This window comes from Kitasatospora sp. NPDC004723 (genome assembly GCF_040609255.1).
Lineage (GTDB): Bacteria > Actinomycetota > Actinomycetes > Streptomycetales > Streptomycetaceae > Kitasatospora.
In genome coordinates, this window is the sequence record NZ_JBEXJT010000005.1 from 55,456 (window position 1) to 113,126 (window position 57,671).

General features: G+C 73.4%; 44 protein-coding genes (2 of these 44 only partly in view). 10 read left to right on the top strand and 34 right to left on the bottom strand.

What is annotated here, in order from left to right; genetic code table 11:
- From ABZW10_RS08270 to ABZW10_RS08295, 6 genes are all read right to left on the bottom strand, one after another.
- Positions 1-657, bottom strand: the 5' portion of a protein-coding gene (locus tag ABZW10_RS08270; protein ID WP_355361654.1) for a hypothetical protein. It extends 111 nt beyond the left edge of the window; the window shows 657 of its 768 coding nt (coding positions 1-657); it begins with the start codon at positions 655-657; the stop codon falls past the left edge of the window.
- Positions 658-741: 84 nt separating this feature from the next.
- The gene (locus ABZW10_RS08275; RefSeq protein ID WP_355361656.1) at positions 742-1,554 is read right to left on the bottom strand and encodes an ABC transporter permease; all 813 of its coding nucleotides are present in this window, start codon (positions 1,552-1,554) and stop codon (positions 742-744) included.
- Positions 1,551-2,549, bottom strand: a complete 999-nt coding sequence (locus tag ABZW10_RS08280; RefSeq protein ID WP_355361658.1) for an ABC transporter ATP-binding protein — start codon at positions 2,547-2,549, stop codon at positions 1,551-1,553. Before ABZW10_RS08280 ends, ABZW10_RS08275 begins: the two co-directional genes overlap by 4 nt.
- 83 nt (positions 2,550-2,632) lie before the next feature.
- Positions 2,633-3,877: an NYN domain-containing protein gene (locus tag ABZW10_RS08285; protein ID WP_355361660.1), complete on the bottom strand. Its 1,245-nt coding sequence runs from the start codon at positions 3,875-3,877 to the stop codon at positions 2,633-2,635.
- Between the two features lie 238 nt (positions 3,878-4,115).
- Positions 4,116-5,144: an aspartate-semialdehyde dehydrogenase gene (locus tag ABZW10_RS08290; protein ID WP_355361662.1), complete on the bottom strand. Its 1,029-nt coding sequence runs from the start codon at positions 5,142-5,144 to the stop codon at positions 4,116-4,118.
- A 96-nt stretch (positions 5,145-5,240) separates the two neighbouring features.
- Positions 5,241-6,131 carry a dihydrodipicolinate synthase family protein gene (locus ABZW10_RS08295; protein ID WP_355361664.1) on the bottom strand — a complete coding sequence of 297 codons (891 nt, stop codon included), beginning with the start codon at positions 6,129-6,131 and terminating at the stop codon, positions 5,241-5,243.
- Between the two features lie 72 nt (positions 6,132-6,203).
- Between ABZW10_RS08295 and ABZW10_RS08300 the strand changes: the two genes are divergently transcribed.
- A complete protein-coding gene (locus tag ABZW10_RS08300) occupies positions 6,204-7,091 on the top strand; it encodes a LysR family transcriptional regulator (protein ID WP_355361666.1) in 888 nt (295 codons plus the stop codon).
- Positions 7,092-7,135: 44 nt separating this feature from the next.
- Here ABZW10_RS08300 and dnaE read toward each other — a convergent pair whose 3' ends face one another.
- The 3 genes from dnaE to ABZW10_RS08315 all read right to left on the bottom strand — a co-directional run bounded on the left by dnaE (position 7,136) and on the right by ABZW10_RS08315 (position 12,190).
- Positions 7,136-10,681: a DNA polymerase III subunit alpha gene (gene dnaE, locus ABZW10_RS08305; RefSeq protein WP_355361668.1), complete on the bottom strand. Its 3,546-nt coding sequence runs from the start codon at positions 10,679-10,681 to the stop codon at positions 7,136-7,138.
- A gap of 160 nt (positions 10,682-10,841) precedes the next feature.
- Positions 10,842-11,528, bottom strand: coding sequence for a hypothetical protein (locus ABZW10_RS08310; protein WP_355361670.1), 687 nt, complete (start codon positions 11,526-11,528; stop codon positions 10,842-10,844).
- Between the two features lie 77 nt (positions 11,529-11,605).
- Positions 11,606-12,190 carry a dienelactone hydrolase family protein gene (locus tag ABZW10_RS08315; protein WP_355361672.1) on the bottom strand — a complete coding sequence of 195 codons (585 nt, stop codon included), beginning with the start codon at positions 12,188-12,190 and terminating at the stop codon, positions 11,606-11,608.
- A 190-nt stretch (positions 12,191-12,380) separates the two neighbouring features.
- On the opposite strand from ABZW10_RS08315, the gene ABZW10_RS08320 reads away from it, so the two are divergent.
- Together ABZW10_RS08320 and ABZW10_RS08325 are read left to right on the top strand one after the other, a co-directional pair.
- Positions 12,381-14,015 (top strand): alkaline phosphatase D family protein, encoded by a 1,635-nt coding sequence (locus ABZW10_RS08320; RefSeq protein WP_355362095.1) that lies wholly within the window; start codon positions 12,381-12,383, stop codon positions 14,013-14,015.
- Positions 14,016-14,164: 149 nt separating this feature from the next.
- The gene (locus ABZW10_RS08325; protein WP_355361674.1) at positions 14,165-17,317 is read left to right on the top strand and encodes an LPXTG cell wall anchor domain-containing protein; all 3,153 of its coding nucleotides are present in this window, start codon (positions 14,165-14,167) and stop codon (positions 17,315-17,317) included.
- A 103-nt stretch (positions 17,318-17,420) separates the two neighbouring features.
- Here ABZW10_RS08325 and ABZW10_RS08330 read toward each other — a convergent pair whose 3' ends face one another.
- The 6 genes from ABZW10_RS08330 to ABZW10_RS08355 form a co-directional block, all read right to left on the bottom strand.
- A complete protein-coding gene (locus tag ABZW10_RS08330) occupies positions 17,421-18,266 on the bottom strand; it encodes an ABC transporter permease subunit (protein WP_355361676.1) in 846 nt (281 codons plus the stop codon).
- Positions 18,267-18,283: 17 nt separating this feature from the next.
- On the bottom strand, positions 18,284-21,136 hold the full coding sequence (locus tag ABZW10_RS08335; protein ID WP_355361678.1) for an alpha/beta fold hydrolase: 2,853 nt from the start codon (positions 21,134-21,136) through the stop codon (positions 18,284-18,286).
- A gap of 109 nt (positions 21,137-21,245) precedes the next feature.
- Positions 21,246-21,707, bottom strand: a complete 462-nt coding sequence (locus ABZW10_RS08340; RefSeq protein WP_355361680.1) for a GNAT family N-acetyltransferase — start codon at positions 21,705-21,707, stop codon at positions 21,246-21,248.
- An 11-nt stretch (positions 21,708-21,718) separates the two neighbouring features.
- Positions 21,719-22,657 (bottom strand): RluA family pseudouridine synthase, encoded by a 939-nt coding sequence (locus ABZW10_RS08345; protein WP_355361682.1) that lies wholly within the window; start codon positions 22,655-22,657, stop codon positions 21,719-21,721.
- Between the two features lie 71 nt (positions 22,658-22,728).
- The gene (gene lspA, locus ABZW10_RS08350) at positions 22,729-23,448 is read right to left on the bottom strand and encodes a signal peptidase II (protein ID WP_355362097.1); all 720 of its coding nucleotides are present in this window, start codon (positions 23,446-23,448) and stop codon (positions 22,729-22,731) included.
- Between the two features lie 132 nt (positions 23,449-23,580).
- On the bottom strand, positions 23,581-24,099 hold the full coding sequence (locus tag ABZW10_RS08355; protein ID WP_355361684.1) for a TraR/DksA family transcriptional regulator: 519 nt from the start codon (positions 24,097-24,099) through the stop codon (positions 23,581-23,583).
- Between the two features lie 580 nt (positions 24,100-24,679).
- Here ABZW10_RS08355 and ileS point away from each other — a divergent pair.
- Positions 24,680-27,811 (top strand): isoleucine--tRNA ligase, encoded by a 3,132-nt coding sequence (gene ileS / locus ABZW10_RS08360; RefSeq protein WP_355361686.1) that lies wholly within the window; start codon positions 24,680-24,682, stop codon positions 27,809-27,811.
- A gap of 146 nt (positions 27,812-27,957) precedes the next feature.
- Here the strand turns inward: ileS and ABZW10_RS08365 are convergent, their stop codons facing one another.
- The 16 genes from ABZW10_RS08365 to rsmH all read right to left on the bottom strand — a co-directional run bounded on the left by ABZW10_RS08365 (position 27,958) and on the right by rsmH (position 46,487).
- On the bottom strand, positions 27,958-29,301 hold the full coding sequence (locus tag ABZW10_RS08365; RefSeq protein ID WP_355361688.1) for a DivIVA domain-containing protein: 1,344 nt from the start codon (positions 29,299-29,301) through the stop codon (positions 27,958-27,960).
- A gap of 59 nt (positions 29,302-29,360) precedes the next feature.
- Complete coding sequence (locus tag ABZW10_RS08370) at positions 29,361-29,642, bottom strand: YggT family protein (RefSeq protein ID WP_030301231.1); 282 nt, start codon at positions 29,640-29,642, stop codon at positions 29,361-29,363.
- Between the two features lie 92 nt (positions 29,643-29,734).
- The gene (sepF, locus tag ABZW10_RS08375) at positions 29,735-30,337 is read right to left on the bottom strand and encodes a cell division protein SepF (protein ID WP_350544118.1); all 603 of its coding nucleotides are present in this window, start codon (positions 30,335-30,337) and stop codon (positions 29,735-29,737) included.
- A gap of 228 nt (positions 30,338-30,565) precedes the next feature.
- On the bottom strand, positions 30,566-31,372 hold the full coding sequence (locus ABZW10_RS08380) for a YggS family pyridoxal phosphate-dependent enzyme (protein ID WP_355361691.1): 807 nt from the start codon (positions 31,370-31,372) through the stop codon (positions 30,566-30,568).
- Entirely contained in the window at positions 31,372-32,103 is a 732-nt protein-coding gene (gene pgeF / locus ABZW10_RS08385) for a peptidoglycan editing factor PgeF (RefSeq protein WP_355361693.1), read from the bottom strand. Before pgeF ends, ABZW10_RS08380 begins: the two co-directional genes overlap by 1 nt.
- Positions 32,100-33,341, bottom strand: a complete 1,242-nt coding sequence (gene ftsZ / locus ABZW10_RS08390) for a cell division protein FtsZ (RefSeq protein WP_355361695.1) — start codon at positions 33,339-33,341, stop codon at positions 32,100-32,102. The genes pgeF and ftsZ overlap by 4 nt, the downstream gene beginning before the upstream one ends.
- 367 nt (positions 33,342-33,708) lie before the next feature.
- Positions 33,709-34,482 carry an FtsQ-type POTRA domain-containing protein gene (locus ABZW10_RS08395; RefSeq protein WP_355361697.1) on the bottom strand — a complete coding sequence of 258 codons (774 nt, stop codon included), beginning with the start codon at positions 34,480-34,482 and terminating at the stop codon, positions 33,709-33,711.
- Positions 34,475-35,581: an undecaprenyldiphospho-muramoylpentapeptide beta-N-acetylglucosaminyltransferase gene (gene murG / locus ABZW10_RS08400; protein WP_355361699.1), complete on the bottom strand. Its 1,107-nt coding sequence runs from the start codon at positions 35,579-35,581 to the stop codon at positions 34,475-34,477. Before murG ends, ABZW10_RS08395 begins: the two co-directional genes overlap by 8 nt.
- Positions 35,582-35,587: 6 nt before the next feature.
- Complete coding sequence (gene ftsW / locus ABZW10_RS08405) at positions 35,588-36,895, bottom strand: putative lipid II flippase FtsW (protein ID WP_355362099.1); 1,308 nt, start codon at positions 36,893-36,895, stop codon at positions 35,588-35,590.
- A gap of 115 nt (positions 36,896-37,010) precedes the next feature.
- Positions 37,011-38,459: a UDP-N-acetylmuramoyl-L-alanine--D-glutamate ligase gene (murD, locus tag ABZW10_RS08410; protein ID WP_355361701.1), complete on the bottom strand. Its 1,449-nt coding sequence runs from the start codon at positions 38,457-38,459 to the stop codon at positions 37,011-37,013.
- Positions 38,456-39,517, bottom strand: a complete 1,062-nt coding sequence (gene mraY, locus ABZW10_RS08415; protein WP_350544130.1) for a phospho-N-acetylmuramoyl-pentapeptide-transferase — start codon at positions 39,515-39,517, stop codon at positions 38,456-38,458. The genes murD and mraY overlap by 4 nt, the downstream gene beginning before the upstream one ends.
- Positions 39,517-40,917 carry a UDP-N-acetylmuramoyl-tripeptide--D-alanyl-D-alanine ligase gene (gene murF, locus ABZW10_RS08420; RefSeq protein WP_355361704.1) on the bottom strand — a complete coding sequence of 467 codons (1,401 nt, stop codon included), beginning with the start codon at positions 40,915-40,917 and terminating at the stop codon, positions 39,517-39,519. The genes mraY and murF overlap by 1 nt, the downstream gene beginning before the upstream one ends.
- Complete coding sequence (locus ABZW10_RS08425; protein WP_355361706.1) at positions 40,914-42,566, bottom strand: UDP-N-acetylmuramoyl-L-alanyl-D-glutamate--2,6-diaminopimelate ligase; 1,653 nt, start codon at positions 42,564-42,566, stop codon at positions 40,914-40,916. Before ABZW10_RS08425 ends, murF begins: the two co-directional genes overlap by 4 nt.
- 6 nt (positions 42,567-42,572) lie before the next feature.
- A complete protein-coding gene (locus ABZW10_RS08430) occupies positions 42,573-44,801 on the bottom strand; it encodes a penicillin-binding transpeptidase domain-containing protein (RefSeq protein ID WP_355361708.1) in 2,229 nt (742 codons plus the stop codon).
- Positions 44,798-45,406 carry a cell division protein FtsL gene (locus tag ABZW10_RS08435; RefSeq protein WP_355362101.1) on the bottom strand — a complete coding sequence of 203 codons (609 nt, stop codon included), beginning with the start codon at positions 45,404-45,406 and terminating at the stop codon, positions 44,798-44,800. The genes ABZW10_RS08430 and ABZW10_RS08435 overlap by 4 nt, the downstream gene beginning before the upstream one ends.
- 106 nt (positions 45,407-45,512) lie before the next feature.
- Entirely contained in the window at positions 45,513-46,487 is a 975-nt protein-coding gene (gene rsmH / locus ABZW10_RS08440; protein WP_355361710.1) for a 16S rRNA (cytosine(1402)-N(4))-methyltransferase RsmH, read from the bottom strand.
- A gap of 507 nt (positions 46,488-46,994) precedes the next feature.
- On the opposite strand from rsmH, the gene ABZW10_RS08445 reads away from it, so the two are divergent.
- The 4 genes from ABZW10_RS08445 (at position 46,995) to ABZW10_RS08460 (ending at position 52,674) form a co-directional block, all read left to right on the top strand.
- Entirely contained in the window at positions 46,995-47,534 is a 540-nt protein-coding gene (locus ABZW10_RS08445; protein WP_355361712.1) for a carbonic anhydrase, read from the top strand.
- Between the two features lie 391 nt (positions 47,535-47,925).
- Positions 47,926-48,894, top strand: coding sequence for a MoxR family ATPase (locus ABZW10_RS08450; RefSeq protein WP_355362103.1), 969 nt, complete (start codon positions 47,926-47,928; stop codon positions 48,892-48,894).
- Between the two features lies 1 nt (position 48,895).
- Positions 48,896-50,218 (top strand): DUF58 domain-containing protein, encoded by a 1,323-nt coding sequence (locus ABZW10_RS08455; protein ID WP_355361714.1) that lies wholly within the window; start codon positions 48,896-48,898, stop codon positions 50,216-50,218.
- Positions 50,215-52,674 (top strand): DUF3488 and transglutaminase-like domain-containing protein, encoded by a 2,460-nt coding sequence (locus tag ABZW10_RS08460; RefSeq protein WP_355361716.1) that lies wholly within the window; start codon positions 50,215-50,217, stop codon positions 52,672-52,674. Before ABZW10_RS08455 ends, ABZW10_RS08460 begins: the two co-directional genes overlap by 4 nt.
- A 139-nt stretch (positions 52,675-52,813) precedes the next feature.
- On the opposite strand, the gene ABZW10_RS08465 is transcribed toward ABZW10_RS08460, so the two are convergent.
- The 3 genes from ABZW10_RS08465 to ABZW10_RS08475 form a co-directional block, all read right to left on the bottom strand.
- Positions 52,814-53,203: a DUF3040 domain-containing protein gene (locus ABZW10_RS08465; protein WP_355361718.1), complete on the bottom strand. Its 390-nt coding sequence runs from the start codon at positions 53,201-53,203 to the stop codon at positions 52,814-52,816.
- 442 nt (positions 53,204-53,645) lie between these two features.
- A complete protein-coding gene (locus ABZW10_RS08470) occupies positions 53,646-54,398 on the bottom strand; it encodes a methyltransferase domain-containing protein (protein ID WP_355361720.1) in 753 nt (250 codons plus the stop codon).
- An 89-nt stretch (positions 54,399-54,487) separates the two neighbouring features.
- Complete coding sequence (locus ABZW10_RS08475; protein ID WP_355361722.1) at positions 54,488-55,105, bottom strand: SAV_6107 family HEPN domain-containing protein; 618 nt, start codon at positions 55,103-55,105, stop codon at positions 54,488-54,490.
- A 486-nt stretch (positions 55,106-55,591) separates the two neighbouring features.
- Here ABZW10_RS08475 and ABZW10_RS08480 point away from each other — a divergent pair, with 486 nt between their 5' ends.
- Positions 55,592-56,251: a DUF4126 domain-containing protein gene (locus ABZW10_RS08480; protein ID WP_355361724.1), complete on the top strand. Its 660-nt coding sequence runs from the start codon at positions 55,592-55,594 to the stop codon at positions 56,249-56,251.
- Between the two features lie 10 nt (positions 56,252-56,261).
- On the top strand, positions 56,262-57,671 hold the 5' portion of the coding sequence (locus tag ABZW10_RS08485; RefSeq protein ID WP_355361726.1) for an NAD(P)/FAD-dependent oxidoreductase. The gene runs 96 nt beyond the window's last position; 1,410 of the gene's 1,506 nt are visible here — the first part of the coding sequence; the start codon lies at positions 56,262-56,264; its stop codon lies beyond the right edge, outside the window.

Genomic DNA, 57,671 nt, shown 5'->3' on the forward strand with positions numbered 1-57,671 from the left:
CGCCAGCAGCAGCACCATCGCCGCCATCGGCCACGCCAGCACCGCCCCGTACGCCCCGAGGTCGATGTCCGCCTGGAAGTGCCCGCCGTTCCCGACCCGCCGCGCCTCCGCGACCAGGTCGCGGCCCGGCCCGAGCCACCGCCCGAGCCCCCACGCACCGACCGACGCCAGCAGCCCACCGACCGCCAGCCCGACCGCCACCGAGATCCCGCCACCGCGCTTCCGGCTGACCAGGAACGCGCCCAGCGCCGTCAGGATCCCCATCCCCAGCCCGATCAGCACGAACACGCTGTCGGCCCCGGCCCGCTGCTCGCCCTCCGGGTCGGCGTAGAGGATCTTGTTGCCGTCCACGACCAGCGGCACCTTGGGCGCCAGCCAGGCCCACAGCACGCCCATCACGACCCCCAGCACCAGACAGGCCAGCACCGTGGCCGCCCCGATCCTCAGCTCGGGCAGCAGCCGCTGGGTGAGCGGCTCCGCCGGCTGCGGCTTGCCGGCCACCAGGTCCAGCCCCGGCGGCAGCGCGTACGGATCGCGCGCGGCCTGCGGATCGGGCGCGGCGTACGGAGCGGGCACGGCGTCCGCGGGCACGGCGTCCGCCACGGCATCGGAGCCGTCGGCGCGCGCGGGATCCGGAGGTGTGTTCGGTACGGTCACACCCCCCATCGTTTCACGGTCGACGCCCCCGCGACCCGGCCACCCACCGACCGGACGACCGGACCCCGGCCGGGCGCCGGCCGGCTACCGCCGGGTCGCCCGCCGGTACGCCCAGGTGGCGACGGCCAGCGAGACCACGCCCACCCCCGCGCACACCGCGAGGTCCCCGGCCACCGCCGCCCAGTCCGGTGACGGCCGGAACGTCCGGGCGAAGGCCTCCACCGCGTAGGTGGACGGCAACAGGTCGCGCAGCCAGAGCACCGGCTGCGGCAGGTTGTCCACCGGCAGCACGCCGAGCAGCAGCGCCGCCGACATGCCGAGCTGCCCGAGCATGGTGGCGATCTCCTGCTTGGGCGCGAGCAGCCCGCAGGCCGCCCCGAGCCCGGAGAGCGCCGCCCCGGCCAGCGGCACCACCGCGAGCAGCACCCACAGCTGCCCGAGCGGCAGCCCGAACATCACCGCGCCGACCCCCGCCGTGACGAGCGTCCCGGGCAGGGTGAACGAGGCGAAGGCCGCAGCCGCGCCGAGCACCACCGAGGCGGCCGGCACCGGCAGCGTCGCGTAGTGGTCCAGCCCGCCGCTGGCCCGCAGCCGGCCGAAGTACTGGGCGAGCAGGTTGAGCGCCACGAAGGCGACCACCAGCACGCTGGAGCCGGACACCACGTACCGGGCGGCCGAGGTCTGCCCGGAGTCGACGACGCCCCGCATCATCACCAGGATGCCGAGCGACTGGAAGGTGGCCACGAACAGCAGCGGGATCCGCGCCACCCGGGCCCGCGCGAGCTGCGCCCGGTAGACGGCCGCGAGGGCGGGCAGCATCCGGGCGGCGGGCGCGAGCGGGGCGGGCCCGCCGGCCGTGTCCGGGGTGGTGCGCGCCGGTGCCGAGAGCAGCGTCACTTGGCCAGTCCTCCGTGGCGGCCGCCCAGCTTGAGGTAGGCGTCCTCAAGGCTCGGGGTGGCCAGGGTGAAGTCGTCCAGGGCGGCGAAGGCCGGGCCGGTGGTGACGGCGGCGACCAGTTCGCGGGCCTGCTCGGGGGTGGTGCGGACGGTCCAGCGGCGGCCGGTGCGCTCGGCCCGTTCGGCGAGCGCCGCCACCGCGGGGACGCCCAGCGGCGCCTCGTCGCGCCAGACCAGGTCGAGCCGGACGTCGCCGTCGACCAGCGCCTTGAGGCCGCCGGGGGTGTCGCAGGCGATCACCCGGCCGTCGTCGACCACGGCGACCCGGTCCAGCACGGTCTCCGCCTCGATCACGTTGTGGGTGACCAGCAGCACGGTGGCGGAGCGCTCGGCCCGGCGGCGTTCGACCGCGGACCAGACGGCCCGCCGGGCGACCGGGTCCATGCCGGTGGTGGGCTCGTCGAGGACCAGCAGCGGCCGGTCGCCGACCAGGGTGGCGGCGAAGCAGGCGAGCCGGCGCTGGCCGCCGGAGAGCTTGGCGAGCGGCCGGTGGGCGAGCGGTTCCAGGGCGAGTTCGGCGATCACCTCGTCGGCGGCGGCGCGGGCCGCGGCCCGGCTCAGACCGCGCAGCCGCCCGGTGGTCTCGGCGGCGAGGGCGACGGTCAGCTCGTCGAGCGCACTGGACTCCTGGCCGAGGTAGCCGAGCAGCCGGGCGGCCCGTTCGGGGTGCCGGACCACGTCGTGGCCGAGGATCTCGATGCTGCCGGAGTCGGGCCGCAGCAGGCCGGTGAGCTGGCGGACCAGGGTGGACTTGCCGGCGCCGTTGGGCCCGAGCAGGCCGAAGATCTCCCCCTGGCGGACGGTCAGGGTGATGCCGTCGTTGGCCCGGATCGCGGTGGCCGAGGCGCCGCGCCCGGCACGGTACGTCCGGACCAGGTCGCGTACGGCGCAGCACGGCGAGGTCTCCTGGGGTGCCCGCCCGGCCGTCTCACTCACGACCGGAGACTCTACGCGGTGCAACGGGCGAACCGGACAACGGGGCCCCGCCCGCGGCGCCCTCGGGGGCCGCCTCGGGCCGGTCAGTCGTCGACGACCAGGTCACCGCCGGGGACCCTGGCGGCGAGCTCCTTCCAGAAGCCCGCCCGGATCGCGTACCGGTCGTGCTCGTCGATCTGGTCGTCCTTGTGCGCGAGCAGCCCGAAGCGGGCGGCGTAGCGCAGCAGCTCGCCGTCGACCCGGTGCGGGATGCGCGGGTAGCCGGGCCACAGGACGGTGAGCCGTTCGACGTCACCCATCCGGCCGGTCCAGCGGCGGGCGAAGACCTGGCCGACCTCGTGGGCGTCGCCGCCGATGGAGGTGATGTCCTCCTCGCGGTCGGCCCAGCGCTGTTCGGCGGTGGTGAGCTGGGCCAGGGTGGGCAGGCCGTCGCCGGCGGTGACGGCGGGCTCGGCGGCGGGCCGCTCGATCCACCCGCGGTCGGAGGACCAGCGCAGCACCGGGCCGGCCTGCTGCCGGTCGGCGGCGGCCTGCCGGTCGGCGCTTCGTCCGGCGAGGTCCTTGGGGGTGGGGACGATCTTGAGTCCGGCGGCGGCCGGCTGCGGGCGCCCGTTGGCGGCGGGGGCCGCCACGGCGGCCGGCTCGTCCTCGGCGGGGCGGCCGGGCAGCTGGGCCGCGGGCAGCGGGCCCGGCAGGGTGGCGGGGGGCGCGGCGGGCGGCGCGGCGAGGATCTTGGCGATGTCGTGCCGGGCGCCGGGGCCGGGGAAGACGCTGGAGGTGTCGCGCAGGCTGAACGAGCCCTCGATCCACTCGCGGTCCAGCACCCGGCGTTCGTCGGCCTCGCCGACGAGGTCCTCGGACTGGTTGAAGTCGCCGTCGGCGGCCTGCAGCGCCCAGAGGTGGACGACGACGCCGTGCTCCTTGGCGGACATCATGCCGGGCAGCAGGTCGCCGTCGCCGGTGATCAGCACGATGTCGGCGCAGGCCCGGTTGCGGGCGAGTTCGGAGAGTTCGGCGTGCATCGCGGCGTCGACGCCCTTCTGCACCCAGCGGCCCTCGGCCCGGGTGAGCGCGCCGAGCCGCACGGTGACCCGGGGCAGCACGCGCAGCCGCCGGTGCTCGGGCATCGGGCGGCGTTCCGGTGCGGCGTCGAACCAGTAGATCCGCAGCAGCGGCAGGCCGGTCTCGGCCTCGGCGCGCTCGCGCAGGGCGGCGATCAGCGCGGTGTGGTCGACGGTGACCTTGGAACGGGAGGGGTCACCGGCGAGCAGGCTCGCGGCGGCGCCCAGCAGGTATCCGGCGTCCACCAGGACGACACAGCGGTCCATCGCGCACCTCTTTCCGCTCGCCCTCGGGTGGGGCCCCGCCGGGACCGACGAGGCCGGGACGGGCGCGGTGCGCCCGGGTCCGGGCGGGATGGGGTGAGGGGTGCCCGCAGCCGCCCGATCGTTGGGTCACCTTTTTCCCCCGGATCCGCCCGCCGAACCCCGGCCGTCCGGCGCTTTCCCGGCACCGACGCCGAGGGCCCCCGTCCAGGACGGGGGCCCTCACATGGTGCGCGGCGGCTCAGCCGTTGAGTTCGGCGGCGACCAGCTCGGCCAGCTGGACGGCGTTGAGCGCGGCGCCCTTGCGCAGGTTGTCGTTGGAGACGAACAGCGACAGGCCGTTCTCCACCGTCTCGTCGACGCGGATCCGGCCGACGTAGCTCGGGTCCTGACCGGCGGCCTGGAGCGGGGTGGGGATGTCGCTCAGCTCGACGCCGGGGGCGCCGGCCAGCAGCTCGACCGCGCGCTCGGGGCTGATCGGGCGCTCGAAGCGGGCGTTGATCTGCAGCGAGTGGCCGGAGAAGACCGGGACGCGCACGCAGGTGCCGGCCACCTTGAGCTCGGGGATGCCGAGGATCTTGCGGCTCTCGTGGCGGAGCTTCTGCTCCTCGTCGGTCTCGTTGGAGCCGTCCTCGACGATGGAGCCGGCCAACGGCACCACGTTGAAGGCGATCGGCCGCTGGTAGACCTTGGGCTCGGGGAACTCGACGGCCGAGCCGTCGTGGGCGAGCGCGGCGGCACCGTCCACGACCTTGGCGGCCTGGTCCTGCAGCTCGGCGACGCCGGCCACGCCGCTGCCGGAGACGGCCTGGTAGGTGGAGACGACGAGGGCGGCGAGGCCGGCCTCCTCGTGCAGCGGGCGCAGCACCGGCATGGCGGCCATGGTGGTGCAGTTCGGGTTGGCGATGATGCCCTTGGGGCGGTCGGCGATCGCCTCGGGGTTGACCTCGGAGACGACCAGCGGGACCTCGGGGTCGCGGCGCCAGGCGGAGGAGTTGTCGATCACAACGGCACCGGCGGCGGCGACCTTGGGGGCGAGCGCCTTGGAGGTGGCACCGCCGGCCGAGAAGATCACGATGTCCAGGCCGGTGTAGTCGGCCGTGGCCGCGTCCTCGACGGTGACCTCGGTGCCCTGCCAGGGCAGCGTGCGCCCGGCCGAGCGGGCCGAGGCGAACAGCCGCAGCTGCTCCACCGGGAGGTTGCGCTCCGCCAGGATCTCGCGGACCACGCCGCCGACCTGGCCGGTGGCCCCGACAATGCCGATCTTCATCCGACTACTCCTCTTGATCTTGCAACTCACAGCCGCACTCCGCCCATCATGCCTTGTCACCGGCACCGGGCGGCCCGGCATTCCATCCTGTGGTCCTCAGTGGTCCAGACCACTGAGGAGTTCCAGCGCCCGCGCGACCTCCGCCGGTCCGGCCGGCAGCAGCGGCAGCCGGACGTCCGGCGTCGGGATCCGCCCCTGCGCGTGCAGCACGCCCTTGACCACCGCCGGGTTCGGCGCGGCGAAGGCCGCCACCGCCAGTCCGGTCAGCCGGTGACCCAGCGCCCGGGCGCGCGCCACGTCCCCGGCCCGCCAGGCCTCGACCAGCTCGACGAAGCGCGCGGTCGCCAGGTGCGCGGAGGCCAGGATGCCGCCGTCCGCACCGAGCGCCAGCAGCGGCGCGAGCACGGCGTCGTCCCCGCCCAGCACCGAGAACCCGGCCGGCGCGGCGGCCAGCAGCTCCACCGCCGCCTGGTCCACCCCGCCCGTCGCGTACTTGACGCCCGCCACGTTCGGCAGCGCGGCCAGCTCCAGCAGCGCGGCGGCCGACAGCGCCTGCCCGGTGCGGTACGGGATGTGGTAGACGACCAGCGGCACCGAACCAGCCTCGGCCAGCGCCCGGAAGTGCGCGACCGTCCCGGCCTCGCCCGGCCGGACGAAGGACGGCACGGCCACCAGTGCCCCCGCCACCCCCGGCACCCGGGCCGCCAGTCCGGCCAGCTCCTCGGCCGCCGCGGCGGTGCCCGGCCCGCCCGCGCCGACCAGCAGCGGCACCCCGCGCTCGGCGCAGACCGCCGCACAGACCTCGGTGACCGCGCGCCGCTCGTCCGCGCTCAGCGCGGCCGGCTCGCCGGTGGTGCCGAGCGCGACCAGCCCGGCCGCACCGTCGTCCAGCACCGAGCCGGCCAGCTTCTCCAGCGCGTCCAGCGCCACCGAGCCGTCGGCCGCGAACGGCGTGACCAGCGGGACGAAAATGCCCTTGAGTTCCATGCCCACGATCCTGCGGCCCGCCGATCCCACAGGTCCAGTTCACGTTTCCGAAGCTTCTCGTAAGCTGAGCCGATGCTCGATGTCCGACGCCTGCGCCTGCTGCGCGAACTCGCCCACCTCGGCACCATCGCCGCCGTCGCCGAGGCGCTCAGCTTCAGCCCTTCGGCGGTGTCCCAGCAGCTGTCCGTGCTGGAGAAGGAGGCCGGCGTCCCGCTGCTGGAACGCACCGGCCGCCGGGTCACCCTCACCCCCGCCGGACGCAACCTGGTCCGGCACGCCGAGGCCGTGCTCGAACGGCTGGAGCAGGCGGACGCCGAGCTGGCCCACGCCCGCGACGGCCTGGCCGGCCCGCTGCGGATCGGCACCTACCCGTCGGCGGCCCGCGCGATCATCCCCGCCGTGCTCGCCGAACTCGCCGGCTGGCACCCGGGGCTGGAGCCGATGGTCACCGAGGTCGACCCGGCCGAGGTCGCGGCGGCGCTGCGCGCGGGCGAGCTGGACGTGGCGCTGGTGCACGAGTACGACCTGGTGCCCGCCGACCCGGAGCCCGGGCTGGCGGTGACCCGGCCGATCTTCACCGAGCCGATGTACCTGGCGGCCCGCGTCCCCGGCACCGTCGCCGACCAGCGCGCCGAACCCTGGATCCTCGCCCCGCCGGGCACCCTGTGCCACAGCATGGCCGTCCGGGCCTGCGAGAGCGCGGGCTTCGCACCCCGGATCCGCCACCAGATCGACGACTTCGCCACCGTGCTCGCCCTGGTGGCGGCCGGTCAGGGGGTGGCGCTGGTCCCGCACCTCGGCATCGACCGGCCGCCGCCGGGGGTCGTCCTCACCCGGCTGCCGATGTACCGCCGCACCCGCACCGCGTTCCGCGCCGGCGCCGGCGCCCACCCCGCGATCTCCGCCTTCGTCTCCGCCCTGCACACCGCCGTACCGGCCCCGCTGCGCAACTCCGCGTAGCCGGGGGGCGCCCGTGCCCGGCCGGGCACGGGCGCCCCGAAGGCCTACGCCGCCCCGTTGCCCGCCAGGCAGCTCGGGCCGAGCAGCTGCTTCAGGTCCCCGAACAGCGCCGGATCCGACTTCACCCGGTGCCGGTCGAGCCGCAGCACCGTCGTCTTGCTGCGCGCCTCCAGCCGGACCCGCACCTCGGTCGTCCCCCGGTGGCTGCTCAGCACCTCGCCGAGCCGCGCCACCAGCGGGGGCGTCACCTTCCCGCTCGGGATGTTGATGATGATCGGTGCCTCGGCGTGCGCGTTCGACAGGTCCGGGACGGTGAGCTCCATGCCCATCAGCCGGGGCACGTCCTCGCGCTTGTCCAGCTTGCCGCGCACGAACACCACCGTGTCCTCGACCAGCTGCGAGGAGACCAGCTGGTAGCTGGCCGGGAAGAACATGCAGTCGATCGAGCCCGCGAGGTCCTCGACCGTCGCGATCGCCCAGGCGTTGCCCTGCTTGGTCATCTTCCGCTGGAGGCCCGAGATGATGCCGCCGATGGTGATGATCGTCCCGTCCGGCCGTTCGGCGAGGTCCGCGACCGCGCAGTCCGCCTTGTCGGCGAGCACGTGCTCGATGCCGTGCAGCGGGTGCGAGGAGACGTACAGGCCGAGCATCTCCCGCTCCTGGGTGAGCAGGAAGGACTTCTCCCACTCGTCCTCGGAGAACACCACGTCCAGGCCGAAGCTCGGCTCGTCGCTGGTCGTATCGCCGCCGAAGAGGTCGAACTGCCCCTCGGCCTCCTTGCGCTTGATGCCGACGACGTTGTCGATCATCGGCTCGAACTGCGCGGTCAGGCCCTTGCGGGTGTGGCCGAGCGAGTCGAACGAACCGGCCTTGATCAGCGATTCGACGGTCCGCTTGTTGCAGACCACCGACTCCACCTTCTCCAGGAAGTCCGGGAAGGAGGAGAACTTCCCCTTGGTCTTCCGGGTCCGGATCATCGACTCGACGACCGGGCCGCCGACGTTGCGGATGGCGGTCAGGCCGAACCGGACGGTGGTGTCACCGTGCGGGGTGAAGTCCGCGTCCGACTCGTTGACGTCCGGCGGCAGGACGTTGATGCCCATCTTCCGGCACTCGTTGAGGTAGACGGCCGACTTGTCCTTGTCGTCCTTGACCGAGGTGAGCAGGCCGGACATGTACTCGGCCGGGTAGTTGGCCTTGAGGTACGCCGTCCAGTAGGAGACGAGCCCGTAGCCCGCCGTGTGCGCCTTGTTGAACGCGTAGCCGGAGAAGGGGACCAGGACGTCCCACACCGCCTGGATCGCCGCGTCCGAGTAGCCGCGCTCCCGGCAGCCCTTCTGGAACGGGACGAACTCGGCCTCCAGGATCTCCTTCTTCTTCTTGCCCATGGCGCGGCGCAGCAGGTCGGCCTGGCCCAGCGAGTAGCCGGCCAGGATCTGCGCGGCCTTCTGCACCTGCTCCTGGTAGACGATCAGGCCGTAGGTGGGCCTGAGCACCTCCTCCAGGGGCTTCTCCAGCTCCGGGTGGATCGGGGTGATCTCCTGCTGCCCGTTCTTGCGCAGCGCGTAGTTGGTGTGCGAGTTGACGCCCATCGGACCCGGCCGGTACAGCGCCAGGACCGCCGAGATGTCTTCGAAGTTGTCGGGCTTCATCAGGCGCAGCAGCGAGCGCATGGGGCCGCCGTCGAGCTGGAAGACGCCGAGCGTGTCACCGCGCGCCAGCAGTTCGTAGGTCGGCTTGTCGTCCAGGGGCAGCTCAAGAAGATCGATCTTGATGCCCTTGTTCTTCTCGATCGCCTTGACGGCGTCGTCCATGATCGTCAGGTTGCGCAGGCCGAGGAAGTCCATCTTGAGAAGGCCGAGGCCCTCACAGGTGGGGTAGTCGAACTGCGTGATGGTGACGCCGTCGGTGTGCCGGGTCCAGACCGGGATGTGGTCGGTCAGCGGCTCGGCGGACATGATGACGCCGGCCGCGTGCACCCCGGGCTGGCGGATCAGGCCCTCGATGCCGCGCGCGGTGTCGATCACCTTGCGCACGTCGGGGTCGGTCTCGTAGAGCCCGCGGATCTCGCCGGCCTCGCTGTAGCGCGGGTGGCTGCTGTCGGTGATGCCGGACAGCGGGATGCCCTTGCCCATGACGTCCGGCGGCATCGCCTTGGTGATCCGGTCGCCCATCGCGTACGGGTAGCCGAGGACGCGCGAGGAGTCCTTGATGGCGGCCTTCGCCTTGATGGTGCCGTACGTGACGATCATGGCGACCTTGTCGGATCCCCACTTCTCCGTCACGTACCGGATCACGTCACCGCGCCGGCGCTCGTCGAAGTCGATGTCGACATCGGGCATGGAGATGCGCTCGGGGTTGAGGAAGCGCTCGAAGATCAGACCGTGCGGGATCGGGTCGAGGTCGGTGATGCCCATGGCGTACGCGACCAGCGAGCCGGCCGCCGAACCACGGCCCGGCCCCACCGCGATGCCCTGGCTCTTCGCCCACATGATGAAGTCGGCGACCACGAGGAAGTACGCCGGGAACCCCATCTGGATGATGGTGTCCATCTCGTACTCGGCGAGCTTCTTGTGCTCCTCGTCGTACCCGCCCGGGAAGCGCCAGTCCATGCCCTCCCAGACCTTGGACTTGAAGAAGTCCGCCTCGGACTCGAAGCCCTCCGGGATCGGGAAGCGCGGCATCAGGTTGCGGAACTTGAACATGCCCTCGGTGTCGACCCGGGAGGCCACCAGCAGCTGGCTGTTGCGGCAGCCCTCCTGCCAGGCGTCCGACTGGTCCAGGGCGTACATCTCGGCGGCCGACTTGATGTAGTAGCCGGTGCCGTCGAACCGGAAGCGGTCCGGGTCGGAGAGGTTCTTGCCGGTCTGCACGCAGAGCAGCAGGTCGTGGGCGCCGGCGTCGGCCTCGGTGGTGTAGTGCGAGTCGTTGGTGACGACCGGCGGGATGCCGAGCTTCTTCCCGATCTCGATCAGCCCGTCGCGGACCCGCTTCTCGATGTCGAGACCGTGGTCCATCAGCTCCAGGAAGTAGTTCTCCTTGCCGAAGATCTCCTGGTACTCGGCGGCGGACCGCAGCGCCTCGTCGAACTGGCCGAGGCGCAGCCGGGTCTGCAGCTCGCCGGAGGGGCAGCCGGTGGTGGCCATCAGGCCGCCGGACAGCTCGGAGATCAGCTCCTTGTCCATCCGCGGCCACTTGACCAGCCAGCCCTCGGAGTACGAGCGCGAGGTCAGCTTGAAGAGGTTGTGCAGGCCCTCCTTGTTCCGGGCCCAGATGGTCTTGTGGGTGTAGGCGCCGGACGCCGAGACGTCGTCCTTCTTCTGGTGCGGCTGGCCCCACAGGATGCGCTTGGTGTTGGAGCGTGCCTCCGGGGCGACGTACGCCTCGATGCCGATCACCGGGGTGATGCCGGCGGCGGTGGCCTGCCGGTGGAACTCGGCCGCACCGTACATGTTGCCGTGGTCGGTCATCGCGACATGGGTCTGCCCCAGCCGTTCGACCTCCTTGAACATCTGCTTCAGCCGGGCGGCACCGTCCAGCATCGAGTACTCGGTGTGGACGTGCAGATGCGCGAACGGCTGATCGCTCAAGGCGGGGCCTCCGTAGGCTCGGTGCAGGCAGGTGGGCCGGCGAACGCGCAGGTCACAGAAGGTGCCCGGAAATGGATGAGGTCCGAGCCACTGCCGGGCCCGGACCATCACTCACGCGTTCACGCTCCCACTCTAGCCCGCTCCCGCCCCTCTCCCGCACTCACTCACCGCGAGCGGACCGGCACCGCAGCAGCCTCTCCCGGGCGGCCGTCCGGACCGCCTCCCCCTCCAGCTCGTCGCGCTCCAGGTACCGCAGCCGTTCCCGCACCTCCGCCCCGTCCGGGGCCCGCTCCACCCCCAGCAGCCGGGCGTCCTCCTCGCAGTCCCAGAGGCACTCCAGGTAGGTCCCGTCCAGCCCGGCCGGCTCGATGACCGCCAGCGCCGCCAGGTACCCCACCCGCTCGTGCGAGTGCGGCGTCCACAGCCAGAACCGCCTGAGCAGCGACGCCGCGCCGCGTGCCCGCACCCCGAACCCGGCCAACGCCCGCGCCGTGTGCACCGGCCCGCACCACCGGCGCTCCACCCACTCCCGCTCCAGGCGCCCCACCAGTGCCTCGACGTCCCCCTCCGCCGCTTCCCCCGCCCCGTGCGTCTCGTGCCGCCGCCCACCGGGCACCGGCTCCACCGGCGCGGCCCCGATCCCCGTGTCCCTCACCAGCCGCGCCAGGTACACCGCCCGCTGATCGGCGTCGTCCCACCGCCAGTCCCACCGGACGCACCCCGCCACCACCTCGGCGGCCCCGCGCGGATCCTCCGCCACCATGCGCGCCCCCAGCCCGCGCCCCCGCTGCACCATCCCGATCAACGACCCCGCCGGCGCGTACCGCCCGTCACTCATCCTCGTCACGGCCCCATCCTGCCCCGACGGCGCGGGAGGTCGGCCGGGCCGACTTCCCGCGCCGGGGACCGGGCGGAGCAGCAGGACTACGCGGCGTCCAGCTCGGCGAGGAAGTCCAGGGCCACGGCCCAGGTGCGCTCGGCCGCCTCGGCGTCGTGGTCCGGGAGGTCCGGGTCGGTGAAGAGGTGGCCGGCGCCGTGGTAGCGGTGGATCTCGACGTCGGCGCCGGCCCTGCGCATGTTGAGGTACCAGGCGTTCAGCCAGTCCTCCGGCTCGAACGGGTCCGGCTCGGCCACGTGCAGCTGGACGGGGACGGCGGTCGTCGCGTCCTCGCGGATGTCGGAGGTGCCGTGCAGGAGGAGCAGGCCGCGCGCGTTCTCGTCGGCGAGGGCGAGGTTCTGGGCGAGCGAGCCGCCGAGCGAGAAGCCGGCGTAGACCAGGGCGGCACCCGAGGTCAGCAGCGGGGCAGCCGCGCCCACGGCCCGGCGCAGCAGTTCGTCGCTGCCCAGCTCCTCCTTGTACGCCATGCCCTCCTCGACGTCGTCGAAGGTCCGGCCGTCGTAGAGGTCGGGGGCGTGCACGGTGTGGCCGGCGTCGCGCAGGCGGTCGGCGGCGGCGTGGACGGCAGGGCGCAGGCCGTACGCGGAGTGCAGGAGCAGGATCTGGGCCACGTCGGGGAACTTCCTTGCAGCGGGCGGGGAACCTCCCCATCATCGCTCATGGCCGCCAGGTGGCCGCGCCCACCCGGCGGGATGGCGGGACGTCACGCACCGGTGAATCACCGACAAACAGTCAGTTCGTCATATGGAACACATCGTTACCCACGGGTAGCCTGTCGCCGTGACCGACCTTGTCAATGACATGACCTCCGCCCGCCCGCACCGTCGCCAGGTGCTCAAGGCCACCGCCGTCGTCGCGGGCGCCGCCGCCCTGCCGCTGACCCTCGGCGCCGCGGCCCACGCCGCCGCCGCGCCCCAGTTCCTGCACGGCGTCGCCTCGGGCGACCCGCTGCCCGACGGGATCCTGCTCTGGACCCGCGTCACCCCGGCCCCCGAGGCCGCCCCCGGCTCCGGCCTGGGCGCCGACACCGAGGTCCGCTGGGAGCTCGCCGCCGACAAGGGCTTCACCCGGATCGCGGCGAGCGGCACCGTGACCACCTCCGCCGATACCGACCACACCGTCAAGGTCGACGTCCGCGGCCTCACCCCGGACACCGCCTACTGGTACCGCTTCACCGCCGGCGCCACCACCTCCCCGGCCGGCCGCACCCACACCACCCCGGCCACCGACGCCGCCCTCGACCGGCTCCGCTTCGGCGTGGCGTCCTGCGCCAACTGGGAGGCCGGCTACTTCTCCGCCTACCGCCACCTGGCGGCCCGCGGCGACCTCGACGCCTTCCTCTTCCTCGGCGACTACATCTACGAGTACAAGACCGGCGAGTTCTGCGCCGCCGGCTCCGTGGTCCGCCCGCACGCGCCCGCCCATGAGATCCTCACCCTCGCCGACTACCGCACCCGCCACGGCCGGTACAAGACGGACGAGGACCTCCAGGCGCTGCACGCCCAGGTCCCGACCATCGCGATCTGGGACGACCACGAGTTCGCCAACGACGCCTGGTCCGGCGGCGCCGAGAACCACACCCCCGGCACCGAGGGCGACTGGGCGGCCCGGGTCGCCGCCGCCAAGCAGGCCTACTTCGAGTGGATGCCGGTCCGCCCGTCCATCGCCGGCACCACCTACCGCCGGCTGCGCTACGGCAAGCTCGCCGACCTGCACCTGATGGACCAGCGCTCGTTCCGCTCCCAGCAGGTCAAGGTCGGCAACGGCGACGTCGACTCGGCCGACCGCACCATCACCGGCCGCGCCCAGATGGACTGGCTGAAGGCCGGCCTCTCCGCCTCCGACACCGCCTGGCGGCTGATCGGCAACGAGGTGATGATCTCCCCGGTCGCGCTCTTCTCGCTGCCGGACTACCTGCTGCGCCCGCTGGCCAAGCTGCTCGGCCTGCCCGGCGAGGGCCTGGCGATCAACACCGACCAGTGGGACGGCTACACCCACGACCGCCGCGAGCTGCTCGGCCACCTCAAGGCGAACGGGATCACCAACACCGTCTTCCTCACCGGCGACATCCACTCGGCCTGGGCCTCGGACGTCCCGAACGAGGCCGCCACCTACCCGCTGTCGGGCAGCGCGGCCACCGAGTTCGTGGTCACCTCGGTCACCTCGGACAACATCGACGACTTCCTCAAGGTCGCGCCGCAGACCCTCTCACTGGTCGCCGCCGCCGCGGTCAAGGGTGCCAACCCGCACGTCAAGTGGGTCGACCTGGACTCGCACGGCTACGGCGTACTGGAGGTCACCCCCGCCCAGGCCCAGATGGACTACTACGTGCTCTCCGACCGGACCCGCAAGGACGCGACCAGCAAGTGGACGCGCTCCTACCGCACCAAGTCCGGCACCCAGCAGATCGAGCGGGTCTACTCCCCCGTCAAGTAGCCACCACCGCACCAGACCCCGCCCTCCGGCCGCCCCCGGAGGGCGGGGCCCCTGCTTCCGGGCCCGCCCTCCTTCGTCCGGGCGATCATTCGGACGCACTCAGAGCATTCATTCCGTCACACTGTGCGCTTGTCGCACATAGTGACGACATGATCAGAGAAACCGGGGGTCCCCCGTGGCTCCGCGCCCGAACGGCCCGCCTCGTCACCACCATCGCGGCACTGGGAATCCTCGGCACCGGCCTGACCGGCGCCACCGCCCGGGCCGCCGCACCACCGCATCCGGCCGCCCCGGCCGCTCCCGCCTCCTCGGCTCCCGCTCCCACCACTGCCGCTAGCGCTACCACTGCCGCTACCGCTGCCGCCCCTGAACGCGTCCGGGCGGGCGGCAGCGTCCTGCTCGACGAGGCCTTCACCAACGCGACCGCCGACTCGCGCTTCCTCGCCGTCGGCTCCGCCTGCCTCACCGGCGCCGCGCCCGCCCCGCTGGTCCCGGGCAACCACCCGCTCGGCGGCTGCCCGAGCGCCGAGACCGGACCGGTGCCGCCACTGAACAGCGCGCCGCTCGGATACCTGCGGATCACCGACGCCGCGAACGACCAGAGCGGCGCCGTCCTGTTCGACCAGGCACTGCCGGCCGGCAACGGCCTGGACGTCACCTTCGACCAGTGGCAGTACGGCAGCACCACGCCCAACACCCCGGCCGACGGCATCTCCTTCTTCCTGGTCAACGGCGACACCTCGCTCACCCACCCCGGGGCCTTCGGCGGCAGCCTCGGCTACGCCCAGAAGCTGCCCGACGACAACCCGAACCTCGACTTCCTGCCCGGCGTCGACCGCGGCTACCTGGGCGTCGGGCTGGACGTCCTCGGCAACTACTTCGGCGACTGGGAACAGCGCGGCAACGGCTGCGCGACACGCTCGCCGGCCGGCACCGGGTTCCACGTCCCCGCGCCCGGCGCCAACATGGTCACCGTCCGCGGCCCCGGCGACGGCACCACCGGCTACTGCTTCCTGACCGCCACGACCAGCAACTTCACCACCACCGGCCCCTGGCCCTCCACCCTGCCGGGCCAGCTGCAGGGCCCGCTGACGGTGCTGCCTCCCGCCGTGACCCCCGACGAGGCCCAGACCCTGCTGGAGCCGTCCCGCCGCCGGGTGAACGTGCACCTGACGCCGGCGCCCTCCCCGGTGCTGACGGTCGGCGTCGACTTCAACGACGGCACCGGCCCGCACCAGGTGCTGTCGACCCCCGCCCCGACGCCCGTTCCCTCCACCTACAAGTTCGGCTTCGCCGGCTCCACCGGCCTGTTCACCGATGTGCACCTGATCCGCAACGTCACGGTGAGCACGGACCAGCCGCTGCCCGAGCTGAACCTGGTGAAGCAGGTCCGCGAGCCGCTGCCCGGGCTCATCACGGTCGGCACACCGGTGCCGTACGACTTCGTGGTCACCAACGCCGGCACCGTGCCGATCGACAACCTGGGCGTCAACGACCCCAAGGTCGGACCGGTCAGCTGCCCGGTCTCCACGCTCGCCCCCCACACGACCGTCACCTGCACGGCCACCTACCTGGTGACCGCCGCCGACGCGCAGTCCGGCCACATCGCCAACACCGCCGTGGCCACCGGCACCGCCGACGGCACCCCGGTCGAGTCCCCGCCGTCCTCGGAGAACGTCCCGGTCGTGGCCCCGCCCGGCATCCACCTGACCAAGCACGTCGACGCCCCCGGCCCGTTCGCCGTCGGCGACACCGTGCCGTACACGTATGTGGTCACCAACACGGGTGGCGTCCAGGTCGACGCCGTCGGCATCACGGACGACAAGGTCACCGGCATCACCTGCGCCGCCACCGCACTGGCCCCGGCCGGCAGCCCCGGCGACAGCACCACCTGCCACGGCACCTACGTCGTCACCGCGGCCGACGGCCGGTTCGGCTCGGTCACCAACCACGCCCACGCCACCGGGACCTCGGACGGCCACCCGCTCACCTCACCGGAGGCCGAGGCGACGATCCGGATCACCGGGACCTTCGGGCTCTCCCTGCGCAAGCAGGCCGGCACCGCCGGGCCGGTGCACATCGGCGAGACCGTCAGCTACACCTACACCGTCACCAACACCGGCGAGCGGGCGCTGCACAGCCTCACGGTCACCGACGACCACGCGCCGAACGTCACCTGCGACCGCACCACCCTCGACCCGGGTGGGAGCACCACCTGCCACGCCACCTACACCGTCACCGCCACCGACGCCGAGGCCGGCCAGGTGAAGAACACGGCGCTGGCGAGCGCGCTCGGCCCGCAGGACCAGCCCGTGGAGAGCCCGCCGGCGCAGGTCACCCTGCCGGTCGCCCCCGTCTCCACCGCGCTGACCATCACCAAGAAGGCCGGCACGGCCGGACCGGTGCACGTGGGCGAGACCGTCACCTACACCTACACGGTCACCAACACCGGCACGGCCGCGCTGAAGAACCTCACCGTCACCGACGACCGCGCCACCAAGGTCACCTGCGACCGCACCACCCTCAACCCCGGCGAGAACGCCACCTGCCACGCCGACTACACCGTCACCGAAGCCGACGCCAAGACCGGCCAGGTGACCAACACCGCCCACGCCACCGCCACCGACCCCCAGGGCGGCGAGGTCCGCAGCCCCGACGCACAGGTCACCCTGCCCGTCACCACCGGGGCAACCGCGCTGACCATCACCAAGAAGGCCAACCCCTCCGGCTTGTTGCACGTCGGCGAGACCATCACGTACACCTACACGGTCACCAACAGCGGCACGGCCGCGCTGAAGAACCTCACCGTCACCGACGACCGCGCCACCAAGGTCACCTGCGACCGCACCACCCTCAACCCCGGCGAGAGCACCACCTGCCACGCCGACTACACCGTCACCGAAGCCGACGCCAAAGCCGGCCAGGTGACCAACACCGCCCACGCCACCGCCACCGATCCCCAGGGCGGCGAGGTCCGCAGCCCCGACGTGAAGCTCCGCGTCACCGTCCTGCTCTGCCCCCCGAAGGACCACGACCACAAGGGCTGCCCCAAGCACCCGGGCCACGGCGGTGACCACGGAAAGCCGCCGGGCGACGGCGGCGACCACGGCAAGCCGCCGGCCAACGGCCCCGGCCCGCACCCGGAGCCGCCGCACAACGGCGGCCACCTGCCCGAGACCGGCGCACCGGTCGGCGGCCTGCTCGCGACCGGCGGCCTGCTGGTCGCCGCGGGCGGCCTCCTGATCCTGCGGACCCGGCGCCGCGCGACGGCCGCCACCCCCACCGCCCCGTACGAGAACTGACCGCGTACCGGAGCCGATCGGCCCCGCCCCCGGCCCCCGCGAGGGACGCCGGGGGCGGGGCCGTCACACGAACCGGTACCGCGCCACGCCTACGACACCGCGCCTACGACACCACGTCCTTGCGGGTGAACCCCCGGAAGGCCAGCGCCAGCAGCACCACCGCGTAGGACAGCGACAGCGAGACGCCCTGCACCATGCCGCCCCACTCCATCCGCGGCTGCAGGGCGTCCGCCCACGCGTACTGCCAGTGCGCCGGAAGCCAGGCCCGCAGGTCCCCGAGCGCCGTGATGGCGTCCAGCACCCCGGTGATGATCGAGCCGAACACCGCCCCGCCGACCGCCCCCAGCGGCGCGTCCGTGGCGGTGGAGAGCCAGAACGCCATCGCGGCGATCACGATCTCGCTCAGGAACACGTAGACCACCGCGACCGCCAGCCGCGGCAGCGCCTCCCCGGCGGTCAGACTGGCCCCGGCCGGCAGCTGGAGGTCCCCCCAGCCGTACGCGGCGGTGCCGACCAGCAGCCCGACCAGCGGCAGCAGCGTCACGGCCACCGCCGAGAAGAGCAGCCCCACCAGGAACTTGCGCACCAGCAGCCGCGCCCGCGGCACCGGCGCCGCCAGCAGGTAGCGCAGCGAGGACCAGCTCGCCTCCGAGGCCACCGTGTCCCCGCAGAACAGCGCGACCGGGATCACCAGCAGGAAGCCGGTGCCCATGAAGAGCATGGTCGCCGCGAAGTTCGGCCCGGAGGAGGTGGCGAGCTCGATGAACGTCGTCCGGTCGGTCCGCCGGGGGGTACCCGCGACCGCGAACGCCGCCAGCACCAGCAGCGGCATCGCGGCCAGCACCCCGCCGATCACCAGCGTCCGGCGCCGCCGCAGCTGACGGACCACCTCGACCCGGAACGGCAGCGTCCGCCCGGCCCGGTAGCCGGCCGCGTGATCGGCCGACACCTCAGCACCCACGGCGCTCACGCCGCACCTCCGATCAGCGACAGGAACGCGTCCTCCAGCCGGCGCTGCGGCCCGGCCGACTCCACCGGCACACCGAGCCGCACCAGCTCGGCGAGCAGCTGACTGCCCGCCATGCCGTCCAGCCGGACGAGCAGCCCGCCCTCGACGGCCTCGGCCGAGCCGACCCCGGCCAGCGCGGCCACCTTGTCGGCCGTCGCCGCCAGCTCCGCCGCCCCGAACGAGGCGTCGGTGCCGACCAGCAGCTGCGCGCCCGCGCCGACGATCTCCGCGACCGCGCCGGTGGTGACCAGCCGGCCCCGGTCCATCACCACCAGGTCGGTGCAGCTCTGCTCGACCTCGGCCAGCAGGTGACTGGAGACGATGACGGTCCTCCCGGCCGCCGCGTACCGGATCATCACCTCGCGCATCTCGCGGATCTGCGGCGGGTCGAGCCCGTTGGTCGGCTCGTCGAGGATCAGCAGGTCCGGCAGGCCGAGCATGGCCTGGGCGATCGCCAGACGCTGCCGCATGCCCTGCGAGTAGGTGCGCACCGCCCGGTCCAGCGCCTCGCCCAGCCCGGCGATGGCCAGCGCCTCCTCCAGGTGCGCGTCCTGCTCCGGGCGGCCGGTGGCCTGCCAGTACAGCCGCAGGTTGGCCCGCCCGGTGAGGTGCGGCAGGAAGCCCGCGCCCTCGACGAACGCGCCGACCCGGGAGAGCACCGGCGCGCCGGGCCGCACCAGGTGGCCGAAGATCCGGATCTCACCGGCATCCGGCCGGATCAGGCCCATCAGCATCCGCAGCGTGGTGGTCTTGCCCGCGCCGTTGGGTCCCAGCAGGCCGAGCACCTGGCCCTGCTCCACCCGGAAGCCCAGGTCGCGGACGGCGTAGCGGTCGGCGGCGCCCTTGTAGCGCTTGCTCAAACCGGTGATCTGCAGCGGAACCCCGGCGAGCGCCGGGTCGTACGCCGGTCCGTGCGCCCGGCGCGTGCTCCTGGCCGTGCGCAGCCTCGGCACCAGCACCAGCGCGGCGGCCAGCGCGAGCGCGACCAGCGGCAGCATCCAGGTCCGGGACGGCAGCGGCGCCGCCTCGGTGACCAGCCCGTCCACGGTCGGCAGGGTCACCGGTCCGGTGACGGCCGCCCGGTAGGTGGCGGGCTCGACGGGCGAGGCGTACGCGAGGTCGGTGGAGGCGAGCACCAGCCGCAGCCGGTGTCCGGCGTCGAAGGTGTGGTCGACGGTGGGCAGCGCCACCGTGACGTTCCTGCCCTCGGGTGCGTCGGCACCGGTCACCCGCAGCGGCGCGGACAGCTGCTGCGGCAGGCTCTGCTTGCCGTCCGGGGCGACGTCGTACAGCTTGGCGAAGAGCACCGCGTCCGGCCGGTCGGCCCGCACCCGGACCGGCACGGTCGGCTGTCCCGTCAGATGCACCGAGGAGTCCAGCGGCGCCGACTCGAAGGCGGCGAACTGGCCGGGGAAGTCCAGCGACAGTCCGGCGCCCAGCGAGGAGGCCTGGCTGAGCGCGCCGCCGAAGCCCGGCAGCGCGGAGATGTTGGGCGGCGCCCCGCCCGGCGGGTTGGCGAAGGCCTGCTCCGGCTCGCCGGTGGGTGCCTTCAGCTCGACCTGCCGGGAGCCGGTGCCGCCGAGGCCCGGGTAGGCGTCCGCGCTGGCCCCGCGCAGCACCGCCTGGAAGCCCGTCGAGTCGACCCCGCCGGTCCGGGTCACCCGGAACGCCGGGCCGCTCCCCCCGGCCTTCGCGGCATCGCCCTCGGCGGCGGCACCCTTGGGGCCGTCGCCCTTCAGGAAGCGGTCGAACCACTCCGTCGTCCGGGTGTCCACCCGGTCACTGGTGTCGGTCGCGCCGTCGTGCCCGCCGGCGAACCAGTCCACCGCCACTGGGGCGCCGTTGGCGGCCACCGCCCGGGCGATCGCGTCGCCCTGGTCGAGCGGGAACAGCGAGTCCTGCTGACCCTGGATCACCAGGGTGGGCGCCTTCAGCCGCGCGGCGACCGAGGACGGGCTGGAACGTTCGAGCAGCGCGACGGCCTCGGGGTCGGCGTGCCCGGAGGCCGCCACCCGGTCGTACATCCGGCACAGCTCGTCCAGGAACCGGCCGCAGCCGACCTGCCCGCCGCCCTGGTCGGGTGCCAGGGCCGGCCGCGCCGCGCCGCCGGAGGGTCCGAGCTCGCCCACCGAGCCGGTGGTGAAGAAGATCCCGGCCCACAGCTTCTTGAACACGCCGTCCACGGCGCCCGAGCCGCGCACCCCCTGCGGGAACAGCGCGTCGGCCAGGTTCCACCAGGTGATCGCGCTGGCCACGGCGTCGATCCGGCTGTCGTAGGCCGAGCCGAGCAGCGCCACCGCGCCGCCGTACGAGGCCCCGGTGATCCCCACCCGGGGGTCGCCGGGGCCGTCCAGCTGTACTTCGGGGCGCTGCGCCAGCCAGTCGACCAGGTGCTTGACGTCCTCGACCTCGCGGTCCGGGGCGTTCAGCCCGATCCTGCCGCCGGACCGCCCGAAGCCGCGCGCCGACCAGGTCAGCACCGCGTACCCCTGCCGGGCCAGTTCCCGGGCGCGTTCCCGCTCGCCCTCCTTGGAGCCGCCGAAGCCGTGCCCGAGCAGCACCGCCGGTCGCGGGCTGTCCCCGGTGGTGAAGAAGGAGGTGTCCAGTTGGACGACCTGGGCGCTGCCGGGCGTCTCGGGCATCGCGAGGAAACGATCCTCCTGATGGACGGACTGCTCGCCCCCGGCCGCGACGGCCACCGCCGTCCCGACCCCGGCCACGGCCACCAGGGCCACCGCCCCGGCCACCAGTCTCCGTCCGGCGGCCGTCCCACGGCCTCGCCACCGGCGCCACGCCCCACCGAGCTCCATGGCGGTGATCGTAGCCGCATGCGGAGTAGGCGTCCGATAAAACCACCGGCGCCCACCGGGCCGACCGCTGCGGCCGGGCCGACCGGCCGGCCCGGCCGCAGCGGCCCGGTTACAGCACCCGGGTCATCGTCCGGTGCGGGATCCCGGCGTCGTCGTACACCGGCCCCTCGGCCAGGTACCCCAGGCGCTCGTAGAACCCGAGCGCCTGCACCTGCGCGTGCAACTCCACCTCGCGCGCCCCGCGCGCCAGCCCGGCGGCCTCCACCGCCCGTACCAGCTCCGCGCCGAGCCCGGTCCCCCGGGCCGCCGCCAGCACCGCGAGCCGGCCGAGCAGCACCCGGCCCTCGATCCCGCCGGTGACCTTCAGCGCCTGCTCGCCGAAGATCAGCCGCACGGTCCCGACCGGCTCACCGTCCGGGCCGATCGCCAGCAGGTGCTCCGAGGTGGAGTCGAGGTCGTCCCACTCCTCCTCCTCGGCGATCCCCTGCTCGACGATGAAGACGTCCCGCCGGACCCCGTGCACCAGCGCGAGGTCGGCCTCGCCGCGCGCCACCCGGATCGTCGCCGCCATCCCCGTCGCCCTCAGCTCTCCGAAGCGATGATGTCGAGCGCCTTCCGCAGGTCCGCGGGGTACTCGCTGGCGAACTGCACCCACTCGCCGTCCGCCGGGTGCTCGAAGCCGAGCGACACGGCGTGCAGCCACTGCCGGGTCAGGCCGAGCCGCTTGGCGAGCGTCGGGTCGGCCCCGTAGGTGAGGTCGCCGACGCAGGGGTGGCGCAGCGCCGACATGTGGACGCGGATCTGGTGGGTGCGGCCGGTCTCCAGCTTGATGTCCAGCAGCGAGGCGGCCCGGTAGGCCTCGATGAGGTCGTAGTGGGTGACCGACGGCTTGCCCTCCCGGGTGACGGCCCACTTCCAGTCGGAGCTGGGGTGCCGCCCGATCGGCGCGTCGACGGTGCCGCTGAGCGGGTCCGGGTGGCCCTGGACCAGCGTGTGGTACTTCTTCTCGGTCACCCGGTCGTGGAACTGCCGCTTGAGGTCGGTGTAGGCGCGCTCCGACTTGGCCACCACCATCAGCCCGGAGGTGCCGACGTCGAGCCGGTGCACGACGCCCTGGCGCTCGGCGGCGCCGGAGGTGGAGATCCGGTAGCCGGCCGCGGCGAGCCCGCCGATCACGGTGGGGCCGGTCCAGCCGGGGCTGGGGTGGGCGGCGACGCCGACCGGCTTGTCGACGAGCACGATGTCCTCGTCGTCGTGGACGATGCGCATGCCCTCGACCGGCTCGGCGACGATCTGCACCGGCGCGGCGGGCGCCGGGATCTCGACCTCCAGCCAGGAGCCGGCGGTGACCCGGTCGGACTTGCCGGCGACGGCGCCGTCGAGCGTCACCTTCCCGTCGGCGGCCAGCTCGGCGGCCTTGGTCCGGGAGAAGCCGAACATCCGGGCCAGGGCGGCGTCGAGGCGCTCGCCCTCCAGGCCGTCGGGAACGGGGAGGCTGCGGATCTGCGCTGCGGTACTCACCCGTACGAGTATGCCGGACGCGGGCCGCCCCACCGCCCGCCGCCGTCCCGGGCCCGAGGCCCGGGCGGGCGCTACTCGGCCTTGTCGGCCTTCTCGCCCTTCTCGCCCTTCTCCGCCTGCTGGTGCACAGTGCCGTCCGGGTTGCTGCCGCGGAAGGAGAGCAGGACGACGAGGATGCCGCCGCAGACGATCGCCGAGTCGGCGAGGTTGAAGACCGCGAAGTGCTGGACGGAGATGAAGTCCACCACGTGCCCGCGGAAGACGTCGGGCGAGCGGAACAGCCGGTCGGTCAGGTTGCCAAGCGCCCCGCCGAGCAGCAGGCCGAGCGCGATCGCCCAGGGCAGGCTGTACAGCCGCCGGGCGATCCGCCAGATCACCACGATGACGGACGAGGCGATCACGGTGAAGACGACGGTCAGCGCCTGCCCCATGCCGAAGGCGGCGCCGGAGTTGCGGATCACCTGGAAGGTCACCACGTCGCCGATCACCTTGATCGCCGCGTGGTTCTCCAGCCGGGCCACGACCAGCAGCTTGCTGCTGAGGTCGATCAGGAAGGCGAGCAGGGCGACGGCCATCAGCACGCCGACCCGCCGGGGCCCCTTGGGCTCCTCGGTCTGCGCGGGTTCCCCGGTCGGGGCCGGACGCTCGGTCTGCACGGGTGCCTCCGGCTGCGCGGGCGCCTGCGGCTGAGCGGCGGGCGCCTCCCCGTTCTCCGGGGTCCCGGCCACGACATCGGCGGGCGTCGGGACGGCGTCGTCCCGGGTCTGGGGGGAACCTTGCGTACTGATGATCCGCTCCGCTGCCGTGACGTGGGGCCGAGGGCCGGTGGAAGCCCGGTCCAGCGAGGGATCGGGCGACGTTACGGGGTCGAGCCTACGGCAAGCCCGACCCCCCGCGTCGCCCCGGTGGGTCGCCCGGAGTCGTCAGCGGCGTTCCTGCTTGGCCTTGCACTGGACGCAGAGCGTCGCCCGCGGGAAGGCCTGCATCCGCGCCTTGCCGATGGCCTGGCCGCAGGACTCGCACGTGCCGAAGCCGACGCCCTCCAGCCGGGCCAGCGCGTGCTCGGTCTGGGCGAGGCTGTCCCGGGCGTTGTTGGCCAGCGCGAGTTCGCTCTCCCGCGAGATGTTCTTCGTCCCGGCGTCCACCTGGTCGTCGCCGGCCCCGTCGTTGGAGTCGCGCATCAGACCGGTGATGGCGGCCTCGGCCGCGCCGATCTCGTGCTGGAGCCGTTCCAGTTCGCTGATCAGCTCGGCGTGCAGCTCGTGCACCTCCGCGGAGGTCCACGGATCCTCGCCGGGTCGGACCGGTAGCTCGGCCGGGTCGACCGATTCGGCGCCCCCGGCGGACCGGGCGGCGGTCCCGGCCGTGGCCGGGGTACGGGTAAGGCCCGGGGCCACGAGGGCGGTGTCGGTGGTGTTCTTGCGCCGTGCGGTAGTGGTCACGGTCCCCTCCCCTGGGTCGCCTGCCACGGCCTTGCGTGCCCGCTTGGTGGCGGTACCCGCGACGGTTGCCTTCTCAGCCATGGCTTCGACCCCATCTACGAACGAATCGAGCCGCCGGTTCCCGGCGGCCTCCAGTGCCGGAACGATAATCCCGATCAAAAACGGTCACAACATGACATACCGACGCCCCACAATGATCCCACCCGGGCAGACGTCACAGCCGCCACGCCCAGCACGCCGAACAGAGTTGTGCCCCTCGCCCCGGCGCGCCGAAACCGACTTGCGACGGCCGATACACTGGGCCTGCAAGGCACAGATGGGGACGAGTACCGCAGTACGCAGCCACCAGCGACCCGGGGACGGTGCGAGCCCGGGGGTGTGCACCGCGCGAAGATCACCCCGGAGCCGCCGGAAGAACGGTCCGCGACGACACTCGTCGGCCCAGTAGACCCGGCCGCAAGCCCAAACAAGAGGGCCGCAGTCAGGACCGCGGCCAAGGAGGGTGGTACCGCGGGACGGCACGCCGTCTCGTCCCTCCGTCGGATCCCGTCCACGCATCCGCCGGAGGTAGACGCCCGCGATGGCCACCACCTACAACCCCGTCCCCGCGCAGGTCGACCTGCCCGCCCTCGAACACCAGATCCTGTCCTTCTGGCAGGACAACAAGGTCTTCCAGCGCAGCCTGGAGCAGTCCGAGGGCCGCCCGGAGTGGGTCTTCTACGAGGGCCCGCCGACCGCCAACGGCATGCCCGGCGCCCACCACATCGAGGCCCGCGTCTTCAAGGACGTCTTCCCCCGCTACCGGACGATGAAGGGCTACCACGTCGCCCGCAAGGCCGGCTGGGACTGCCACGGCCTCCCGGTCGAGCTGGCCGTCGAGAAGGAGCTGGGCTTCTCCGGCAAGCAGGACATCGAGGCGTTCGGCATCGCCGAGTTCAACGCCAAGTGCCGCGAGTCGGTGACCCGCCACACCGACGCCTTCACCGAGCTGACCACCCGGATGGGCTACTGGGTCGACCTCGACGAGGCCTACCGCACCATGGACCCGTCCTACGTGCAGTCCGTCTGGTGGTCGCTCAAGCAGATCTTCGACAAGGGCCTGCTGGTCCAGGACCACCGGGTCGCCCCCTGGTGCCCGCGCTGCGGCACCGGCCTCTCGGACCACGAGCTGGCCCAGGGCTACGAGACCGTCGTCGACCCCTCGGTCTTCGTCCGCTTCCCGCTGACCAGCGGCCCGCTGGCCGGCCGCGCCGCCCTGCTGGTGTGGACCACCACCCCGTGGACCCTGGTCTCCAACACCGCCGCCGCCGTGCACCCCGAGGTCACCTACGTGGTGGCCACCGACGGCACCGAGCAGCTGGTGGTCGCCGAGCCGCTGCTGGCCAAGGCCCTCGGCGAGGGCTGGGAGCCGACCGGCGAGTCCTTCACCGGCGCCGAGATGGAGCGCTGGGCCTACCGCCGCCCGTTCGACCTGGTCGAGATCGAGAACGCGCACTACGTCCTCAACGCCGACTACGTCACCACCGAGGACGGCACCGGCATCGTCCACCAGTCGCCCGCCTTCGGCGCCGACGACCTCGCGACCTGCCGCAGGTACGGCCTGCCGGTGGTCAACCCGGTGCTGGCCGACGGCACCTTCGCCCCCGAGGTCCCGCTGGTCGGCGGCCAGTTCTTCAAGAAGGCCGACGAGGCCCTGGTCAAGGACCTCCAGGCGCGCGACCTGCTCTTCCGCCACCTGCCGTACGAGCACAGCTACCCGCACTGCTGGCGCTGCCACACCGCGCTGCTCTACTACGCGCAGCCGTCCTGGTACATCCGCACCACCGCGGTCAAGGACGCCCTGATCCGGGAGAACGAGGCCACCAACTGGTTCCCCGAGAACGTCAAGCACGGCCGCTTCGGCGACTGGCTGAACAACAACATCGACTGGGCGCTCAGCCGCAACCGCTACTGGGGCACCCCGCTGCCGATCTGGCGCTGCGAGGAGGGCCACCTCACCTGCGTCGGCTCACTGGCCGAGCTCACCGAGCTGACCGGCACCGACCAGAGCGACCTCGACCCGCACCGCCCGTACATCGACGAGGTCACCTTCGCCTGCCGCGACTGCGGCGGCACCGCCACCCGGGTCCCCGAGGTCATCGACGCCTGGTACGACTCGGGCTCGATGCCCTTCGCCCAGTACGGCTACCCGTACGAGAACAAGGAGCTGTTCGAGAAGCGCTACCCGGCGCAGTTCATCTCCGAGGCGATCGACCAGACCCGCGGCTGGTTCTACACCCTGATGGCCGTCGGCACCCTGGTGTTCGACAGGAACAGCTACGAGAACGTCGTCTGCCTGGGCCACATCCTGGCCGAGGACGGCCGCAAGATGTCCAAGCACCTGGGCAACATCCTGCAGCCCATCCCGCTGATGGACCAGCACGGAGCCGACGCCGTCCGCTGGTTCATGGCCGCCGGCGGCTCGCCCTGGTCGGCCCGCCGGGTCGGCCACGGCACCATCCAGGAGGTGGTCCGCAAGACCCTCCTCACCTACTGGAACACCGTCGCCTTCCAGGCCCTCTACGCCCGCACCTCCGGCTGGGCGCCGTCCGCGGCCGACCCGGCCCCGGCCGACCGTCCGCAGCTGGACCGCTGGGTGCTCTCCGAGCTGAACACCCTGGTCCGCGAGGTCGACGCGGCCTTCGAGGCGTACGACACCCAGCGCGCCGGCAAGCTGCTCTCCGGCTTCGTCGACGACCTCTCCAACTGGTACGTCCGCCGCGGCCGCCGCCGCTTCTGGCAGGGCGACGCCGCCGCGCTCGCCACCCTGCACGAGGCGCTGGAGACCGTCACCCGGCTGATGGCCCCGCTCACCCCGTTCATCACCGAGCGGGTCTGGCAGGACCTGGTCGTCCCGGTCGTCCCGGACGCGCCGGCCTCGGTCCACCTGGCGAGCTGGCCGCAGGCCGACGAGTCGCTGATCGACGCCGAGCTCTCCCGCCACATGGCGCTGGTCCGCCGCCTGGTCGAACTGGGCCGGGCCACCCGCGCCGAGTCCGGGGTGAAGACCCGTCAGCCGCTGTCCCGCGCCCTGGTCGCCGCCCAGGGCTGGGACGAGCTGCCCGCCGACCTGCGCGCGCAGATCGCCGAGGAGCTCAACGTCTCCGGCCTGGAGTCGCTGGCCGAGGTCGGCGGCTCGCTGGTCGACACCACCGCCAAGGCCAACTTCCGCGCGCTGGGCAAGCGCTTCGGCAAGGGCGTGCAGGACGTCGCCAAGGCGGTCGCCGCCGCGGACGCCGCCAGGCTCGCCACCGAACTGCGGGCCCAGGGCACCACCTCGGTGGAGCTGAACGGCGAGAGCGTCGCCCTCTCCCCCGACGAGGTGATCATCACCGAGACGCCGCGCGAGGGCTGGGCCGTCGCCAACGAGTCCGGCGCCACCGTGGCCCTCGACCTGGCGATCACCCCCGAGCTGAAGCGCCTCGGCATCGCCCGCGACGCGATCCGCCAGATCCAGGAGGCCCGCAAGAACTCCGGCCTGGACGTCGCCGACCGCATCGTCCTGCGCTGGCGGGCCACCGGCGACGAGACCGCGGAGGCCATCGCCGAGCACGGTGCCCTCGTCGCCGAGGAGGTCCTCGCCACCGACTTCGCCGCCGGCGCCGCCGACTGGCAGTCCGACACCTTCTCCGACGACTCGCTCGGCCTCGCCTTCCAGCTCCGCAAGGCCTGACCGCCCCCCCGGTGACCGCCGTCGCCTCCCCGGAGGCGGCGGCGGTTCCCCTTCTGCTCCCGTTCTCCCGTTCACCGCGCAGAAAGAAGCGCCCCCTCCCCGACCCCGAAGGGTCGAGAAGGGGGCGCTCCTCCGAACGGCTACCGCTAGTTGTCGCCGTCCTCGTCGATCAGGAAGCCCCGCATCGGCGCGGGAGCCTGCTGCATCGGCTGCGGCGGCTGCGGCCGGACCGCCGCCATCGGCTGGGTCATCCCGGCCGGCTGCATCTGCGGCGCGCCCGAGTTCCCGCCCGAGGCCTGCCCGCCGAAGCCCTGCGCACCCGAGTTCCCGCCGAAGGAGCTCTGCCCGCCGAAGGAGGGCTGGTTCCCGCCGAACGAGGGCTGGCTGCCACCGAAGCTCGGCGACGGGCTGCTCATCGCACCGGCACCGGCCGGAGCCATCGACGACGCGGCCGGCGGCAGCGAAGCGGTGGCCGGGATCCGCGGCGGGGCGAGCGAGTCGTCCGCCTGCGACTCCAGCTGGCGCAGCTGGGTCTCCAGGTAGGACTTCAGGCGCGTCCGGTACTCACGCTCGAACGCCCGCAGGTCCTCGACCTTGCGCTCCAGCGTGGCGCGGGCGGACTCCAGCGAGCCCATCGCGACCCGGTGCTTCTCCTGGGCGTCCCGCTCCAGCGCGTCGGCCTTGGCACGGGCGTCGCGCTCCAGACCCTCGGCACGGCTGCGCGCCTCGCCGACGATCTTGTTGGCCTCGGAACGCGCCTCGGAGATCGCCTGGTCGGCGGTCTGCTGAGCGAGCGCCAGCACGCGGGCGGCGCTGTCGCCACCGGGGCCCTGCTGCTGCATCGGAGCGCCGAGCGGGCCGCCCATCTGCTGCTGCGGACCGCCCATGGGGCCGCCCATCTGCTGCATCTGCTGCTGGCCCATGCCCTGGCCCATGGGGTTGCCCATGCCCTGCGGGCCGCCGGGGCCGCCCATCGGCTGGAGCATCTGACCGCCCATCGGCTGGACCAGCTGCTGCTGGCCGCCCATGGTCTGGCCCATCTGCTGCTGCTGCGGGCCGGGGCCCATCGGGCCGCCCTGACCGGCGGGCAGCTGCGGGGCGCCGGACGGCAGGCCGAGCGGCTGGTTGCCCATCTGCTGCTGCTGCGGGCCGGGGCCCATCTGCTGCTGCGGACCGCCCGGGCCCATCTGCTGCGGGCCACCGGGGCCACCCTGCTGCCCGGGGACCGGCGGGCCGGATATGGCCGCCGGCACCGGGGCGCCGGGGCGCGCGTCCTGCGGCGGCTCCTTGCGCATGTTGGCCTGGTTCTGCGCGGCGGCCCGGGTCGCGGCGGCCAGCTTGGCGCGCAGGTCCTCGTTCTCGCGGAGGAGACGGGTCAGCTCCGCCTCGACCTCGTCGAGGAAGGCATCGACCTCGTCCTCGTCATAGCCTTCGCGCAGGCGGACGGTCGTGAACTGCTTGTTCCGAACGTCCTCGGGGGTCAATGGCATCTCTTCACCTCAACGTGATCGTCGGCACACCGGCATCCTGTCGCATCGCTCACCTACGACTAGGGCCGCACAAGCGAGATCAGGACATACACAATGATCATCAGTACGAAGAAGGACAGGTCGAGCGCCACGCCCCCGAGACGCAGCGGCGGAATGAACCGCCGCAGAAGCTTGAGCGGCGGATCCGTGACAGTGTACGTGGCCTCCAGGACCAGAACCATGGCCTTGCCGGGCCGCCACGAACGCGCGAACTGGAACACCCAGTCCATCACCAGCCGCACGAGCAGGAACACCAGGAAGACGGTCAGTGCGTAATAGAGCACTGCCCACACGATCTCCATCGCGCTTCTCTCTCCCCGATTCCCGGCCCTGGGGCCGCTCGCCTGTCGCTAACTCACTGTCGATCAGATCCACACGTAAAGTCGTGGCCGGGTCAGCTCTGGTTGAAGAACCCACCCTCGGCGATCCGAGCCTTGTCCTCCGCCGTGACATCGACGTTAGCAGGAGACAGGAGGAACACCTTCTGCGTCACGCGCTCGATACTGCCGTGCAGACCGAAGACGAGTCCAGCGGCGAAGTCTACGAGCCGCTTCGCGTCGGTGTCGTCCATCTCCGTGAGATTCATGATCACGGGGGTCCCGCCACGGAACTGTTCGCCGATGGTACGGGCCTCGTTGTAGGTCCTAGGGTGCAGCGTGGTGATGCGGTAGGGCTCTCGTTCGTTCACGACCTTGGGCATGATCACCGGGGCGCTCTTCTCCAGGTTGTGGCGGCGTTCGGGTGTGATGGACGACACTGGGGCCATCCTCGGGGTCTCCTGACGGATCGGGACGGCGGCCGGCACCGGCTGCGGGGTGATCGAGGAGACCGGCGCGGGCGCCGGCGCGGCCGGCCGGGGGATGTCCTCGGTCCGTCCGGTCCGGATCGGCTCGGGGTCCGCGTCGTAGTCGTCATCGGGGTCGTACCCCTGGCCGTCGTACGTCTCGTCCTCCACGAGGCCGAGGTAGACCGCCATCTTGCGCATCGCGCCGGCCATGCTCCTGTCTCCTCCGCTTGTGGTGGACCGGCTCCGTCCCGGCGGCCGGGCCGAGCGGCCCCGCCTTGCGGATTCCGCGGTCCGCCCACGACGCTTCGTCAGGCCGACGGCCGGTCAAAGTTCGTGGATGAGGGCCGCGGAGCTGCGATCCACGGTTGGCTAGCGCTCAGATAAGCTGCTAGCTTCTGTCCTATTTTGTCCTGCAGTCTGATCTACTACCCGGTGACGTTACCCGAGGGGTGACCGCACTCCGAGTACCGCCGTTCCGACGCGCACATGTGTCGCTCCGGCGGCAATGGCCTGCTCAAGGTCACCGCTCATCCCTGCCGACACCATGGTGGCAGCCGGATGGGCGGTCCGTACGGCGGTTGCGATTTCCGCCAGCCGATCGAAGGCCGCCGCCGGGTCGCCGGCCAGCGGACCGGCCAGCGGAGCGACGGTCATCACACCGTCCAGGCGCAGCCCGGGCGTGTCGGCGATAGCGTCGGCCAGCGCCGCGACGTCCGCCGGGGCGACGCCGGCGCGGTGCTCGCCCTCGCCGTGCTCCTTGTCGAGCGCGATCTGCACCAGGCAGCCGAGGTCGGCGCGCTCGGCCTTGCGGACCGCCGCGCCGAGCGACTCCACCAGCCGCGGCCGGTCCACCGAGTGGACGTGGTCGGAGTAGCGGACGACCGAGCGGACCTTGTTGGTCTGCAGCTGGCCGACGAAGTGCCAGGCCAGCGGAAGGTTTCTGCACTGCTCCGCCTTGGGCGCGGCGTCCTGGTCACGGTTCTCCGCGACGTCGGTGACGCCCAGACCGGCCAGCAGCGCGGTGTCCTCGGCGGGGTAGGTCTTGGTGACCACGATCAGCCGGACCTCGTCACGCGCCCGGCCGGCGGCGGTGCAGGCGTCGGCGATCCGGCGCTCGACGACCTCCAGGTTGGTGCCCAGTTCCTCGTACCGGGCACGCTGCCCCTCCGTCAGCGCGTCCAGCCAGTCCTTGTCCGGAAACCGATCGGAACCACTCGGGAACGGTCCGTAGATGTCGTTCGTCATCAGTGTTCAGAGCCCAACCAGACGTAGCTCGCGAGCCGGCCCGTGCGCTGCTCGCGGCGGTAGGAGTAGTGATCGGCGGATTCGAGGGTGCAGACCGGTGATCGCACCAGCTCGGTGACACCCACGGCGGCCAGCTGGGCCGCGACTCCCTCCGGCACGTCCAGCGCCGGGGTCCCCCAGGAGGTCTGCGCGTACGCGGCCGGCACCCGGTCGGCGACCTCGGCGCGCAACTGCGCGGGCACCTCGTAGCAGCGGCCGCAGACGGCCGGGCCGGTGGCGGCGACGATCCGCCCGGGCTCGGCGCCGAGCTCCACCATCGCCCGGACCACCGCGGGGACCACCCCGGCGGCGAGGCCGGGCCGTCCGGCGTGGGCGGCGCCCGCCACACCCGCGACCGGGTCGGCCAGCAGTACCGGCGTGCAGTCGGCGGTGAGCACCGCCAGCGCCAACGGCCGGTCGGTGACCACGGCGTCGACGGTCGGGGCCTGCCCGGCCGGCTGCCGCTCCGTCACCACGGCCACCTCGGCCCCGTGCACCTGGTTCATCCAGACCACGTCGGCCGGGTCGAGGCCGAGCGCGCGGGCCGCGATCGCCCGGTTCTCCCGGACGGCCACCGGGTCGTCCCCCACCGCGCCGCCGAGGTTCAGCTCCCCGTACGGCGAAGTGCTCACCCCGCCCCACCGGGTGGTGAAGGCGAAGTGAGCACCGTCGCGGACCGCGTGGTCGATCACTTAAGGAAGTCCGGAACGTCGAGCTCCTCGGCCGGGCTCTCCACGAACGGCTGGCGGGCCGGCTGCACCTGCGGCGGCACCGGGGCGGCGGTCGCGGTGGCCGGGGCCTCGGTCGGGCGGGCCGGGGCGGCGCCCTCGCCCTCCGGACGGGAGGTCACCGAGCCGATGCCGCCGTACGACGGCCGGCCGGCCGGACGCTCGGGGGCGCTGCCACTGGACGACGAGGAGGACGACGAGCCGGCCGGGGCCGCGCTCGCCTTGACCACCGGCTCGCGGACGATGGCCGGCGGCTGACCGCCGTCGAAGCCGGCCGCGATGACGGTGACCCGGACCTCGTCGCCGAGGGCGTCGTCGATGACCGCACCGAAGATGATGTTGGCCTCGGGGTGGGCCGCCTCGCTGACCAGCTGGGCGGACTCGTTGATCTCGAACAGACCGAGGTCCGAGCCACCGGAGATGGAGAGCAGCACGCCGCGGGCGCCGTCGATCGAGGCCTCCAGCAGCGGCGAGGAGATCGCCATCACGGCGGCGGCCTTGGCGCGGTCCTCACCGCGGGCCGAGCCGATGCCCATGAGCGCCGAGCCGGCGTCCGACATGACGGACTTGACGTCGGCGAAGTCGAGGTTGATCAGACCCGGGGTGGTGATCAGGTCGGTGATGCCCTGGACACCGGAGAGCAGGACCTGGTCGGCCGAGCGGAACGCGTCCAGAACGCTGACCTGGCGGTCCGAAATGGACAGCAGCCGGTCGTTGGGGATCACGATGAGGGTGTCGACCTCTTCGCGCAGGGAGGCGATGCCGTCCTCGGCCTGGTTGGCGCGGCGCCGGCCCTCGAAGGTGAACGGGCGGGTGACCACGCCGATGGTGAGCGCGCCCAGCGAGCGGGCGATGTTGGCGACGACCGGCGCGCCGCCCGTGCCGGTGCCGCCGCCCTCACCGGCGGTGACGAAGACCATGTCGGCCCCCTTGAGGACCTCCTCGATCTCCTCGCGGTGGTCCTCGGCGGCCTTGCGGCCGACCTCGGGGTTGGCGCCGGCGCCGAGGCCCCGGGTGAGTTCACGGCCCACATCGAGCTTGACGTCGGCGTCGCTCATGAGGAGGGCCTGCGCATCGGTGTTGATCGCGATGAACTCGACGCCCTTGAGACCGACCTCGATCATCCGGTTGATGGCGTTGACACCACCGCCGCCGATACCGACGACCTTGATGACTGCGAGGTAGTTCTGCGGTGCTGCCACGTCGAAGGCCTCTCGCCTCGAATTTCCGGGTCGGCCCGATGCCCGGTGCGGGCCGAACCGACGGATGTCGATGGGTAGGGAGCCTGGTTTCTGACGTAATGTCCGAAATGCCGACCGCCGACCCCAACCCTAAACTTGACCTTTAGGGTTAGTGCTGTGCCTCTGTCACATCACCAGGGAACACAGTCTGGTGACACAGGACACTAGGTGGCTCCGGGCACGCGTTTCAACGAACACGCCGAGCTTCCCTTTTTCTTTTGAGCCTATGTGATCATCGACCACCGGATGAAACCGGGGTGACCATCAAGGGTCGGCCCGAGGCGAAACCGCGTCAAGCCCACCTTGTCGTAGAAAACCTACCGGATCATCACGACACCGCAGGCGAGTCCGGGGCGCTCACGTCGAAGTTCGTACCCTTCTGATTCAGCAGCGCCACCAGCACCCGGGCTTTTCGATCGGTCTGCTCGGAGCTCCCCCAGCGCACCGTCACTCCCCCGTCGAGCTGCAACTGGATGTCGTCGTACGAGTGCACCAGCACGGCCCCGGCCCGCTGCCGGACGTCCGCCGGCAGTCCGGCGGCCACCGCCACCGCGCCCTGCACCAGCTGCCCACGGCCGATCACCGACTCCACGTCGAGGGCCTGCTGGCTGAGCTTCAGCTCCACCACCGGCACCCCCTCCGGGGCGGCCGGCTCGGTGGCGAAGCTCACGCCGCCGGCGTCGACCTGGGTGAACTGGCCGTCCTCACCCTTGACGGCGGCGACCGCCGTGCGCTGGGTGACCTTCACCCGCAGGGTGTTCGGCCAGCCCCGCCAGACCTCCGCCTTCGCCACCCGGGGGATCGCCTCCACCCGTCGCCGGGCGTCGTCGAGGTCCACCCGGGCCAGCGGGCCGGAACCGACCCCGCCGATCGCCGAGCGGACCTCGTCGGCCGTCAGCCGGTCGTCCCGCATCCCCTGCACGGAGACCGAACGCACCTCCAGCACCGAGGAGAAGAACACCAGCCAGGACAGGACGCCCAGGAGTACCGCGGTCAGACCGCCCAGCACCAGCACCCCCCGCCGGGAGAGCCGGAGCCGAGGAGCGTACTCCTCGGCCTCGAACTCCTCGTCGAGGGGATCGGCGAGCCGGGCGTCAGCCACGGCGGCGGCCGCCCCGGGCGGCCTCGATGGCCTCGTAGACCATGCCGACCAGCAGCTCGTCGGCGTCCCGGCGGCCGAACTCGGCGGCGGCCCGGCTCATGTCCCAGAGCCGCTGCGGGTCGGTGAGCACCGGCAGCACGTTCTGCAGCACCCAGTCCGGGCTCAGCTCGGCGTCGTCGACCAGCAGGCCGCCGCCGGCCTTGACCATCGGCTGGGCGTTCAGCCGCTGCTCGCCGTTGCCGATCGGCAGCGGCACGAAGGCGGCGGGCAGACCGACCGCGGCCAGCTCGGCCACCGTCATGGCGCCGGCCCGGCAGAGCATCATGTCGGCCGCGGCGTACGCGAGGTCCATCCGGTCCAGGTACGGCACCGGGCGGTACGGCGGCATCCCGGGGATCTCGTCCACCTGCGGCAGCTCGTTCTTCGGGCCGACCGCGTGCAGGATCTGCACCCCGTACTGCTGGAGCCGGGGGGCGATCGCGGTGATCGTCTCGTTCAGCCGGCGGGCGCCCTGCGAGCCGCCGGTGACCAGCAGGGTGGGCAGCCGCTGGTCGAGGCCGAAGTAGTGCCGGGCGTCCGGGCGGGCGGCGCCCCGGTCCAGGGTCGCGATGGTCCGGCGCAGCGGGATGCCGATGTACCGGGAGTCGCGCAGCTTGCTGTCCGGCGTGGAGACGGCGACGAAGTCGCTGTACCGGGCGCCGATCTTGTTGGCCAGGCCGGGCCGGGCGTTGGCCTCGTGCACCACGATCGGCACACCGGCCCGCTTGGCGGCCAGGTAGGCGGGCATCGCGACGTAGCCGCCGAAGCCGACCACGGCGTCCGCCTTGACCCGCTCGATGATCTCCTGGGCGGCCCGGACGGTGCCGCGCAGCCGGCCCGGGACGGTGATCAGCTCGGGGGTGGGCTTGCGGGGCAGCGGGACGGCCGGGATCAGCTCCAGCTGGTAGCCGCGCTCGGGCACCAGTCGGGTCTCCAGGCCGCGCTCGGTGCCGAGGGCGGTGATCCCGATGGACGGGTCGTGCCTGCGGAGGGCGTCCGCGAGGGCCATGGCCGGCTCGATGTGACCGGCGGTCCCCCCGCCGGCGAGTACGACATGCACCGAAATTCACCGCTCCCTGCGTGCCGGCCCGCTGGCCGGGCGCGCTGTGGTTCGTCGTCGTGGCAGCACCCGGGCCAGCTGCTTCCTGATCCGGGAGTTCTTGCTCCGGGCGGCCAGGGCCGCCTTCGCGCCCGAGCTGCTGCGTGCCAGGCAGAGCAGCACCCCGATCGCGGACATGGCCGACAGCATGGCGGAACCGCCGTAGGAGAACAGCGGGAGCGGGACGCCCGCGATGGGCAGCAGTCCCAGCGCCGACCCCAGGTTGATCACGGCCTGCGCCATGATCCAGGTGGTGGCGGCTCCCGCGGCGTACCTGACGAAGGGATCCTTCGTGCCGATGGCCACACGGATACCCGCGTAGCCTAGTGCCGCGAAGAGACCGATCACCGACAGCGTCCCCACCAGACCGAGTTCCTCGCCCGTGGTGGCGAAGATGAAGTCGGTGTGCGCCTCCGGGAGCTGGCCCCACTTCTCCACGCCGGCGCCGAGTCCGGAGCCGAAGAGGCCGCCGAGGCCGAACGAGTACACGCCGTGCAGGGCCTGGAAGCAGCTGCCGGCGGCGTCGAGCTTGGTCACGCCGATGCAGGAGAGCCGCTCGGCCCGGTGCGGGACGGTGACCACCAGGGCGGTGCAGACCACCACGGCCACGCCGAGGGTGGCGACGAACAGCCGCAGCGGCGCGCCGACCATCCACAGCAGGCCGAACAGCATCGCGACCAGGATCATCGAGGTGCCCATGTCGCCGCCGAGCATGATCAGCGCGAGCAGCAGCAGGGCGCCGGGCACCAGCGGGACCAGCAGGTGCTTCCACTGGTCGAGCGTGCCGGCCTTCTGCTTGCGGGCCAGCAGGTCGGCGCCCCAGAGCACCAGGGCCAGCTTGGCGAACTCCGACGGCTGGAACTGGAACACGCCGAAATCCAGCCAGTTCCGGTTGCCGTTGACCTCCATGCCGATGCCCGGGATCGCGACCAGCACCAGGGCGCCGATCACGATGAGCATCACCGGGTAGACGATCACCCGCAGCACGGCCACCGGCACCAGGGCGAAGCCGAGCAGCAGCACGAGGCCGAGCACCACCGCGAGCAGCTGCTTGAAGAAGTAGAACTGGGTGGAGCGGTGCTGGCCCAGCGCCAGGATCTGGGAGGCCGAGAAGACCATCATCAGCCCGAGCACGACCAGCAGCAGCGCCGTTCCGGCGATCAGCAGGTAGGGCGTGAGCGGCCGGTCCAGGGCGTACCGCACGCGGCCCCGGAAGGCCTGCAGACGGGCGACCGGACCGGCCGACTTGTAGGCGGTGGTGGTGGCCGAGATCACCCGCAGGGACTCGGCCGGGCCGCCTCTCTCCGGCGTGCTCGAACCACCCGCCCTGCCCTGCCCGGCCACACCGCTCCCCTTTTCGTGCTTCAGGGCCGGAGCCCGTCCATGTCCGCTACCGGTCCGCCAGCTCCCGCACGGCCGCAGCGAAGAGGTCGCCGCGCTCGCCGTAGTTGGTGAACATGTCCATCGAGGCGCAGGCCGGGGCCAGCAGTACCGTGTCACCCGTTCGGGCGAGCGACGCGGCCGCGCGGACCACCTCGGTCATCGCCACCGCGCCAGTCTGGCCCTCGGCCGCCTCGATCACCGGGACATCCGGGGCGTGTCGCGCCAGCGCCTCGCGGATCAGCGCGCGGTCCTCGCCGATCAGCACGGCGGCCCGCAGCCGCTCGGCCGCGCCCCCGACCAGCTCGTCGAAGGTCGCGCCCTTGGCCAGGCCGCCGGCGACCCAGACGACCGGCCGGTACGCCGCGAGCGAGGCCGCGGCGGCGTGGGTGTTGGTCGCCTTGGAGTCGTCGACGTACGTGACGCCGTCGACCACCGCGACCTCGGCGATCCGGTGCGCGTCCGGGCGGAAGGCCCGCAGGCCCTCCCGGACGGCCTTCGGCTCCACGCCGTAGGCGCGGGCCAGCGCGGCGGCCGCCAGGGCATTGGTGATGTTGTGCGGGGCCGGCGGGGAAACGTCCTCGACCGAGCCCAGCTCGGCGGCGTTCTTGGCCCGGTCGGGCACGAACGCGCGGTCCACCAGCAGGCCGTCGACCACGCCGAAGTTCGACGGGCCGGGCGCGCCGAGGCCGAAGCCGATCGCCCGGCAGCCCTCCTCGACGTCGGCCTCGCGGACCAGCGCCTCGGTGGCCGGGTCGGCCAGGTTGTACACGCAGGCGACGACGTTGCCCTCGTAGATCCGGCCCTTGTCGGCGGCGTACGCCTCCATCGAGCCGTGCCAGTCGAGGTGGTCGGGCGCCAGGTTGAGCACCGCGGCCGCGTACGGGCGCAGCGAGGGCGCCCAGTGCAGCTGGTAGCTGGAGAGCTCGACGGCGAGCACGTCGTACGGCTCCTCGGCGAGCACCGCGTCCAGCACCGAGACCCCGACGTTGCCGACGGCGGCGGTGCGCCGGCCGGCGGCGGTGAGGATCGAGGCGAGCATCTGGACGGTGGTGGTCTTGCCGTTGGTGCCGGTGACGGCCAGCCAGGGGGCCGGCTCGCCGGTGGCGGGCAGCGGCCGGCGCAGGCGCCAGGCCAGCTCGACGTCGCCCCAGACCTCGACGCCGGCCTCGGCGGCGGCGGCGAACAGCGGGCTGCTCGGCGGCCAGCCGGGCGAGGTGACGACCAGCCGGGTGCCCTCGGGCAGGGTGGCGCCGTCGCCGAGGCGGACGGTGACGCCCAGCGCCTCCAGTTCGGCGGCGCGGGCCCGCAGGCCCTCGCCGGAGCCGCCGTCCACGACGGTGACCTCGGCGCCGAGGCCGCGCAGGACGCGGGCGGCGCTGATGCCGGAGACGCCGAGCCCGGCGACCGCGACCTGGAGTCCGGCCCAGTCGGGTCCGGTCGGTCCGGGGGCGGTCATCCGGTCACCCATCCCGCGTAGAAGAGGCCGAGGCCGACGGCCACGCACAGGCCCTGGATGATCCAGAACCGGACCACGACCAGGACCTCGCTCCAGCCCTTGAGTTCGAAGTGGTGCTGCAGCGGGGCCATTTTGAAGACGCGCTTGCCGGTCATCCGGAACGAGCCGACCTGGATGATCACCGAGAGGGTGATGATCACGAAGAGGCCGCCCAGCAGGACGAGCAGGATCTCGGTGCGCGAGCAGATCGCCAGACCGGCCAGCGCGCCGCCGAGGGCCAGCGAGCCGGTGTCGCCCATGAAGATCTTGGCGGGCGAGGTGTTCCACCAGAGGAAGCCGAAGCAGGAGCCCATCAGGGCGGCCGCGACCACCGCGAGGTCCAGCGGGTCGCGGACGTCGTAGCAGTTGGAGGTGGCCGAGGCCACGTAGGCGCAGCTCTGGCCGTACTCCCAGACGCCGATGAAGGTGTAGGCGCCGAAGGCCATCACCGAGGCACCGGTGGCCAGGCCGTCCAGACCGTCCGTCAGGTTGACGCCGTTGGAGGTGGCGGCGATCAGGAAGTACGCGAAGATGACGAACAGCACCGGGCCGATCGCCCACTCGAAGTCCCGGACGAAGGACAGGTGCTCGGAGGCCGGGCGGCGGCCGGCGTTGTCGGGGAACTGCAGGGCCAGGACCGCGAAGGCCAGGCCGACGATGGACTGGCCGGCCAGCTTGGCCTTGGCCCGCAGGCCCAGGGAGCGGCGCTTGACGACCTTGATGTAGTCGTCGAGGAAGCCCACCAGGCCCAGACCGGTGGTCAGGAACAGCACCAGCAGCCCGGAGGCGGTCGGGCTCTCGCCCGTTATCGCCTTGGTCGCGAAGTAGGCCACCAGGGTCGCCAGGATGAAGGCGATGCCGCCCATGGTGGGCGTGCCCTTCTTGCTGTGGTGCGCCTTGGGGCCGTCGTCGCGGATGTACTGGCCGTAGCCCTGCCGGGCCAGCAGCTTGATCAGCGCGGGGGTGCCGGCCAGCGACAGGATCAGGCCGATCATGCCGGAGAAGAGGATCTGCTTCATTACTCGGCCGCACCGTCCGCGAGGAGGGCCTCGGCCACCTTCTCCAGCCCCACCGAACGGGAGGCCTTCACCAGCACCACATCCCCCGGCCGCAGCTGACTGCGCAGCAGCTCGACCGCCGCGTCCGCGTCGGACACCAGCACCGACTCCTCACCCCACGAACCTTCGTTCCTCGCGCCCAGTTCCATGCAGGCCGCCTCGCGTCCGCCGACCGCCACCAGCTTGGTGACGTCCAGTCGGACGGCGAGCCGCCCGATGGCGTCGTGCTCGGCCAGGCTGTCCTCGCCGAGCTCCCGCATCTCGCCGAGCACCGCCCAGGTGCGACGGCGCTCCGGGCCGCGACCCCCCATCGAGATGAGCGCCCGCAGCGCGGCCCGCATCGAGTCGGGGTTCGCGTTGTAGGCGTCGTTGACGACGGTGACACCATCGGCCCGGTCGACGACCTCCATGCGCCAGCGGGACAGCGCACCCGCCTGGCTCAGCGCTTCGGCGGTGTCGTCGACGGTCATCCCGAGCTCCATCGCCACCGCGGCGGCGGCGAGTGCGTTCGAGACGTGGTGCTCACCGTACAGGCGCAGCTGCACCGGTGCGGAACCGGCCGGGGTGCTCAGCGTGAAGGATGGACGTCCGGTGGAGTCCAGGCGAACGTCCTGTGCCCGGACATCGGCCTGCGCGGACTCGCCGAAGTAGACCACCTTGGCCTTGGTGCGCGCGGCCATGGCGCGCACCAGCCGGTCGTCCGCGTTGAGGATCGCCGCGCCGTCGGCCGGCAGGGCCTCGACGAGTTCGCCCTTGGCCTCGGCGATCGCCTCCTGGGAGCCGAACTCGCCGACGTGCGCGGTGCCGACGTTGAGCACCAGGCCGATCCGCGGCGGGGTGATCGAGGTGAGGTACTCGATGTCGCCCTTGTGCCGGGCACCCATCTCCAGCACCAGGTGCCGGGTGGCGTCCTCGACCCGCAGGGCGGTCATCGGGTGGCCGATCTCGTTGTTGAGCGAGCCCGGCGGGTAGACGGTGTCGCCCAGGCGCTGAAGCAGCTGGGCGATGAGGTCCTTGGTGCTGGTCTTGCCGGCCGAGCCGGTCAGCGCGACCACGGCGGCGTCGGAGCGGCCCACGACGGTGCGGGCCAGCTTGCCGAGCGCGTCCACCACGCTGTCGACCAGCACGGCGGGCACGCCGACCGGGCGGGAGGCCAGCACCGCGACGGCGCCGGCCTCGACGGCGGTGACCGCGTAGTCGTGGCCGTCCACGTGCTCGCCGACGAAGGCCGCGAACAGGCCGCCGGGGCGGACCCTGCGGGAGTCGACCTCGACCGGGGCGGTCACCAGGGCGTCGGGGTCGGCGCCGGCCAGGGTTCCCCCGACTGCGGCGGCCACCTCGGCGAGGGTCAGTGCGATCACGGCTGCTCTACTCCTCCGGTGCCCCGGGCGGCCGTGGTCCGCGCGATGGATTCGCGCAGCACCTCCCGGTCGTCGAAGGGGCGGATCTCGTCTCGTACGTACTGGCCGAGCTCGTGGCCCTTGCCGGCCACCAGCACGGTGTCGCCGGCCTGGGCGCGGGCGACCGCCAGCTCGATCGCCTCGGCGCGGTCGGGCACGACCAGGACGGCACCGCGCTCGGCCTCGGGCACCGCGGCGGCGCCGTTCAGCATGGTGGCGAGGATCGTCAGCGGGTCCTCGCTGCGCGGGTTGTCGCTGGTCAGCAGGGCGGTGTCGGCCAGCCGGGCGGCGATGCCGCCCATCGGGGCCCGCTTGTGCGGGTCGCGGTCGCCGCCGCAGCCGATCACCACGTGCAGCCGGCCCTTGGTGACCTCGCGCAGCGAGCCGAGGACGGCCTCCAGGGCGTCCGGCTTGTGCGCGTAGTCGACCACCGCGACGTACGGCTGGCCGGCGTCCACCCGCTCCAGCCGGCCGGGCACGCCGGGGACGGCGGCGACGCCGGCCACCGCCCGCTCCAGCGGGATCCCGGCGGTGGCGAGCACGACGATGGCGGCCAGCGCGTTGGCGACGTTGAACGGGCCGGGCAGCGGGACGGAGGCGTCCGCCTCGGCGCCGCCGGGGCCGAGCACCCGGAAGGTCGAGCCGATCGGGCCGAGCTGGACGTCCACCGCGCGCCAGTCCGCCTCCGGGGCGCCGGTGGCGGAGAAGGTGGCGACCGGGATCTTCGCCTCGGCGGCGAGCCGGCGGCCGTAGGCGTCGTCCACGTTGACCACGCCGGCGCGGGACTTGCCGGGCTGGAAGAGCCGGGCCTTCGCCTGGAAGTAGTCCTCCATGTCCGGGTGGAAGTCGAGGTGCTCGGGGGTGAGGTTGTTGAACAGCGCGACGTCGTAGGCCACGCCGTCGGTGCGGCCGTAGACCAGGGCGTGGCTGGAGACCTCCATGGTCACCGCGTCGGCGCCGCGCTCGCCCATCACGGCGAGGATCGCGTGCAGGTCGGTGGCCTCGGGGGTGGTGCGCTCGCTCTTGATCCGCTCGTCGCCGACCCGCATCTCGACGGTGCCGATCACCCCGGGGTGGCGGTCGGCGCCGCGCAGGCCGCCCTCGACCAGGTAGGAGGTGGTGGTCTTGCCGTTGGTGCCGGTGAGCCCGATCATCAGCAGCCGCTCGGAGGGCCGGTCGTAGACGGCGGCCGCGAGCTCGCCCATCCGGGCCCGGGGCCGGTCGACGACCAGCAGCGGCAGGCCGGTGCCCGCCGCCAGTTCGGCGCCGGCCGGGTCGGTGAGCACCGCGACCGCGCCGGCCGCGGCGGCCTGCCCGGCGAAGGAGGCGCCGTGGTGGTTGGCGCCCGGGAACGCCACGTACACGTCGCCGGGGCGGACCTCGCGGGCGTTGTGGGTGACGCCGGTGACCTCGGGTCCCTCGACGGGGTCCAGGCCCAGCAGGCGGGCGACCTCGGCGAGCGGCCGGGCGCCGGTCCGGGCGGGGCGGGGCGGGCTCACGGTGATTTGATCGGGTTTCGGCACGGCGGAGAGGCTATCCGCCGAAGGGCGTCCAGGGCCAAACCGGCCCTTTTCCGCGCCGGCGGCCGCACCCGCCAGGTCGTTGCTCATGGTCGATCACGGCTTCCACTCGACGGGCAGGTTGGGCGCCTCGCTGCCGCTCGGCGGGACCTGGAGGGTCTTGAGGGTGAACTCCATCACCTGCTTGAACACCGGGCCGCACAGCTGGCCGCCGAAGTGGCCGTTGACCGGGTCCTGGATCACGCAGGAGACGGTGACCCGGGGCTGGTCGGCCGGGGCGAACCCGATGAAGGAGGCGGTGTACCCGCGGTAGCCGCCGGCCTTCGGGTCCACCCGGTTGGCGGTGCCGGTCTTGCCGGCGACCCGGTAGCCCGGGATCGCGGCCCTGCCGCCGGTGCCCTGCTCGTCGGAGACGACCGACTCCAGCATCTCGGTGAGGGTCTTGGCGGTCTGCTCGCTGACCACCCGGGACTGCTCCGAGGCCGGGGCCGCGCTGTACTTGCCGTCCGGCGCGGTGGTGCCCTGGACGACGCTGGGCGCCACCCGGACCCCGCCGTTGGCGATGGTCGAGAAGACCGAGGTCGCCTGCAGCGCGTTGACCGACAGGCCCTGGCCGAACGGGATGGTGTACTGCTTGGACGCCTTCCAGTCCTCCGGCTTGTCGAGCAGCCCCGCGGTCTCGCCGGGGAAGCCGAGGCCGGTCTGCTGGCCGATGCCGAACTTCCGCAGGTAGTCGTAGAGCACCCGGTTGGCCTCGGGCTGGGTGTCGCCGAGGGTCTGGGCGGCCTCGATGGTGCCGATGTTGGAGGACTTGGCGAGCACGCCGGCCAGGGTGAGGTACCAGGTGTCGTGCTCGATGTCGTCCTTGAACGCGACGTCGCCGCGGACCAGCGGGTACGGCACGGTGACCTTGGTGTCCCAGGTGGCCTTGCCGGTGTCCAGGACGGCCGCCATGGTCATCAGCTTGGCGGTGGAGCCGGGCTCGTAGGCGTCCTGCAGGGCGGCGTTGCCGAGCTGCGAGTTCTTGGCGGTGCTCAGGTCGTTCGGGTTGAAGCCGGGCGAGGTGGCCATCGCCAGCACCTGGCCGTTCCGCACGTCCTGGACGATCACGTAGCCCTTCTCCGCCCCGGCGTTGGTGACCTGGTCGGTGATGGCCCGCTGGGCGGCCCACTGGATGTCGCGGTTGATGGTCAGCCGCAGGTCGGTGCCGGGCACGGCGGGGTCCAGCGAGCCGCCCGCGGTCGGCACCAGACGGCCGCCGGCCTGCGCGTAGCTGCTGTGGCCGTCCTTGCCGGCCAGCAGCTTCTGGTACTGCTGCTCCAGCCCGCCGGCGCCCTCGCCCTCGGCGTTGACGAAGCCGACCAGGTTGGCGGCCAGCCCGTCGGACGGGTAGACCCGCTTCTGGGTGTCCCGGTTGAAGACGCCGGCCAGCGGGTTGACGCACTCGTTGTCCAGCCGGGTGCGGCCGCCCTCCTCGGCGGGCTTGTTCAGCAGCCGCTTCTGGGCCTGGCAGGCACGCGATCCCGCCTGCTTCTCCAGACCGGACTTGAGGTCGCTGATCTGGTTCTTGACGTCCGGGCTCTGCTGGGCGGCCAGCCGCTTGTAGCGGGTCTTGGGGGTGTGCAGGTCGGCCGCGATCTTCTCCTTGGGCACGCCGAGGATCGGCGCCAGCAGCGCGGCGGCCTGCTCGGGGGCGTCGGGCAGACCGGTCGCCTCGGGGGTGAACATCGCCGGGTCGGCGGTGATGTCGTAGGCGTCGACGGTGGTGGCCAGGGACACCCCGTCGGAGGACGTTATCGAGCCCCGTTCGGCGGTGATCGGGATGTTCAGGTAGCGGTTGGTGTTGGCGTCGGCGGCCAGCGCGTCGGAATCCAGCAGCTGGAGCTGGACCAGCCGCCCGGCGAAGATCGAGAACACCACCGAGAGCGCGATGGTGATCACCCGCAGCCGGCGGCGCGGGTCGGCCAGCCGGAGCCCGCGGGAGGCGGGGCGACGGGTCGGCGGGCGGCGCTGGGGGCGTGGCCGGGGTGCCGGGGGGCGCCCGTCGGAGCGGCGCTGCTGGGGGGCGCGCGCCGGGCGCGGACGGCCGGGCTGCTCCTTGGCGCCCTGGGCCTTGGCGGCCGACGGCTTGGCGGGCTGGGCCTTCGGGCTCTGCGGCTTCGGGCTCTGTGCCTTGGGACTCTGTGCCTTGGGACTCTGCGCTTTGGGACTCTGGGCGCGGCCGGCGGACTGCCCGCGCGGGACGGCCGGACGCGGCGCGGCGCCCTTGACGGGGCGGCGACCGCCCGCGCCGGCGCCGCCGGAGGGCTGGCGGGGCGTGCTCATCGGCCGGTACCCCCGCCCGCGTGCGGCGACGGCTGCGCCGTGCCCGGGTTGACCTGGACGGTGACGTCGCCGCCCGACACCGGACCGGTCGGCGAGGCGGCGGCGGTGGACGGCGGCGGCGGGGCGGCCGGAGTGGTCCCGCCCGCGGTCGGCTGGGCGGTCGACTGGCCGGTCGGCTGCGCACTCGGCTGAGCGGTCGGCTGGGTGGTCGGCTGGGTGCCCGGCGCGGGCTGCTTCGCGGGCCACGGTTCCGCGGTGGACCGTTTCACCGGAGGGCTGTCCTGCGCCGCCTTGGGCGTGCCGACCACGGCGCCGCCGTTCGGCAGGTCGAGGAAGGCCATCCCGCCGCCCGGCACCATGCCCAGCTCGGCGGCCCGGCGGGCCAGCGCGTCCGGAGCGGAGTTCTGGTCGATCTGGCGCTGCAGCCCCTGCTGCTCGTCGGTCAGCACGGTGGTCTGCCGCTGCAGCCTGGACAGCTCGAAGGAGCCCTCGTTGAGCGCGGTGTTCAGCGCCAGCAGCCCGAGCAGCCCGGCTCCGAGCAGCACCACCACCAGCACGGCGAACGGTGTCCGCCCCCGTACCGGCCGCCCCGGACGCACGGTGATCCGCGCCCTGCCGCTCTGCCCGGGGAGCAAACGACTCCCCGCCCCGCCTCCGGCCACCGGCCCCACCACTGTTGTTCCTCCGCCCTTCGGACCGCCCCGGTGCCGGTCAGCGCCGGGTGCTTCGGTCCCTGATCCTCTCCGCCACCCGCAGCCGCACGGGCGCGGCGCGCCGGTTCTCCTCGATCTCCTCCTCCGTGGCCAGTTCGGCACCGCGAGTGATCAGCTTCAGCCAGGGCTGGTGCTCCTCGGGTACGAACGGCAGCCCCGGAGGGGCGGTGCTGGTCGCACCGGCCGCGAAGTACTGCTTGACCAGACGGTCCTCCAGCGACTGGTAGGACATCACGACGATCCGCCCGCCGAGCGCCAGCACGTCCAGCGCTCCGGGGATCGCCCGGTCCAGGACCTCCAGCTCGCCGTTGACCTCGATCCGCAGCGCCTGGAAGGTCCGCTTGGCCGGGTTCCCGCCGGTGCGGCGGGTGGCGGCCGGGATGGCGTTGCGCACCAGATCGACCAGACGCGCGCTGGTGGTGAACGGTTCCTTCTCGCGCTCCCGGAGGATGACCGAGGCGATCTTGCCGGCGAACCGCTCCTCGCCGTAGAACTTGAGGATCCGGGCCAGCTCGCCGTGGCTGTAGGTGTTCAGCACCTCGGCCGCGCTGATCCCCCGGGTCTGGTCCATCCGCATGTCCAGCGGCGCGTCCTGGGCGTAGGCGAAGCCGCGGTCGGCCTCGTCCAGCTGCATCGAGGAGACGCCGAGGTCGAACAGGACGCCGTCGACCCTGGGGACGCCCAGGCGCTCCAGCACCTCGGGGATCTCGTCGTAGACGGCGTGCACCAGGGTGGCCCGGTCGCCGAAGCGGGCCAGCCGCTCGCCGGAGAGCTTGAGCGCCGCCGGGTCGCGGTCCACCGCGATCAGCCGGACGTCCGGGAACTGGGTGAGCAGGGCCTCGCTGTGGCCGCCGAGGCCGAGGGTGGCGTCCACCACCACCGCGCCGGGCCGGGAGATCGCCGGGGCCAGCGCGTCCATGCACCGCTGCAGCATCACCGGGACGTGCTTGGGTGCCGGATCGTTGGTGGTCATGCGCTGTGGCGCCCTTCCTCGGTGCGAAAGCCGCCCGACGTCCGGGGAGCTCCGACCATTCTCTCCCACCAGGGCGCGCAGCCGTCCCGCGGGCCGGGCCGCGCGGCCCGTGGTCCCCGCCCGCTCCTGGGGAAGGTCGTGACCGCCCGGCGCCGGGGAAGGTGCGCCAGGTGGCACGGAGAGCGGGTGGAGGCCACGGGCCGCGTCGGTCACCGCACGGCCGGAAAGGCCCGGTTGACGGGCCCCGGCGGGTGTGCTCCACTGCGCCGCAACTCTATCGCGCACGCCCCGTCAGTCAATGGCCCGCTCCGGCGCACCACCCGGGCGGCGGAAAGGATCACCGCAGGTCGCGACGGTGCTCGTGGCACATGCCAGGGGCCCGGCGGGGCACCCGGACGGCCGATCGCCCACCCACTCCCGCCTTGTGGGAACGCCTTCGGCCACAGGCGTCCGCTCTGTCGCAAACAGCCCCACCGCGAACGGGTGAATCGCACTAACGTCTTCCCCATGACAGTGACTCCCGACCGGCCCACGCCGACCGCCGCTGCCGACCCCACCCCGACCATCATCGACCGCTTCGTCGCCGCCAACCGCGAGTACGCGCTGACCTTCCGCGACGGCGGCATGGACGCCCGCCCGGTGCAGAGGATCGCCGTGGTCGCGTGCATGGACGCCCGTCTCGACCTGTTCGCCGCGCTCGGCCTCGAACTCGGCGACGCCCACGTCATCCGCAACGCGGGCGGCGTGGTCACCGACGACACGATCCGCTCCCTGACCATCAGCCAGCGCGCCCTGGGCACCCGCTCGATCGCGCTGATCCACCACACCGGCTGCGGCCTGCTCGGGCTCACCGAGGACTTCCGGCGCGAGCTGGAGGCCGAGGTCGGCCAGCGCCCGCAGTGGGCGGTCGAAGCCTTCGTCGACCTGGACGGCGACGTCCGGCAGTCGATGCAGCGGGTGCGCACCTCCCCCTTCCTGCTCCACACCGACGACGTGCGCGGATTCGTCTTCGACGTCCACACCGGCCTGCTGCGCGAGATCGACTGATCTCCCGCCCCGCCGAACGGCCCGGCCGAGCAGCCCGCCCGAGCGGCCCGGCCGACGCCGTCCGGGCCCGCCGCGGGCACTCCCGGTGCCCCTTCCGACCTGGGCAGCCCTTCCAAGTGGTGACTTCTGGCCTCCCCAGGGGGGAGAATGCGCCTGCCGGTCTGACCTCGAACCACCTGGGGCGGCCAGCCGCAGGCCGTACCCCGGCACCGGCTCCCGCACACGGAACCGCTCCCGGAGGGGCCGCGTCCAGCATGGGGTGGGGCCGGGCTCGGACGGAGCCGGTCGTGGTGTGCCAGGGAGCGAACGGGTGACGAGCTACAGCGATCAGGCCGGTCTCGACGGTCGTGCGGGGAGCGACCAGGGCGCAGCCGGGTACGGCCCGGTCGGCCTGTCGGAACTCGCCGCCGTCGTCGACCGGGTCCGGGCCAACATCGAGAGCGTGATCGAGGGCAAGCCGGAGGCCGTGCGGATCGCCCTGACCGTGCTGCTCGCCGAGGGCCATCTGCTGCTGGAGGACGTGCCCGGCGTCGGCAAGACCATGCTGGCCAAGGCGCTCGCCCGGTCCGTCGACTGCACCGTGCGGCGCATCCAGTTCACCCCGGACCTGCTGCCCTCGGACGTCACCGGCACCAACATCTTCGACCAGCAGCAGCGCGACTTCGAGTTCCGCCCCGGCGCGATCTTCGCCCAGATCGTGGTCGGCGACGAGATCAACCGGGCCTCGCCCAAGACCCAGTCCGCGCTGCTGGAGTCGATGGAGGAGCGCCAGGTCACCATCGACGGCACCAGCTACGTGCTGCCCTCGCCGTTCATGGTGGTCGCCACCCAGAACCCGGTCGAGATGGAGGGCACCTACCCCCTCCCGGAGGCCCAGCGGGACCGCTTCATGGCCCGGATCTCGATGGGCTACCCCAGCCCCGAGGCCGAGTTCGCCATGCTCGACGTGCACGCCGGCGCCAGCCCGCTGGACGACCTGCAGCCGGTCGCGCACGCCGCCGACATCCTCAAGCTGGTCGAGCTGGTCCGCACCGTGCACGTCGCCGACCCGGTCCGCCGCTACGTCGTCGACCTGGTCTCCGCCACCCGCAGCAGCCACGAGCTGCGGCTCGGCGCCTCGCCGCGCGCCACCCTGCACCTGGTCCGGGCCGCCCGCGCCGCCGCCGCCCTGGACGGCCGCGACTACGTCACCCCGGACGACGTCCAGCGCCTCGCCGTCCCGGTGCTCGCCCACCGTCTGATGCCCACCGCCGAGACCCAGCTCAGCCGCCGCACCGCCGAACAGATCGTCACCGACCTGGTCGCCCGCCTGCCGCTGCCGCGCCCGCAGCAGGGCGGCACGGCCGTCCGGAGGGGCTGAGGTGGGCCCGTCCGACGAACCGTCGGGCCTGCGCGCCGGCCTGCGCGGCCTCACCACCCGCGGCCGCTCCTTCCTCGCCGCCGGACTGACCGCGGTGGTCTGCGCCTACCTGCTCGGCCAGGACGCGCTGCTGCGCGTCGGCGTGCTGCTCGCCGTGCTGCCGCTGGCCGCCGCGCTGCTGCTGGCCAACACCCGCTACCGGGTCGCCAGCGGCCGCCGGCTCTCCCCGCGCCGGGCGGTGGCCGGCCAGGAGGCCCGGGTGCACCTGCGGGTGGACAACGTCTCGCGGGTCCCCACCGGTCTGCTGCTGCTGGAGGACAAGGTCCCGTACGTGCTCGGGCCGCGCCCGCGGTTCGTCCTGGACCGGGTCGAGCCGCGCGGCCACCGCGAGGTCTCCTACCGGGTCCGCTCCGACCTGCGCGGGCGCTACCCTCTGGGCCCGCTCCAGCTGCGGCTCTCCGACCCGTTCGGGATGTGCGAGCTGAACCGCTCCTTCGCCGCCTCCGACGTGCTCACCGTCGTCCCGCAGGTGCTGGCGCTGCCGCACGTGCGGCTCAGCGGCGAATGGGCCGGGCAGGGCGACAGCCACACCCGCTCCCTCGCGCTGGCCGGCGACGACGACGTCATCCTGCGCGAGTACCGGGCCGGCGACGACCTGCGCCGGGTGCACTGGAAGTCCACCGCGCGCTACGGCGAACTGATGGTCCGGCGCGAGGAGCAGCCCCGCAGGGCCCGCGCCACGGTGCTGCTGGACACCCGCGAGATCGCCCACCGGGGCAGCGGCCCGGCCTCCTCCTTCGAATGGGCCGTGAGCTGCGCCGCCTCCGTCGCCGCGCACCTGCTGGAGCGCGGCTACCAGACCCGCCTGCTCACCGACACCGGCCACACCGTCCCCGGCCTCGGCGTGGACGGCGGGCACGGCGCCGCCGACACCTCCGGCGTCATCCTGGACGCCCTCGCCATCGTCGACCTCTCCGACGGGGCCGGGCTCTCCCGCGCCGAGGACCCGCTGCGGGCCGGCGGCGAGGGCCTGCTGGTGGCCGTCCTCGGCGAGCTCGACGAGGAGCAGACCGCCCGGCTCGCCCGGCTGCGCAGCCGCACCGGCGGCGCCGTCGTCTTCCTGCTCGACACCGGCACCTGGGCCGGCCTGCGCATGCTCGCCCCGGACACCGGCGGCGAGGAGTTCCGCGACCGGGCGCGCCGGCTGCGCGAGGCCGGCTGGACGGTGCTCACCGTCCGCGCCGGCGACTCCGTCCCCGACCTGTGGCGGGCCGCCGAGGGGACCGAGTCGCCCTCCCCCTACCGAGAAGAGGCCGGCGCGTGACCACCCGGGCCAAACTGACCGTGTACTCGGCGCTGGCCACCCTCCTGGCCGCGCTCTGCCTGACCCCGCTGCTGACCTCCAAGGGCTGGATCGGCCACGCCCTCCTCGTGGTGGCGGTGGTCGCGGCCGTCGGCGCCGGGCTGCGGCGCACGCCGTTCTACCGGTGGACCGTCCCGCTCGGCCAGCTGCTGGTGCTGTTCGTCATGCTGCTGCTCGGCTTCGCCTCCTCCTCTGCGGTCTTCGGCGGCGTCGTACCGGGCACCGAGTCGGTCCGCGCCCTCGGCCGGATCCTCGGCCAGGGGTTCGCCGACGTCCGCGACTACGCCATCCCCGCCCCGCCCAACCCGGGCCTGCGGCTGATCCTGGTCGCCTCGGTCGGTCTGATCGCCGTCGCCGTGGACACCGTCGCGGTCACCTACCGCCGCTCGGCCCTGGCCGGACTGCCGCTGCTCGCGCTCTACTCGGTCGGCAACGGGCTGGCCGGCGGCCAGGGCAGCTGGCTCTGGTTCGCCACCGCCGCCACCGGCTACCTGGTGCTGCTCTTCGCCGAGGGCCAGGACCGGGTCTCCCGCTGGGGCCGGGTCTTCCGCGGCGCCGAACGCGGCGAGGGCGGCAGCGGCCTCGGCGCGCTCGGCCAGAACGGCCGTCAGGTCGGCGTGGCGGCCCTCGTGCTCGCCCTGCTGCTGCCCGCCTTCCTGCCGCGCTGGAGCACCGGACTGCTGCACACCGGCCCCGGCACGGCCTCCGGGCGGCACGGCGGCGCGGGCGGCGTCAGCAGCCTCGACCCGATGGTCGCGCTGACCGGGTCGCTGCCCAACCCGCGCAACGTCGAGCTGTTCACGTACTCGACGGAGAGCCCCTCCGCCGGCTCCACCTACCTGCGCACCGGCGCGCTGGACGCCTTCGACGGCACCGCCTGGAAGCGCGGTTCCTCGGACACCGAGCCGTTCACCGGCGCCCTGCCCGCGCCCGAGGGGCTGGGGTCGGTCGACGTGCCCGAGGCCAAGACCGAGGTCATGATCGGCAACCGGCTGGAGGACGCCTGGCTGCCGCTGCCCTACCCGGCGCGGAACGTCAACCTGCGCGACAACTCCGCCTGGCAGCTCGACCGGGCCACCGCCAGCGTCCTCCCCGCCAAGGAAAAGGCGATCAAGGGGCTCAAGTACACGGCCACCGGCATGGACGTCCAGCCCACCGCCACCAGCCTGCGCAGCGCGCCCAAGCCGCCCGAGCGGATCACCCGGCAGTACCTGGCCGTGCCCTCCGACCTGCCCGACGTGGTCCGGCGGACGGCGGCCGACATCACCAGGAACGCGCCGACCCCGTACGACAAGATGGACGCCCTGCGGACCTGGTTCACCGGGCCGGACTTCACCTACGACACCACCATCAAGCCCGACAACGGCGGCGACGCGATGGCGGACTTCCTGGCCCGGCGCCGCGGCTACTGCGTCCACTTCGCCTCCACCATGGCGGTGATGGCCCGCACCCTGGGCGTCCCCGCCCGGGTCGCACTCGGCTTCACCCCCGGCAACACCAAGGGCGGCAACGTCTACTCGGTGACCGACTCGATGTACCACGCCTGGCCCGAGCTCTACTTCGAGGGCTACGGCTGGCTGCGCTTCGAGCCCACCCCGAACCGCGGCGTCCAGCCCGACTACTCGGACCCGATCTCCTCGCCGGCCACCCAGCCGACCACCGCGCCCGCCCCGCAGCCGCAGGCCACCGCACCGGTCCAGGTGCCGTCCGCCAACGCCGACTGCGACGCGAAGCTGCGCCGCACCGGCGACTGCGACGACCGGCGCGACCAGGCGGCCGGCGGCGGCGGGCAGTCCGTCTGGCCCTCCGGGAAGACACTGGCCGCCCTGGCCGTCGCCGTGCTGCTGCTGGTGCTGCTGCTCACCCCGATGGTCTGGCGCACGCTGCTGCGCCGGCGCCGGCTCGGCACCGGCGGGCGCCGGCGCCCCGGCGGACCGGGTCCCGGCGGACTCACCGACGCGCAGGTGCTGGCCGCCTGGGACGAACTGATCGACTCCGCCTGGGACCTCGGCATCCCGCCGGACGAGTCGCGCACCCCGCGCGCCGCCGTCCGCCGGATCACCGAGACCGGCGAGCTGGACGAGGCGTCGGCGGCGGCCGCGGGCCGGGTGGCGCTGGCCACCGAGCGGGTGCTCTACGCCCGGTCCGCGCAGGTCGGCGAGCCGCTGGCGGCGGACGTCCGGACCGCCCGGGACGGCCTGCGGGCCCGGCTCGGACGGTGGGAGCGGATCAGGGCACTGCTGCTGCCGCCGTCCTCTGCCCAGCTGCGGTGGCGGATCTCGGACGCGCTGCTGACCGCCCGGCTGGGGGTCGGCGCCCTGCTGGCGCGCGCGGGCGGGGCGGTCGGGACGGTCACCGGACCGGTCCGCCGGGTGCTGGGCCGGCGCCGGTCGCGCCGCGGGGGCGGCGGCACGTAGTCCTGACGGCGTCGGGATGCGACGAGGGCGGGCAGTCGTTCGACTGCCCGCCCTCGTCGCGTCCGTGCTGTTGCTGCTGCTGCTGTTGTATCCGTACCGTCCGCCGGTAGGGGCGGTGCGGTCTCTCGGAATCCGTCGCTCAGAAGCCGCCGGTCTGCTCGTCGCGCCGACGCTGCCAGCGCTGCTCGACCCGGTCCATCATCCCGGCCTTGCGGCGGGGCGCGGCGGCCTGACCGCCGGAGCGCTGCGCCTGGCCCGCGGGCCCGCGGCGCCAGCCCGTCACGGCGAAGACCGCGCACCCGAGCATCACCAGGAAGCCCACCACACTGACCCAGATCTGGTCGACGACCATGCCGCCCATCAGCAGGCCGATGCCGACCACGAAGCCGCCGATGGCCAGATACACCCGCCGGCGGGTGTAGGTGCGCAGGCCGGTTCCCTCAAGCGCCGACGCGAATTTGGGATCTTCGGCATACAGCGCTCGCTCCATCTGGTCGAGCAGTCGCTGCTCGTGCTCCGAGAGCGGCACGGAGTCCTCCTACTCGTCGGTCGCGGGTGCGACCGGTCCGCCGCCCCGGTCGGGGTGGCAAGTCCAATCAGCCTTAAGAACACGCGGTCGGACGCCTGTGCGGGGGCCCGGGCCCGTGTCGTCCATATGCCCCGAGCATCCGGCGGTCATGCTTTCCGGCTTTACCCAGATCATACGGTCCACGGGCCCGTCGCGGAGTGGTCGACCACGCGTGGGCCCGGCCACTTCGGCGGCTCCTCGCCGCACCCTCCTCAACGCGGCAGGGTGCGGACAAGTGCCCGATCCATTGGAATCGGCCCGGACCTGGGGAGATCCCGAGGAGAGGGCGCGGAGACGGGGTGGAAGACGCACCGACGGTGGGCCGGCGAACGGTGGGAAGTCCGTCGGCGAACGGCGGTGGGCCGACAGTGGACCGGCCGTGGACCGGCGGTGGGCCGTCCGGTCAGCCCAGGGTGGCCAGCAGGTGGAGCTGGGTCGCCACCGCGTGGAAGGCCGGCTGCCCGGCGGCGGCCTCCTCCAGCTTCAGCAGCGCGTCCAGCGCGCCCGGCTCGGTGTCCACCAGGACGCCCGGCACCAGGTCGGCGAAGACCCGCACACCGTGCACCGACTCCACCCGCAGCCCGGCGCCGGCCGCCAGCCGGTCCAGCTCCTCGCCCGTGAAGCGGCGCGGCATCGGGTCGTTCGCGCCCCAGCGGCCGTCGGCGGCACTCAGCACCGCGCGGGCGTCGTCGAAGTGGCCGCCGAGCGCGCGGGCGAGCACGGCGCCGTTGCGGTTGGCGGCCAGCAGGCTCACGAAACCGCCCCGGCGCAGGGTGCCGGCCAGGCTGGCGAGCGCCTCGGCCGGGTCGTCGACGACCTCCAGCACGCCGTGGCAGAGCACCGCGTCGACGGTGCCGGGCGCGACCAGCTCGGGCAGCGTCTGGGTGTCGCCCTGCACGGCGCGGACCAGGTCGGTCACGCCGGCCTCGGCGGCCCGCCGCTCCAGCGCGAACAGCGCGTCCGGGCTCGGGTCGACCACGGTGACCCGGTGACCGAGCCGGGCCACCGGCACCGCGAAGTTGCCGGTGCCGCCGCCGGTGTCGACCACGTCGAGCACCGGCTGGTCCAGCTCGGCCACCCGCTTCTCCAGGGCGGCGCGCACCACCTCCCACACCACGGCGGTACGCAGGGCGCTGCGGGGACGCGTCGGGTACAAGGCGAGGCTCCTTGGCACGTGCAGTGTCGATCAGGTTGTCTCCACCTTAGGCCCTCCCGTCCCGGCGCCCCGTTCGGCCGCCCCTTCGCTCACCCGGCCTCGCGCACCTCCGCCTCCCCCGGTCCGTCGGCCCGCCGCCCGTCCGCCCGCTGCCCCTCGATGTCGTCCAGCGGCAGCCGCGGGGCGGGCGGGGTGGCGTGCAGGCCGAGCAGGCGCTCGACCAGGCGCAGGAACAGCGCCGAGTTGCGGACCAGGTCGTCCGCGTCCCGGACCGAGGCGGCGCCCCGGATGCCCGCCTCGGCGGCCGCCCGGCGGCGCGCGCCCGCCGCGAAGTACGGCGCCCACTCGGCGAGTTCGGGCGCCACCTCGGGCAGCACCTCCCAGGCGCTGCGGATCGCCCGGCGGCGCCGCTCGCTCTTCTCCGGGCGCCCGCGCACGGCGAGCACCGCCGCCACGGTGCGCAGCGCCGCGAGGTGCGCGGCGGCGTACCGCTCCAGCGGGTCCTCCAGGCCGCGGGCCCGGGCGAGGGTGCGGTGGGCCTCGGCGAGCAGGTCGAGCGCGGCGGGCGGGGCGGCGGCCCGGCGCAGCACCGGGTGCACATCGGCACCGGCGGACGGCCGGTGGGCGGAGGAGCGCGGCGCGCTCCCCGGTCGGTAGGCGGCGGAGTGGAGGCGGGCGGTGACGGGCTCAGGGTGGCTGATGGTCATGGTCTCCCCCGTTCCGAGGCAGCGCCCGGGCCGGGTGGCCCGTGCCCCTCCATGGTGAACGGCACCACTGACAATCGGGCCCTGCGGTGGCCGGCCCGGCCGGCCACCGAAGCGCCGTCCCCCCACGGACGGCGCTTCGGCACTTCCCGGTCCCCCCGGGCACCGGCTCCCCCGTGGCCCGCTCCGCCGCCCCGTGTCGGCGGTGCGCGGCCTCCGGCCGGCTCCGGCGCGGACGGGTCCGTGCGATCGCACCGGCCGTCCGCTCCTCCGGGGCGGGGCGCCCGACGCGCCGCCTTCCCGGTGCCACCACTGTGACGTCCACGCAGGTCAAAGGCCATCCGCGCAGGTACTCAATCGGCCGTCTGAGTATCCGTACTCAGACGGTCGGGACGGGAACCACCGGTCGGCCCGGCGGCGTCCCGGTACGGTACGGCGAGTCGGGCCGATCCCGGCGGGGACTGCGAGCAGGAACGGACGGGGAAACGGATGACGATCGTCCCGCTGATCTTCACCAGCGGACTGGCGAGCGGGATCAACGCCTACGCGGTGGTGCTGCTGCTCGGCCTGCTGGGCCGGTTCGCCGGGGCCGACTCGGTGCCGGCCGCCCTGGAGCGCACCGACGTGCTGCTCGCGGCCGCCGCGCTGTTCCTGCTGGAGGCCGTGGCCGACAAGATCCCGTACGTGGACAGCGTCTGGGACGTCGCCCACACGGTGATCCGGCCGATCGCGGGCGCCACCGTCGGCGCGCTGATCGCCTCGACCGACCCGGGTTCGCTGAGCGAGGTCGCGGCGGGCGCGATGGGCGGCACGACGGCGCTGGTCAGCCACCTGGTGAAGGCCTCGCTGCGGATGGCGGTCAACACCTCGCCCGAGCCGGCCAGCAACATCGCGGTCTCGCTGGCCGAGGACGTCTCGGTGGCCGGGCTGGTCACGCTGGCGATCTTCCACCCGTGGCTGGCCGCCTCGATCGCCGCCGTGCTGCTGCTGGCCGGCGTCCTGCTGGTGTGGTTCGCGATCAACCGGATCCGCGCCTTCCGCGCCCGCCGTCGCGAACGCCGTGCCGCCCGCGCGGCCGGGACCGCAGGGGCCGCCGGGACGGCTGGGGCCGGGCAGCCCGTGACCGGGGGATCCGTCCGGCGGTCCTAGGATCGTCACCATGGCACGGATCGTCATCATCGGCGCAGGTATGAGCGGGCTCGCGGCGGCTTCCCGGCTGGCGACCCTCGGGCACAAGGTGACGGTCTGCGAGGCACGCGGCACCTACGGCGGCATGGTCGGCCGCTACGAGCGCGACGGCTTCGCGTTCGACACCGGCCCCGGACTGCTCACCCTGCCCGCCGTCTACCGCGACCTCGCCCTGAAGACCGGACGCGAGCCGCTGGAACAGCTGGTCGAGCTCGGCCCGGTCGACCCGGAGAGCCGGCACCTGTTCCCCGACGGGACGGCCGTGTCCCTGCCCAACGCCTCCCGGGGCGGCGTGGTCCAGGCCCTCGACGAGGCCTTCGGCCCGGGCGCGGGCGAGCGGTGGGCCGAGGTGCTGAACCACGGCCGCACGGTCTGGGAGGCCACCCGCCGCCCGCTGCTGGAGGAGCCGCTGCCGGCCGACCCGGCGCCGCTGCACACCGACCCGTACCCCGTGCCCGGCCCGGCCCGGCGCGGCCTGTTCGGCCGGCGTCGCCCACCGCGCCAGTGGACGCTCGCCGACGTCGCCGCCGAGCAGCTCGGCGGGCACCCGGGACTGACCGCCCTGCTGCACGAGCACGCGCTGCGGTTCGGCCTCGACCCGCGCACCGCCCCCGCCGGGGCCACGGTGCTGCCGTACATGGAGCAGTCCTTCGGCGTCTGGTACGTCAAGGGCGGTCTGCGCGCGCTGGCCGACACGGTGTACCGGCGCTGCGAGCAGCGCAAGGTGGAGTTCCGCTTCGAGACGCCGGTCGCCAAGGTGGTCGTCCGCGACGGCCGGATCTGCGGCGTGCAGACCAAGGGCGACCGGATCGACGCCGATCTGGTGGTCTCCTCGATCGACGCCCGGGTGCTGTACACCCAGTGGATGGGACCGGCCGAGAGCTCGGACGAGTGGCCCGCCGCCGCCGGCCGGCTGCACGGCGTGCCGGGGCGGGTGAGCGTACTGCTCGCGCTGCGCGGCGCCCGCCCGGAGGGCACGGCGCACCGCACGGTGGTGCACGCCGGCGACCCGGCCGCCGAACTGGCCGGCGTCTTCACCCCGGGAGCCCTGCCGACCGACCGGCCGACCGTGCAGGTGCTGCGGCCGGACGACCCCTCGCTGCACCCGGCCGGGCACGAGGCCGTGGTGCTGACGGCGACCACCCCGTCACTGGACCTCGACTGGGGCACGCCCGGGGTCGCGGACGCCTTCGCCGACCGGATGCTCGACCACGTCGACGCGGCCGGCCTGAACCTGCGCGAGCGGCTGCTCTGGCGCGTGGTCCGCACCCCCGAGCACACCGAGCGCGAGACCGGCTCCTTCTTCGGTTCCGTCCCGCCCCCCGCCCTCGCCGGCCTCGACGGCGACCTCCTCCAGGCCCCGAACGAGGACCACCCCGGC

Excerpts from the sequence above, each read along its gene's own strand:
- ABZW10_RS08480 (WP_355361724.1), top strand. The coding sequence starts at position 55,592 with ATGACGATCGTCCCGCTGATCTTCACCAGCGGACTGGCGAGCGGGATC.
- ABZW10_RS08430 (WP_355361708.1), bottom strand. The coding sequence starts at position 44,801 with ATGAGCACGCCCCGCCAGCCCTCCGGCGGCGCCGGCGCGGGCGGTCGC.
- ABZW10_RS08425 (WP_355361706.1), bottom strand. The coding sequence starts at position 42,566 with ATGAGCAACGACCTGGCGGGTGCGGCCGCCGGCGCGGAAAAGGGCCGG.
- ABZW10_RS08300 (WP_355361666.1), top strand. The coding sequence starts at position 6,204 with ATGCTCGATGTCCGACGCCTGCGCCTGCTGCGCGAACTCGCCCACCTC.
- mraY (WP_350544130.1), bottom strand. The coding sequence starts at position 39,517 with ATGAAGCAGATCCTCTTCTCCGGCATGATCGGCCTGATCCTGTCGCTG.
- ABZW10_RS08285 (WP_355361660.1), bottom strand. The coding sequence starts at position 3,877 with ATGGACCGCTGTGTCGTCCTGGTGGACGCCGGATACCTGCTGGGCGCC.
- ABZW10_RS08475 (WP_355361722.1), bottom strand. The coding sequence starts at position 55,105 with ATGACCATCAGCCACCCTGAGCCCGTCACCGCCCGCCTCCACTCCGCC.
- ABZW10_RS08445 (WP_355361712.1), top strand. The coding sequence starts at position 46,995 with ATGACAGTGACTCCCGACCGGCCCACGCCGACCGCCGCTGCCGACCCC.
- rsmH (WP_355361710.1), bottom strand. The coding sequence starts at position 46,487 with ATGACCACCAACGATCCGGCACCCAAGCACGTCCCGGTGATGCTGCAG.
- ABZW10_RS08370 (WP_030301231.1), bottom strand. The coding sequence starts at position 29,642 with ATGGAGATCGTGTGGGCAGTGCTCTATTACGCACTGACCGTCTTCCTG.
- ileS (WP_355361686.1), top strand. The coding sequence starts at position 24,680 with ATGGCCACCACCTACAACCCCGTCCCCGCGCAGGTCGACCTGCCCGCC.
- ABZW10_RS08295 (WP_355361664.1), bottom strand. The coding sequence starts at position 6,131 with ATGGAACTCAAGGGCATTTTCGTCCCGCTGGTCACGCCGTTCGCGGCC.
- ABZW10_RS08340 (WP_355361680.1), bottom strand. The coding sequence starts at position 21,707 with ATGGCGGCGACGATCCGGGTGGCGCGCGGCGAGGCCGACCTCGCGCTG.
- ABZW10_RS08365 (WP_355361688.1), bottom strand. The coding sequence starts at position 29,301 with ATGCCATTGACCCCCGAGGACGTTCGGAACAAGCAGTTCACGACCGTC.
- sepF (WP_350544118.1), bottom strand. The coding sequence starts at position 30,337 with ATGGCCGGCGCGATGCGCAAGATGGCGGTCTACCTCGGCCTCGTGGAG.
- ABZW10_RS08325 (WP_355361674.1), top strand. The coding sequence starts at position 14,165 with ATGATCAGAGAAACCGGGGGTCCCCCGTGGCTCCGCGCCCGAACGGCC.
- ABZW10_RS08320 (WP_355362095.1), top strand. The coding sequence starts at position 12,381 with ATGACCTCCGCCCGCCCGCACCGTCGCCAGGTGCTCAAGGCCACCGCC.
- ABZW10_RS08335 (WP_355361678.1), bottom strand. The coding sequence starts at position 21,136 with ATGGAGCTCGGTGGGGCGTGGCGCCGGTGGCGAGGCCGTGGGACGGCC.
- ABZW10_RS08380 (WP_355361691.1), bottom strand. The coding sequence starts at position 31,372 with ATGACGAACGACATCTACGGACCGTTCCCGAGTGGTTCCGATCGGTTT.
- ABZW10_RS08290 (WP_355361662.1), bottom strand. The coding sequence starts at position 5,144 with ATGAAGATCGGCATTGTCGGGGCCACCGGCCAGGTCGGCGGCGTGGTC.
- murD (WP_355361701.1), bottom strand. The coding sequence starts at position 38,459 with ATGACCGCCCCCGGACCGACCGGACCCGACTGGGCCGGACTCCAGGTC.